The organism is Exiguobacterium sp. s160 (genome assembly GCF_018617575.1).
Classification (GTDB): Bacteria; Bacillota; Bacilli; order Exiguobacteriales; family Exiguobacteriaceae; genus Exiguobacterium; species Exiguobacterium aestuarii_A.
The window spans coordinates 57,672-106,200 of sequence record NZ_JACSKK010000007.1; the positions used below are offsets into that span (position 1 = coordinate 57,672).

General features: G+C 47.7%; 49 protein-coding genes and 1 pseudogene (1 of these 50 running past the window's edge). 30 read left to right on the forward strand and 20 right to left on the reverse strand.

Annotation, left to right across the window (positions count from 1 at the left end; genetic code table 11):
- Both KNO86_RS12195 and KNO86_RS12200 read left to right on the forward strand, forming a co-directional pair.
- Positions 1-2,323, forward strand: partial view of a glycoside hydrolase family 3 protein gene (locus KNO86_RS12195; protein ID WP_214696596.1) — the 3' portion only. It extends 452 nt beyond the left edge of the window; only the last 2,323 of its 2,775 coding nucleotides appear in the window; the start codon falls outside the window, past its left edge; its stop codon occupies positions 2,321-2,323.
- 136 nt (positions 2,324-2,459) lie between these two features.
- Complete coding sequence (locus tag KNO86_RS12200; protein ID WP_214696598.1) at positions 2,460-3,830, forward strand: alkaline phosphatase; 1,371 nt, start codon at positions 2,460-2,462, stop codon at positions 3,828-3,830.
- 56 nt (positions 3,831-3,886) lie between these two features.
- On the opposite strand, the gene KNO86_RS12205 is transcribed toward KNO86_RS12200, so the two are convergent.
- Positions 3,887-4,339, reverse strand: a complete 453-nt coding sequence (locus tag KNO86_RS12205) for a hypothetical protein (protein ID WP_214696600.1) — start codon at positions 4,337-4,339, stop codon at positions 3,887-3,889.
- Between the two features lie 142 nt (positions 4,340-4,481).
- Between KNO86_RS12205 and KNO86_RS12210 the strand changes: the two are divergent.
- The 5 genes and pseudogenes from KNO86_RS12210 (at position 4,482) to KNO86_RS12230 (ending at position 9,355) form a co-directional block, all read left to right on the forward strand.
- A pseudogene (locus KNO86_RS12210) lies at positions 4,482-5,148 on the forward strand (HAD hydrolase-like protein).
- A 61-nt stretch (positions 5,149-5,209) separates the two neighbouring features.
- Positions 5,210-5,704 (forward strand): LURP-one-related/scramblase family protein, encoded by a 495-nt coding sequence (locus KNO86_RS12215; RefSeq protein WP_214696608.1) that lies wholly within the window; start codon positions 5,210-5,212, stop codon positions 5,702-5,704.
- A gap of 13 nt (positions 5,705-5,717) precedes the next feature.
- On the forward strand, positions 5,718-6,260 hold the full coding sequence (locus KNO86_RS12220) for an NUDIX hydrolase (RefSeq protein WP_214696610.1): 543 nt from the start codon (positions 5,718-5,720) through the stop codon (positions 6,258-6,260).
- Positions 6,235-6,780, forward strand: a complete 546-nt coding sequence (locus KNO86_RS12225; protein ID WP_214696612.1) for a DUF1349 domain-containing protein — start codon at positions 6,235-6,237, stop codon at positions 6,778-6,780. The genes KNO86_RS12220 and KNO86_RS12225 overlap by 26 nt, the downstream gene beginning before the upstream one ends.
- Before the next feature lie 184 nt (positions 6,781-6,964).
- Positions 6,965-9,355: a carbohydrate binding domain-containing protein gene (locus tag KNO86_RS12230; RefSeq protein ID WP_214696614.1), complete on the forward strand. Its 2,391-nt coding sequence runs from the start codon at positions 6,965-6,967 to the stop codon at positions 9,353-9,355.
- Between the two features lie 47 nt (positions 9,356-9,402).
- Here KNO86_RS12230 and mprF read toward each other — a convergent pair whose 3' ends face one another.
- Entirely contained in the window at positions 9,403-11,895 is a 2,493-nt protein-coding gene (gene mprF / locus KNO86_RS12235) for a bifunctional lysylphosphatidylglycerol flippase/synthetase MprF (protein WP_214696616.1), read from the reverse strand.
- A 172-nt stretch (positions 11,896-12,067) separates the two neighbouring features.
- Here mprF and KNO86_RS12240 point away from each other — a divergent pair, with 172 nt between their 5' ends.
- The 4 genes from KNO86_RS12240 (at position 12,068) to KNO86_RS12255 (ending at position 14,955) form a co-directional block, all read left to right on the forward strand.
- A complete protein-coding gene (locus KNO86_RS12240) occupies positions 12,068-12,616 on the forward strand; it encodes a bifunctional transcriptional activator/DNA repair enzyme AdaA (protein WP_214696618.1) in 549 nt (182 codons plus the stop codon).
- Positions 12,613-13,506 (forward strand): DNA-3-methyladenine glycosylase family protein, encoded by an 894-nt coding sequence (locus KNO86_RS12245; RefSeq protein ID WP_214696620.1) that lies wholly within the window; start codon positions 12,613-12,615, stop codon positions 13,504-13,506. Before KNO86_RS12240 ends, KNO86_RS12245 begins: the two co-directional genes overlap by 4 nt.
- Positions 13,493-13,975 (forward strand): methylated-DNA--[protein]-cysteine S-methyltransferase, encoded by a 483-nt coding sequence (locus KNO86_RS12250; RefSeq protein ID WP_214696621.1) that lies wholly within the window; start codon positions 13,493-13,495, stop codon positions 13,973-13,975. The genes KNO86_RS12245 and KNO86_RS12250 overlap by 14 nt, the downstream gene beginning before the upstream one ends.
- Before the next feature lie 116 nt (positions 13,976-14,091).
- Positions 14,092-14,955, forward strand: a complete 864-nt coding sequence (locus tag KNO86_RS12255; RefSeq protein WP_214696622.1) for a DegV family protein — start codon at positions 14,092-14,094, stop codon at positions 14,953-14,955.
- Positions 14,956-14,981: 26 nt separating this feature from the next.
- Here the strand turns inward: KNO86_RS12255 and KNO86_RS12260 are convergent, their stop codons facing one another.
- Together KNO86_RS12260 and KNO86_RS12265 are read right to left on the reverse strand one after the other, a co-directional pair.
- Entirely contained in the window at positions 14,982-15,524 is a 543-nt protein-coding gene (locus tag KNO86_RS12260; protein WP_214696624.1) for a histidine phosphatase family protein, read from the reverse strand.
- A 27-nt stretch (positions 15,525-15,551) separates the two neighbouring features.
- A complete protein-coding gene (locus KNO86_RS12265; RefSeq protein WP_214696626.1) occupies positions 15,552-16,013 on the reverse strand; it encodes a DUF2691 family protein in 462 nt (153 codons plus the stop codon).
- Positions 16,014-16,204: 191 nt separating this feature from the next.
- Between KNO86_RS12265 and KNO86_RS12270 the strand changes: the two genes are divergently transcribed.
- From KNO86_RS12270 to KNO86_RS12285, 4 genes are all read left to right on the forward strand, one after another.
- Positions 16,205-17,704: a malate:quinone oxidoreductase gene (locus KNO86_RS12270; RefSeq protein ID WP_214696628.1), complete on the forward strand. Its 1,500-nt coding sequence runs from the start codon at positions 16,205-16,207 to the stop codon at positions 17,702-17,704.
- A gap of 278 nt (positions 17,705-17,982) precedes the next feature.
- Complete coding sequence (locus tag KNO86_RS12275; RefSeq protein ID WP_214696630.1) at positions 17,983-18,306, forward strand: hypothetical protein; 324 nt, start codon at positions 17,983-17,985, stop codon at positions 18,304-18,306.
- 13 nt (positions 18,307-18,319) lie between these two features.
- The gene (locus tag KNO86_RS12280) at positions 18,320-18,712 is read left to right on the forward strand and encodes a hypothetical protein (RefSeq protein WP_214696632.1); all 393 of its coding nucleotides are present in this window, start codon (positions 18,320-18,322) and stop codon (positions 18,710-18,712) included.
- A gap of 27 nt (positions 18,713-18,739) precedes the next feature.
- Positions 18,740-19,018: a hypothetical protein gene (locus KNO86_RS12285; protein ID WP_214696633.1), complete on the forward strand. Its 279-nt coding sequence runs from the start codon at positions 18,740-18,742 to the stop codon at positions 19,016-19,018.
- 60 nt (positions 19,019-19,078) lie between these two features.
- Here the strand turns inward: KNO86_RS12285 and KNO86_RS12290 are convergent, their stop codons facing one another.
- The 4 genes from KNO86_RS12290 to adhP all read right to left on the reverse strand — a co-directional run bounded on the left by KNO86_RS12290 (position 19,079) and on the right by adhP (position 22,308).
- A complete protein-coding gene (locus tag KNO86_RS12290) occupies positions 19,079-19,993 on the reverse strand; it encodes a methyl-accepting chemotaxis protein (protein ID WP_214696635.1) in 915 nt (304 codons plus the stop codon).
- A gap of 112 nt (positions 19,994-20,105) precedes the next feature.
- A complete protein-coding gene (locus KNO86_RS12295; RefSeq protein WP_353047694.1) occupies positions 20,106-20,633 on the reverse strand; it encodes a CarD family transcriptional regulator in 528 nt (175 codons plus the stop codon).
- Between the two features lie 107 nt (positions 20,634-20,740).
- Positions 20,741-21,166 (reverse strand): MarR family winged helix-turn-helix transcriptional regulator, encoded by a 426-nt coding sequence (locus KNO86_RS12300; protein WP_214696639.1) that lies wholly within the window; start codon positions 21,164-21,166, stop codon positions 20,741-20,743.
- 110 nt (positions 21,167-21,276) lie between these two features.
- Entirely contained in the window at positions 21,277-22,308 is a 1,032-nt protein-coding gene (adhP, locus tag KNO86_RS12305) for an alcohol dehydrogenase AdhP (protein WP_214696641.1), read from the reverse strand.
- Positions 22,309-22,502: 194 nt separating this feature from the next.
- Between adhP and KNO86_RS12310 the strand changes: the two genes are divergently transcribed.
- The 4 genes from KNO86_RS12310 to KNO86_RS12325 all read left to right on the forward strand — a co-directional run bounded on the left by KNO86_RS12310 (position 22,503) and on the right by KNO86_RS12325 (position 25,587).
- On the forward strand, positions 22,503-23,243 hold the full coding sequence (locus tag KNO86_RS12310) for a hypothetical protein (protein WP_214696643.1): 741 nt from the start codon (positions 22,503-22,505) through the stop codon (positions 23,241-23,243).
- Between the two features lie 109 nt (positions 23,244-23,352).
- Entirely contained in the window at positions 23,353-24,099 is a 747-nt protein-coding gene (locus KNO86_RS12315; protein WP_214696645.1) for a methionine ABC transporter ATP-binding protein, read from the forward strand.
- A complete protein-coding gene (locus KNO86_RS12320; protein ID WP_214696647.1) occupies positions 24,092-24,754 on the forward strand; it encodes a methionine ABC transporter permease in 663 nt (220 codons plus the stop codon). The genes KNO86_RS12315 and KNO86_RS12320 overlap by 8 nt, the downstream gene beginning before the upstream one ends.
- 20 nt (positions 24,755-24,774) lie before the next feature.
- Positions 24,775-25,587 (forward strand): MetQ/NlpA family ABC transporter substrate-binding protein, encoded by an 813-nt coding sequence (locus KNO86_RS12325; RefSeq protein ID WP_214696649.1) that lies wholly within the window; start codon positions 24,775-24,777, stop codon positions 25,585-25,587.
- Between the two features lie 56 nt (positions 25,588-25,643).
- Here KNO86_RS12325 and KNO86_RS14875 read toward each other — a convergent pair whose 3' ends face one another.
- From KNO86_RS14875 to KNO86_RS12345, 4 genes are all read right to left on the reverse strand, one after another.
- Entirely contained in the window at positions 25,644-26,000 is a 357-nt protein-coding gene (locus tag KNO86_RS14875; RefSeq protein WP_214696650.1) for a DUF4304 domain-containing protein, read from the reverse strand.
- Positions 26,001-26,073: 73 nt separating this feature from the next.
- Positions 26,074-26,910, reverse strand: a complete 837-nt coding sequence (locus KNO86_RS12335) for an aldo/keto reductase (protein ID WP_214696652.1) — start codon at positions 26,908-26,910, stop codon at positions 26,074-26,076.
- A 78-nt stretch (positions 26,911-26,988) separates the two neighbouring features.
- Complete coding sequence (locus tag KNO86_RS12340) at positions 26,989-27,951, reverse strand: HAAS signaling domain-containing protein (RefSeq protein WP_214696654.1); 963 nt, start codon at positions 27,949-27,951, stop codon at positions 26,989-26,991.
- The gene (locus tag KNO86_RS12345; RefSeq protein ID WP_214696655.1) at positions 27,938-28,285 is read right to left on the reverse strand and encodes a PadR family transcriptional regulator; all 348 of its coding nucleotides are present in this window, start codon (positions 28,283-28,285) and stop codon (positions 27,938-27,940) included. The genes KNO86_RS12340 and KNO86_RS12345 overlap by 14 nt, the downstream gene beginning before the upstream one ends.
- A gap of 138 nt (positions 28,286-28,423) precedes the next feature.
- On the opposite strand from KNO86_RS12345, the gene KNO86_RS12350 reads away from it, so the two are divergent.
- The gene (locus KNO86_RS12350; protein ID WP_214696657.1) at positions 28,424-28,825 is read left to right on the forward strand and encodes a hypothetical protein; all 402 of its coding nucleotides are present in this window, start codon (positions 28,424-28,426) and stop codon (positions 28,823-28,825) included.
- Positions 28,826-28,863: 38 nt separating this feature from the next.
- Here KNO86_RS12350 and ahpF read toward each other — a convergent pair whose 3' ends face one another.
- The 4 genes from ahpF to htpG all read right to left on the reverse strand — a co-directional run bounded on the left by ahpF (position 28,864) and on the right by htpG (position 34,058).
- Positions 28,864-30,387 carry an alkyl hydroperoxide reductase subunit F gene (gene ahpF, locus KNO86_RS12355; protein ID WP_214696658.1) on the reverse strand — a complete coding sequence of 508 codons (1,524 nt, stop codon included), beginning with the start codon at positions 30,385-30,387 and terminating at the stop codon, positions 28,864-28,866.
- A gap of 11 nt (positions 30,388-30,398) precedes the next feature.
- The gene (gene ahpC, locus KNO86_RS12360; RefSeq protein ID WP_015880295.1) at positions 30,399-30,962 is read right to left on the reverse strand and encodes an alkyl hydroperoxide reductase subunit C; all 564 of its coding nucleotides are present in this window, start codon (positions 30,960-30,962) and stop codon (positions 30,399-30,401) included.
- 333 nt (positions 30,963-31,295) lie between these two features.
- Positions 31,296-32,093: an SRA domain-containing endonuclease gene (locus KNO86_RS12365; RefSeq protein ID WP_214696660.1), complete on the reverse strand. Its 798-nt coding sequence runs from the start codon at positions 32,091-32,093 to the stop codon at positions 31,296-31,298.
- A gap of 96 nt (positions 32,094-32,189) precedes the next feature.
- Entirely contained in the window at positions 32,190-34,058 is a 1,869-nt protein-coding gene (gene htpG / locus KNO86_RS12370) for a molecular chaperone HtpG (RefSeq protein ID WP_214696662.1), read from the reverse strand.
- 281 nt (positions 34,059-34,339) lie between these two features.
- On the opposite strand from htpG, the gene gloA2 reads away from it, so the two are divergent.
- On the forward strand, positions 34,340-34,720 hold the full coding sequence (gloA2, locus tag KNO86_RS12375; RefSeq protein WP_214696664.1) for an SMU1112c/YaeR family gloxylase I-like metalloprotein: 381 nt from the start codon (positions 34,340-34,342) through the stop codon (positions 34,718-34,720).
- Between the two features lie 25 nt (positions 34,721-34,745).
- Here the strand turns inward: gloA2 and KNO86_RS12380 are convergent, their stop codons facing one another.
- Positions 34,746-35,372, reverse strand: coding sequence for a TetR/AcrR family transcriptional regulator (locus KNO86_RS12380; RefSeq protein ID WP_214696666.1), 627 nt, complete (start codon positions 35,370-35,372; stop codon positions 34,746-34,748).
- A 123-nt stretch (positions 35,373-35,495) separates the two neighbouring features.
- On the opposite strand from KNO86_RS12380, the gene KNO86_RS12385 reads away from it, so the two are divergent.
- Positions 35,496-36,245, forward strand: a complete 750-nt coding sequence (locus KNO86_RS12385; RefSeq protein ID WP_031424198.1) for an SDR family NAD(P)-dependent oxidoreductase — start codon at positions 35,496-35,498, stop codon at positions 36,243-36,245.
- Between the two features lie 59 nt (positions 36,246-36,304).
- Positions 36,305-36,742, forward strand: coding sequence for a hypothetical protein (locus tag KNO86_RS12390; RefSeq protein ID WP_214696668.1), 438 nt, complete (start codon positions 36,305-36,307; stop codon positions 36,740-36,742).
- A gap of 32 nt (positions 36,743-36,774) precedes the next feature.
- Here KNO86_RS12390 and rluF read toward each other — a convergent pair whose 3' ends face one another.
- Positions 36,775-37,485, reverse strand: a complete 711-nt coding sequence (gene rluF / locus KNO86_RS12395) for a 23S rRNA pseudouridine(2604) synthase RluF (protein ID WP_015880301.1) — start codon at positions 37,483-37,485, stop codon at positions 36,775-36,777.
- Between the two features lie 168 nt (positions 37,486-37,653).
- Here rluF and tnpB point away from each other — a divergent pair, with 168 nt between their 5' ends.
- The gene (gene tnpB / locus KNO86_RS12400) at positions 37,654-38,826 is read left to right on the forward strand and encodes an IS200/IS605 family element RNA-guided endonuclease TnpB (protein WP_214696669.1); all 1,173 of its coding nucleotides are present in this window, start codon (positions 37,654-37,656) and stop codon (positions 38,824-38,826) included.
- A 117-nt stretch (positions 38,827-38,943) separates the two neighbouring features.
- The gene (locus tag KNO86_RS12405; protein ID WP_214696671.1) at positions 38,944-39,768 is read left to right on the forward strand and encodes a hypothetical protein; all 825 of its coding nucleotides are present in this window, start codon (positions 38,944-38,946) and stop codon (positions 39,766-39,768) included.
- On the opposite strand, the gene KNO86_RS12410 is transcribed toward KNO86_RS12405, so the two are convergent.
- Together KNO86_RS12410 and KNO86_RS12415 are read right to left on the reverse strand one after the other, a co-directional pair.
- Complete coding sequence (locus KNO86_RS12410; RefSeq protein WP_214696678.1) at positions 39,734-40,384, reverse strand: C39 family peptidase; 651 nt, start codon at positions 40,382-40,384, stop codon at positions 39,734-39,736. The two genes, KNO86_RS12405 and KNO86_RS12410, sit on opposite strands and share 35 nt — an antisense overlap.
- Positions 40,385-40,458: 74 nt before the next feature.
- A complete protein-coding gene (locus KNO86_RS12415; protein WP_214696680.1) occupies positions 40,459-41,832 on the reverse strand; it encodes a YjiH family protein in 1,374 nt (457 codons plus the stop codon).
- A 260-nt stretch (positions 41,833-42,092) separates the two neighbouring features.
- Here KNO86_RS12415 and KNO86_RS12420 point away from each other — a divergent pair, with 260 nt between their 5' ends.
- The 5 genes from KNO86_RS12420 (at position 42,093) to KNO86_RS12440 (ending at position 48,427) form a co-directional block, all read left to right on the forward strand.
- Entirely contained in the window at positions 42,093-43,085 is a 993-nt protein-coding gene (locus tag KNO86_RS12420) for an LLM class flavin-dependent oxidoreductase (protein ID WP_214696682.1), read from the forward strand.
- 137 nt (positions 43,086-43,222) lie between these two features.
- Positions 43,223-46,393, forward strand: coding sequence for an EAL domain-containing protein (locus tag KNO86_RS12425; protein ID WP_214696683.1), 3,171 nt, complete (start codon positions 43,223-43,225; stop codon positions 46,391-46,393).
- A 2-nt stretch (positions 46,394-46,395) separates the two neighbouring features.
- A complete protein-coding gene (locus tag KNO86_RS12430) occupies positions 46,396-47,151 on the forward strand; it encodes a P-loop NTPase family protein (protein WP_214696685.1) in 756 nt (251 codons plus the stop codon).
- Positions 47,139-47,996, forward strand: coding sequence for an MBL fold metallo-hydrolase (locus KNO86_RS12435; RefSeq protein ID WP_214696687.1), 858 nt, complete (start codon positions 47,139-47,141; stop codon positions 47,994-47,996). Before KNO86_RS12430 ends, KNO86_RS12435 begins: the two co-directional genes overlap by 13 nt.
- On the forward strand, positions 47,996-48,427 hold the full coding sequence (locus tag KNO86_RS12440; protein WP_214696689.1) for a GNAT family N-acetyltransferase: 432 nt from the start codon (positions 47,996-47,998) through the stop codon (positions 48,425-48,427). The genes KNO86_RS12435 and KNO86_RS12440 overlap by 1 nt, the downstream gene beginning before the upstream one ends.
- The last annotated feature ends 102 nt before the right edge of the window (positions 48,428-48,529 follow it).

The following is a 48,529-nucleotide window of genomic DNA, read 5'->3' on the forward strand; positions in this document are numbered from 1 at the left end:
CAGTTACTTATTGACGGATATCGAACACGCGATGATTGAGCGCGTGACGAAGCGCTTCAACAAAACGGTCGTCGTGTTGAACGTCGGAAACATCATCGACATGAATTGGGCGAATGAGCCGAGTGCGATCCTCTATGCATGGCAAGGTGGGATGGAAGGCGGAAAAGGACTCGTCGACGTGCTTGTCGGTGACGTGAGTCCTTCCGGGAAACTGACGGATACGATTGCCCGATCCATCGAGGATTATCCGTCGACAAAGAACTTTGGTCACGCGGATAAAGGGATTTATCAGGAAGATATCTATGTCGGTTACCGCTACTTTGAAACGTTCGCGAAAGACGACGTCTTGTACCCGTTCGGATTCGGATTGTCTTATACGACATTCCATACTGAAGTGAAGCGTACGGCAGAAGTCGATGGCGTCCTAACGGTTGAGGTGGAAGTGACGAACACGGGAGGTTGTGACGGGAAAGAAGTCGTCCAGCTCTACGTCGAAAAACCGCAAGGAAAACTCGGAAATCCACTCCGGTCCTTAGTAGCGTTTGAGAAAACATTGCTTCTTGAACCGGGTGAGCGACAAACCCTTTCGTTTAACGTTCAGATGACTGATTTTGCGAGCTACGACGACTCTGGCGTGACGGGTCATGAATCGAGCTTCGTTCTCGAATCAGGAACATATCGCTTATATGTCGGAACGGATGTGCGTTCGGCTACACTCGCTTTCGAAGTCGAGCAGCAGGAGCAACGCGTCCTCGAGACGTTAAGCGAAAATATGGCGCCTGTCCTCCCGTTCGAGCGGATGAAGCCGATTCAGAACGAAAAAGGATGGGAAGTCGGTTACGAATCAACGCCGCTTCGTGCCGTTGATGTCGAGACACGTTATTTGGAAGAACGCCCTGAGACGCGAGTGTTCACGGGTGACCAAGGTATCAAATTGAGCGATGTATATCACGAGAAGGCGTCACTCGACACATTCTTGGATCAATTGACGGATGAGGACTTGGCGACAATCGTCCGCGGACAAGGGATGAACTCACCGCGTGTCACACCGGGGACGGCAGCGGCGTTTGGTGGTGTGTCCGACCGATTGAACGAGCTTGAGATTCCAGCGGCGTGTTGTGCCGATGGTCCATCAGGCATTCGCATGGATATCGGGACGAAGGCGTTCGCGCTTCCGAACGGGACTCTCTTAGCTTCTACGTTCAACGTTGACCTCGTTGAAGACTTGTTCGAGATGACAGGGCTCGAGATGCGAAAAAACCGCGTCGATACGTTGCTCGGACCAGGGATGAATATTCATCGCAACCCATTGAACGGTCGGAACTTTGAATACTTCTCAGAAGACCCGCATTTGACCGGGAAGATGGCAGTCGCTCAATTGAACGGGATGCATCGTGTCGGTGTGACAGGAACGCTCAAGCACTTCAGCGCCAACAACCAGGAGGCACATCGTCACGATATCGATTCGGTCGTCTCGGAGCGGGCGTTACGCGAGATTTACTTGAAAGGGTTCGAGATGGCCGTGAAAGAAGGGCGCGCATCGTCAATCATGACGACGTATGGTGCGGTCAATGGGATTTGGACGGCCGGATTATACGATCAAAACACGCGCATCTTACGTGACGAGTGGGGCTTTGAAGGCATCGTCATGACAGACTGGTGGGCAAAAGTGAACTTCCGTGAGGACGAATCGGCCAACCGTCAAAATACGGCAGCGATGGTCCGCTCGCAAAACGATTTGTATATGGTCGTCGACCGTCCGGACCTCAACTCATTCGAGGATAATACGATGGCATCGCTCGAAGAAGGGGTGGTCACACGGGGTGAGTTGTTACGGAGCGCGCGCAACATTTGTTCATTCATCTTGAAATCACCGGCGATGGAGCGTCTTCTCGGAATTCATGATGGTTCGGTCGAGGTCCTCGGCTTTGAAGATGAGACGAATCAACAGGACGCATTCGAGTTGGACTATCAGCATCTCGAAAACGGGGAACACGTTGATTTGTCAAGAATCGACACCTCGACAGGGAACACGCACGTCTTCGCCATCTCGGTCGACCAGACCGGGACGTATGACATCACGTTGACGGCCCGTTCGAACGCTGGGGAGTTGGCGCAGATGCCGGTGACGTTGTTTGCGAACAATATCCCGGGTGCGACGTTCACGTTTAACGGGACGGACGGGGAATGGGTGACACAGACGAAGCAGGTCTTCTTCTTGAACCAGCATAATTATCTCCAACTCTATTTCGCATTGAGCGGTCTAGAAGTGAAGGACGTGTCTTTCACACTTGCGGATGAATTCAGTATGAAGAACGGATAATGGATGCAAGGACGTCTCAATGAGGCGTCCTTTTTCTATTTACAAAAAGCATACACATCTGTATTCATTCTGAAAATGTATCTTTACAAAAGTCCGTTAGGCTACAGAAGTAGCAAACATTCGGGAGGGTTTACAGATGAAAAAGACAATGAAAAAGTTCGTTCCACTCGCAGTCGTTTCGACGCTTGCACTCGGGGGCATCGTTGGCGTTCAGCAACAAAACGAAGCAGAAGCAGCAAAGGATTCAAAGAATCATAAGGCGAAAAACGTCATCTTTATGATCGGGGACGGGATGGGCGTGCCTTATACGACGGCACTTCGTTACATGAACGATAATGAAGAGACGGTAGAAATGGAACCGACTGCGTTCGATTCACATTTGGTAGGGATGCAATCGACATATCCTGAAGACGAAGAAGAAAACGTAACAGACTCGGCAGCAGCAGCGACAGCAATGAGTTCTGGCGTGAAAACATACAACAACGCAATTGCCGTCGATAACGACAAAACAGACGTGAAAACGGTACTTGAACAAGCGAAAGAGAACGGTATGTCGACAGGACTTGTCGCGACGTCAGAGATCACGCATGCGACACCGGCTTCTTACGGCGCGCACGAGGAGCAACGTAAAAGTGAGAATGCCATCGCCAACGATTACTATGATGATTTGATTAATGGCGAACACAAAGTCGACGTCATGCTCGGAGGCGGAACGAAGTTCTTCGAACGCTCGGATCGAAATATTGCGAAACAGTTCCAAGAAGACGGCTACAGCTACGTCACGTCTGCAGAAGAAATGAAGCAAGACAACAACGAGCAAGTGCTCGGTCTTTTCGCGGAAGTTGGCATGGATAAAATGATTGACCGTGACGAGGAACAACCGAGTCTTGCGGACATGACGACTTCGGCGCTTGATCGCCTAAAAGGGAACGATGATGGGTTCTTCCTCATGGTAGAAGGAAGTCAAATCGACTGGGCCGGACATGATAATGATGTCGTCGGTGCGATGAGTGAGATGAAAGACTTTGAGCAAGCATTTGAGGTCGTTCGTGACTTCGCCAAAGAGAACGGGGAAACGTTAGTCGTCGTAACAGCGGATCACTCGACAGGTGGTATTTCAATCGGAGCGGACGGAAATTACAACTGGGATCCGACACCGATTCAAGCAGCGAAACGCACACCGGACTTCATGGCGAAAGAAATCGAAGGTGGAGCGGACGTGGAAGCCGTCTTACGTGAGAACATCGATTTAGAATTGACGACTGAAGAGATTGCTTCTGTGAAGAAAGCGGCTGAAACGAATGACGTGACAGAAATCGATAACGCCATCGAAAAAATCTTTGATCAACGTTCGGGAACAGGCTGGACGACGGACGGTCACACAGGTGACGATGTACCAGTATATGCGTTCGGGCCACAACAAGAGAAATTCGTTGGTATGAGCGACAACACGGATCAGGCGAAACGGATCTTCAACTTGTTGAAGAACAAAGGGAAAATCAAATAAGTAAGGATATACCTTAAGACTACGTGGGAATTCCCGCGTAGTTTTTTTTGAAGGTATCATCTTTCATATACTTCTAGTGATTTGATTGCATGTCGCAATACATCGACCTCTTCGTTTTCCCACCCTAATCGGTCTACTGCATTGATGAACTGTCGTATTGCTTTAATAAGAGCAACTTTCAATTCTTCAATTGAAACGATACCGATTTCTGTATCCATTTGACCATCTTTCATAAATGATAATTCGAGTTCAGACAAAGATATTTTTTTGGCTGATATCGAAAGGGGACCATCCATAAATGGAAACGTATGAACAGATTTAAGTGGAGCGTGTAAAATTGCGCGACAGCTATCAATCCACCATTTTAATAGGACAGCAACGAAATCAGACCAACCGACTCCCGGGAAATAATCATATGTGTCAATGACAAAGTTGATTTCACCAATAATTTGATTAGAGTATGTTAATGAATCAAGATCAATCTCAATGTAAATTTGATGACACATCATTGCTCACCTCATTAATTTTGAAAGATTACTACTAAGAACATCTTACTCGAGCGATAAGAAGTATGAAAGAATGAGCTGAACTTACAGAAAGAATCGTATGATAGACAGACAAGTAATGATTCAACCAACGAGGGGGAAACGAATGAAACACGCAGTCATTTTTGATATGGACGGAACATTATTTCGAACAGATTTGATTTTAGAGTTGGCACTCAATGAAACGTTTGATTACTTACGACAAAATGGAGAATGGACAGGATCGACACCGATTGACGAATACCGGAACATCATGGGGGTACCATTACCTGTCGTATGGGAGACGTTGCTGTCGAAACAAACGGTAGAGATTCGGGAAGCGGCAGATGCCTATTTCTTAAGACGACTCATCAAAAACATTCAAAACGGGAATGGTGCATTATATACCGGGGGTACTCGAGTTGTTTGAACAATTGAGTCATAGAGGTTATCCAGTCTTCATTGCGAGCAATGGCTTGGTTGACTATTTACAAGCGATTGTAACGCACTATGAATTGGATCATTGGATTACCGAAACATACAGTATTCAGCAAATCGACACGCTGAACAAAGGGGATTTAGTGGCTGAAATCGTGAATAAGTATGAACTACAGGATGGCTTCGTAGTCGGAGACAGATTATCGGATATCATGGCTGCACGAGCGAACGGACTTACTTCAATCGGCTGTCGTTTTGACTTTGCGCAAGAAGCAGAGTTGAAAGAAGCGGATTACGTCGTGAATCACTTGTCGGAAGTGCTAGACATCGTTCTACAGGAGACGGTTTCGCTATAAGTGAATCGATTTCGAGTTTGGGTTCGTACGTAAAGTACTACAACAAATCGGAGGGATCATTATGCATACACTCTATATGAAACAAAAAGTGTTCAGTCTACGCGGGCGCTTCACCATTAAAGATGCGGACGGACAGGATCAATATTTCATCGAAGGTAGCTTTATGAAGTTTCCAAAGTCGTTTGAAATCAAAGACATGAATGGTCAAACGGTCACAACCATTACGAAAAAGACGTTCAGTTTTTTACCGAAGTTTTTTGTAGAAGTGGATGGTACGGATATGATGACCATCTCAAAAGAGTTTTCATTCTTTAAACCGAAGTATTCGATCGATGCGACCGGAATCGATGTCCAAGGGGATTGGTGGGACATGGATTTTGACGTGACGAAAAATGGACAATCGATTGGAAGTGTTCAAAAAAAGTGGTTCTCATGGGGCGACAGTTATGAGATTCGCGTCGAAGAACCGGAGATGGAGCACCTTCTCATCTCAATCGTCGTAGCCATCGATTGCGCGAAAGCAGATCAAGCAGCGGCATCAAGTGCAGCAACATAAAGGGGAGTATCTAATGGAATTTTGGGACGTCTATAACGTGGACCGAGAAAAGACCGGTCGCACATGGCAACGGGGAAGTCGTTTGCCAGAAGGAGAGTATCACCTTGTGATTCACGTGTGTATCTTTAACGAGAAGGGCGAGATGCTGATTCAACAGCGCCAACCGTTCAAAGATGGATGGGCCAACATGTGGGATATCACAGTCGGTGGAAGTGCCACGGTAGGAGATACAAGCCAGCAAGCCGCGATGCGGGAACTCGAAGAGGAGATTGGGCTCAAGCTTGATCTATCTCAGACACGACCGCATCTGACAGTCAATTTTGACGAAGGATTTGACGATATCTATTTGGTCGAAATGGAAGTGAATTTGAATGAGCTGACGCTTCAAGAATCTGAAGTGCAAGCCGTGAAGTGGGCGGATGAGGCGACAATTCTCCAGATGATTCAACAGCATGAATTCATACCGTATCATACGCCGATGATACCGTTACTGTTTGCCATGCGAGGACAATGGGGAGGAATTGATCGTCATGCATACGTACAAGTGGATAAATGAACCGAAAAGTGTGAACGGATTTGAACCGCTCGCTTTCCGCACTTTGCCAGATACGGACTTTTGGCGAAATACACATTACGGATTTAACCGCATGACGGCGCATGCACGACTAACAGACGTTAAAGCCAAACGATTTACATGTCGGGCGACAATCCAAATGGAACCGAGCCATACATATGACCAGGCCGGGATCGTCTTATATGTGAATGATGACCATTGGATCAAGACGTCTGTCGAGTACATTCCGGACGGACCGTCCCATCTTGGCGCAGTCGTCACCTCGTTTGGCTATTCGGATTGGTCGACACGTGATTTTTCAAATGAGATGATTCCTCAACCATTGACGTTTGAAATCGTGTATACAGATGGAAATGTGGAAATTTTTGTTGAGTATGATGATGGTACGCGTGAACAGCTTCGCATTGCCCATCTTCATGACGTATCGACGTTACGCATCGGGCCGTATGCGTGCAGTCCGGATGTGAATGCGACAGGTTTTGACGTGACATTTTCAAATTGAGAACTGCGTGAAGCATCGACATGAGTCGGTGCTTTTTTATGTCATTTTGATTTCACTTCCGAAAAGTGGTTGAAGTTGGGATGGATTAAATTTTATAATAGCGTTAACGAAAGCGCTTTCGGAAATCGCTTTCAAAAGAACGGACTGATATATTGCCATCACTTATCCTGAAGGAGGACACATGATGAAGAAATGGGTTGCACTCGCACTTGGAACAGGTCTCGTCTTGTCATTGCCACAAGAAGTACCTGCTGAAAAGAGCTCAAAAGCCGACGACGCCAAGTGGAAACTTGTCTGGTCAGATGAGTTTAGTAAGGCGGAAATCGATCATTCGAAATGGAACTTTGAAACGGGGAACTGGATTGTCGACAAAGACGGAAATCCGGTCGCTGCCGGTTGGGGAAACAACGAGAAGCAATTTTATACGGACAAAAACGAAAACGCTTTCGTAAAAGATGGGAAGCTCGTCATCCGTGCAAAAAAAGAGCAAGCATCCGATCAATTCGGCACATATGATTACACGTCGGCGAAGTTGACGACGAAGGGCACGTTCAGTAAGACATACGGTCGTTACGAGATGCGAGCGAAACTTCCAACAGGAAAAGGGCTCTGGCCAGCATTTTGGATGCTACCGGAAGAGGACCGTTACGGTGGTTGGGCCGCATCTGGTGAAATCGACATCATGGAGTCATGGGGCAGTCAGCCGGACAAAGTCGCTGGCACGATTCACTACGGGGAAACATGGCCGAACAACAAGTACACGGGGAAAGACTATCACTTCGCAGAAGGTGACGGCATCGACAAATGGCATACATATGCGGTCGAGTGGGAGCCGGGTGAGATTCGTTGGTATGTAGATGGTCAACTCTACCAGACTCAAAATGACTGGTATGCGAAAGAAGTGAACAAAGCATCGAAATATAGCTATCCTGCGCCATTCGACCAAGATTTCTATTTGATCATGAACTTGGCGGTCGGTGGATGGTTTGATGGGGACGTCGATGAGACGACACCATTCCCGGCAGAGATGGAAGTCGATTACGTCCGCGTCTTTGACTTGAAGAATGGGAAGTATCGCGATGCTGTCGAGCCGACATACTCGGATGAAGAAGTCGTATTGCCAGAAGGAGCGAAGCAACCTTTAGAAGACGGGAACCTCGTCTATGATGAAGACTATGTAGAACCGATCACGACGGTTACGAACGGTGCACAGGCGCTCAACCCGACCTATTGGAACTATGTGGCGCTTCCTGACTTTGGTGGTGTCGGTTCAGTCGATGTAATCGATTTGGCAGGATCACGTTTTGCCGACATTTCGATTGATCAGGCAGGAAGTCAGCCGTACTCGCATCAATTGATTCAAAACGTATCGCTCGGACAAGGCGGACATTATAAAGTGACGTTTGACGCCAAAGCGGACGCGGCGCGTTCGATCGCCGTTAAAGTCGGTGGTGGTCCAGACCGAGGCTATGCGAAATATTCAGATGAAGGGTCATTTGATTTGACGACAGACGTCCAAACGTACTCGATGACATTCGATATGACAGAAGAGACTGACCTTGCGGCACGTCTTGAGTTCAACGTTGGACTCAGTACGTCTGGTGTCCAAATTGGGAATGTCCGTGTCGAGCAGACACCTCGTGAGGCGTTCGACCCGAATGCGACAAAACCGAAGCTTGGAGACGGGAACCATGTGTATAACGGTACGTTCGACCAAGGGGCGATGGATCGCATGACGTATTGGACGTTCGATCCAGGTGTCACGAAAGGGACAGGAACGGTCGACCCGGTAGAGCGTCTCTTCCGTTTCGAAACGAACAAGAAAAAAGGAGCACCGGCAACATTGGTGCAACAAGGCATTCAATTGCAAGAAGGACATGAATACGTTCTCCGCTTCAAAGCACGGGCAGAACGTGTAGATGGTCTTCAAGTAGGATTGAACGGAGCGAATGGAGATGCCTATCTCCCGCTCCAGCGTGTCGCTCTATCTGAAGCATTCGATACGTATAAAATTCCGTTCACGATAGAAGCCAGAACTGACCTCATGAGTCAGCTTCAGTTCATTCTCGGTTCTGAAAAAGGTGTGATTGAAATCGATGACGTCGAATTGCGCGACGTCACACCAGTTTATATCGATCCGTCTCCACTTAAAAACGGAGCATTCACTGAAGGCTTCACAAACTGGGGTTCCTATATACACTTTGACGCACAGGCTGCTGTCGAAGCGGTGAATGAGGCAGCACATATCTCGATTACGCAAGAAGGGAACGAGGCGTGGAGTGTCCTCATGGAGCAAGGTGGTCTCGAGTTACAACAAGACCAAACGTACGTCGTACAATTTGATGCATCTTCTACAGTCGCTCGTTCATTTGAAGTAACTTTAGAAAATGCCGGCTACTATCGCTATTTGAGCGAAGTCGTTTCAGTCACACCGGAAATGAATACGTACACGTTTGAAGTGACGATGCCGGTGACGGATATGACAGGATTGAAGTTCTTGATGGGACGCACGGAAGGGTCACCACTCGGTGCTCATGACATCACGATTGATAACGTGAGTGTGACGTTGAAATAAGATGATACGCAAAACAGGAATTTCTCATCGTGAGAAATTCCTGTTTTTTAACGTTTTCGACTAATTAATCGTGCCGTTCGTAAAATCGACGGCAACAATTTACGTCGTTGTCGGAATGCGAGATAACGTCCTTCCCAGGACGGTTTGAACTTTTGTTTAAACTGTCTCAGGCCGCTGAACGGATAAATGTAACTGATGTTTTCGAAAATATCGGCGGCGACGCGCTCTGGCCAATGGGAGAATGTCTGCTCACCGACGGCGGCAAGTGGTGCCACGCCGAGTCCGACATGTTCATAGCTTTCCGCACGTGCCCATTCGATGATGTGAAGAATCAGCACTTCAATTGCTCCGGACGGCGCATCATTTTTCGAACGCATCAAATCGATTGAAAGGGTTCCATTCCCTCGGAGCAACGAAATGAAGGCGACGACGACACCATCCGCATCTCGTAACAGAGCGATTGGATAACGTGTCAACGTTTCGTAGTCGAAGAAACCGAGAGAGAACCCTTTCTCGTTCCGATTTCCAATCCACTCGTCTGAGATCTCTTTTAACTCCTCTAATAACAGGAGGCTCGGCTCACAGACGATCTCGAACGTGATTCCCTTCTTTTCGAATTGATTGTAAAGGGAGCGCATATTCGCACGCTTCTTACCCGACAACGAGAAGGTCGACACGTCAATCGTCGCCTCTTCCCCTAGCTTGAAGAACGTGAAGCCGGCATCATGAAGGCGCGGCATCCAATTCGGTGTGATTTGATAAAATAAAGGAATATACCCAATCCGGTCCGCATCTTCAATGAAACGCGTTAAAAGTTCAGTTGCGGCCTGTCGTTCACCTTGGATATCTCCAAGGACAATCGCATGGTTCCGCGCTGTTGCAAATAAGAGACACGCGTTTTCAGCCTCGTTCATATAGAAGCGTTTATCTGCCATATGGGCCAAGTCAAAGCCACTCGATGTGTGCTGTGTTGCTTGAAACAGTCTGATTCGATCTTCATCGTATGCTTCGCCAAGCGCCGGACGTTTCCAATGGTCGAACAAGAGCAGAAGTGCACTTGCTACGAGCGACGTGAAGAGGAGAAGGAACACCGTCAACCAACCAGCCTGATGCGATGTGAAGAACAAGTCGTCGGTACCTGCGAAAGATTGCAACAAGAGGGCGTGAGAGCCTACATACAGCAAAACGTAGAACAGGTTTCGAATGAGACGACCGGTCGTTAAAATTGAGCGGTATCGGACATGGCGTTTTCGTGTCAACCAGACGAAAGCAGCGAAACCGATGACGACGAATGTTTCGAATAAGTTCAAGCCTCGAGCGATGACCCCGATGGTCGCCCAGATGAACGCCGTATTGAGTAACCAGAGCGTTCGCTTTGTCCGCACATACATGCCATATACGGACAGGAACATGAGAAGTCCGGCACTCAATAAGAAGAGCGTTCCAATCCACTCGAACCAACGATTCACTTCATAGAGTGGTGTCACACTCGGGAGAAGTGTCTGGAACCAAATCAACAGACTGCTCATAAGTGCGATGAGACTTCCGGTCAAGCGCCCAATCTTCGCGAGTGTCCGGGAAACGATGCGCCATACGACGGTCCCAATCTCATAAGAAGATCCAATGATCGGTCGATACTCGATTTGTTTGACGACCTGGTCCCCGAACGCGATGGCCGCTAGAAAGAGTCCGATCAAAAAAGGAACAACAAAATAGACGAATCGGTAGATGATCAAAGAGGAGAGGACAATGTCTTGGTGAATCCCCAATTGGGTCATCCCGACGAGATATAGTAAGTCGAACGTTCCGGCACCCCCTGGGACGAGGGAGACGACACCGACGACCGTGGCGACGATAAATACTCCAAAGAGTTGGGAGAACGAAGCTGACCCGTCGAGTAACGATAACGCGTAGATGGCGACAAGTCCTGCGGTGACCCATTCCGCAAGTGAAGTTATCGTGTATCCAATCAACGTGGACCAACCGACGTTTGAGCGGCGTGAGGTGACGAACAGGTAAAACGGGAGCATTGCACTCACAGCGAACAACACTGGCCAAATCCAAGGTTTCGTCCCGACGAGTGAACCCGCCGGAAAAATTCCGAGAAGCACACCGATGGAGAGGATAGAAAGACCGCTGATGAGTGTCGGTGTCATCCAGCCGATTGCACGGAGTAGGCGTTTCGTATCTGTGTAAGGACGGTACAGGGAAGTACGAAGGGCGATCCCAATCACCCCGCCGAATCCGAGCATCCCGTTCATCGAGTTCGTGATCCATGCCGTTTGCACGACTTTTCGCTTCGGCAACTCAATATGTAAAGAACGAAGCAGGAAGTAATCGTATCCCGTCATCGTCAGGACGGCGAATCCACCGAGTAGAATGAGCATGAACTGTTCCCACCCGGTCAGTTGTTTCAATGTCGTGAAGGCGGTCGCGAGCGAGAGGTCTTTTAACTCCTGTCCGCTCTGGATTAAAATCAATCCGATTAACGCTATAGGGATGAGCCATTTTAATTGTTTCCATGAAAAACGAGTGCGCATGAGATTTTCTCCTTATCTGTCATATGGCTGACAGCGTCTTCTAACTAAATCGTACTATAGGATACGACTGAAATCTGTAAAACGTTTCAAAAGAGGGGATTGTAAGCGCAAGAAAGAGGACGAAATGTTGATTTTATATTTGCTACAGTGAGAGTAAGGAAGGGGTGTGGACATGCTGACATTTGAAGAAAAGTGGGCGAAAGTGCTCGCTTGTGACGCAACGTATGATGGGTTATTTTATACGGCCGTGAAGACGACAGGAATCTATTGCCGACCATCGTGCCGTTCCCGCAAACCGAAAAAAGAGAATGTTGATTTTTACATCACAAGACAAGAGGCAGAAACGAACGGCTTCCGACCGTGCAAGCGATGCCAGCCGGAAGTCGAGCATGCCCCACACCGAGCGCTCGTACAACAAGTGACCGTGTATCTGATGGAACATTATAAACAGCCGATTCGCCTCGAACAGATTGCCGAACATGTCCAACTGAGCCCGTTCCATTTGGAGCGGACGTTCACCCAAGCGACAGGAGAGACGCCAAGGCAGCTATTGGAACGACTTCGTATCGACAAGGCGGCGTATTTATTACGAGCGACCGCGATGAGCAATCTGACAGTCTGCTATGAGGTCGGGTTTCAAACGCCATCGAATTTTTACCGTGTCTTCCGTCAAGTGAAAGGGTGCACACCGAATATGTATCGAAAAGGAGGAGGCATATGAACAATCTGCTACTAGACGTTCCACAACCGTTTGATTTTCATGAATGTCTCGTCTTTTTAAGTCGGTCCGAACAAGAAGTGCTCCATGTCACAACGGACAGGGTAGTTCAAAAGCTGATGCGAATTGGGGAACGTCTCATATTAGTGGAACTCCAAGGAGAGCAAGACCACATTCGTATCCTGTTCCCGGTCGATGACGTCTCGGATACGGAAACAGAAAACATTGAACGTGAAGTGCGTGACTGGTTAGACCTTGATCGTGACCTCACACCGTTCGAGGCGATGGGGGCAGAGGATGAATTGCTGGCTCCTTTGGTTGAAGCGCATCGTGGGTTACGGATGATTGGTTTCCCAAATTTGTTCGAGGCACTCACATGGGCCATCATCGGGCAACAAATCACGTTATCCTTCGCCTATACAATCAAGCGGCGGTTCGTCGAACGATATGGTGAACAACGAGTCGTCGAGGGAAGAACGTACTGGACGTTCCCACGTGCGGAACGAGTCGCCCTGCTTGAGCCGGAAGCGTTACGAGAGCTTCAGTTTAGTCGAAGGAAAGCGGAGTATGTTATTGATATTGCACGGGAAATAACAGGTGGGACGTTATCAAAATCGGCGCTACAGTCGCAATCTTCATCTGATATTCGTCAACGCTTGCTTTCCATACGAGGTGTCGGGGCATGGACGGCGGACTATGTATTGATGAAGTGTTTTCAAGACGCATCCGCCTTTCCGGTCGCGGATGTCGGATTGCATCAAGCGATTCAACATCGGTTAGGGGCGCCTAAAAAGCCGACGATTGAAGAAGTGAAACGATACGGGGAGCGCTGGAAAGGTTGGGAAGGGTACGCGACATTCTATCTATGGAGGTCATTATATGGAGACGTATAAATTGGACATGGAGACGCCGGTTGGCGTGATCGAAATCGTTGGAACCGAGAAAGTCATCCAGTCGATCTTATTCGTCGAACGCGAAGTGGCGCAATTACCTGTACTGAATGTACCTGATGTGTTGCGACAGTGTAAGGAAGAACTCGATGCTTATTTTCGAGGGGAGAGGATGACGTTCACCTTTCCTATTGAACAAGTGGGCACGCCGTTTCAGCGGGATGTGTGGAGTACGTTACAGACAATTCCATTTGCGGAGACGGCATCATATCGTGAACTCGCCGAACGTGTGAAACGACCTGCGGCTGTCCGGGCAGTCGGGGCGACGAACGGACGCAACAAACTGAGTATTGTCGTGCCTTGTCATCGTGTCATCGGATCGAACGGTAAATTGACGGGGTATGCCGGTGGATTATGGCGAAAAGAATGGCTCTTACACCACGAGAAACAAGTCGCACATCAAACCCAGTAAAAAAACATTTCCCCCTCCAAATCTGCTACACTAAAGGAGGTCCTATCGTGACGTCTGAATCGACGAAGTTATAGGATGATTCCCGTCACTTATGGAGAAGGTTTTTGGAGGAATGTATGATTAAATTACTAGCAGATTCAACGTGTGACTTATCAGATGCAGTGCTTGAACAGTACAACATCGGGGTCGCGCCGTTGATCATTACGATGAACAATATGTCTTACCAGGACCGGGTGGATATCCAGCCGGATGATTTTTACGGAATGTTGGAAGCGCTCCCGGAATTCCCGACGACGGCGATGCCAAGTCCGGCGACGTTCTTAACATTGATGGAAGATGCGGTCGCTGCTGGTCACGAAGAGATATTATGCATCTGTATGTCGAGTGGAACGAGCGGCTCGTATCAGTCAGCGGTCATTGGGAAAGAGTACTTCGAAGAGGCGCATCCTGACTCAAACGTGAAAATCCATGTCGTCGATTCTCGATCGATGAGTCACGGCAGCGGCTGGCTATTGCTCAAGAGCGCGCAGATGCGTGAAGCCGGTGCGACGTTCGAAGAGCTCGTTGGTTTCAACGAGACGTATAAGACGAACGTGAAGCATTTCTTGTCCGTTGATGACTTGGACCATTTGATCAAGAGTGGGCGCATCTCGAACGCGAGTGCCATCATCGGAAAACTACTCATGGTGAAACCGATTATGAGCATGAAGAACGGGAAAGGTGCCATTGTTGCCAAAGAGCGAGGCACACGTAAAGTGTTGAAGCATTATACGGACGAGTTCGTGAAGCGCGTGAATCCGGACATCACGAATTTCGTAATCATCGGGTACACATCCGATCAGCGGATTGCCGAGAACTTAAAAGCGAAGCTTGAAACCGAAACAGATTTCACAGGCGAGATTTACCTCATGCAGATGGGGGTCTCGGTCGGGACACACGTTGGTCTCGGAGCCATTTCGATGTTCTTCGTGGAGAAATAATAAAAGCCGTCTCATGTCGAGGCGGCTTATTTATGTGGCCATATGCATTTGATGACAGGCTCTTCGTTACTTAAATCGAGACGATAGACGTCTGGGTTACGCATCGTACGCCATGTTTCAAAGTCATATTTAGGATCAAGCCGTTGTAAGAGGAGCGCAAGCAGATTACCGTGTGTCACGAGTAATGTCGAGCCATGTTGAGATTGGGCACGCTCGATTACTTGCATGATTCGATGAGTCGCTTCCTTACCAGATTCAGCACCAGGCAGCTTGAACGTCGGGTCGATGAACGACTGACGTAGCGGTGTCAGCCAGTCTTCGAGCGGTTCATGAGCCAAAATCCGTTCTCGTAACAACGGTTCACGTTCGATTGGGAGTTGGTGGGCTTCGGCAAGAGGTGTGACCGAAGCGACCGCTCGGGTGTAGTCGCTTGAGGTGATCCGGTCAATCGTGATTTCACGAAAGAAATCACGGAGCAGGTGTGCTTGTTCGTGACCCGCTTCCGTGAGTGGTGCATCAGGTTCTTGACCGGAGGCCGAGCAGTGGCGAATCAGATAGAGTGTGGACATGTGGATTCTCCTTTTTGAAATGCTCAATTACCAGCAAGATAAGCGTGTCATCGAGTCATTATGACTTGTGATGTATGCAATCTCCTCGAATTCATGCAAAAAAGCATTTTCGTAGAGGGAGTTGAGCATCTCTTGGTCTTTACAGTATATCGTCACGTACTGACTGTCCGTTACAAGTAGCACAAACTCGCACGTGCTATGTAGAAAATCTTCATACGTTACGATTTCCGAGGACATATTAGAGTGGAACGCTTTTATATCAACAAAAATCAAATAGTGTTCATGTTGAGTGATCAGTTCATTGAGTTGTCGACCATTGATAATGGTCGACTTCGGAAACAACAACCAGTCAAGTTGTTCATCTTTCACAACATAGGATTCCTCATCAATCACCTTCCATTGATATTGGTCGAGAGGGATAGGAGTCAAAATATCTTGTAAAAAATGACCGTATTGATTGGGGATTGTAAAACTTAGACCGCGTCTCACAAGAACACCTCCTTCGTTTCAAGGAATCATGACAATTTCATAAAAAGTTTCAGCACAAAAAATCATACATAACCCTTATCATTCATCACAAAAGAGTTATAATCGGTATAACGATTATAAAATATATGATTGAGGAATGGGGATTCTTCGGTTGTATGACAAAAAATTCAGGGGATAAGGATGGGGTTTTCATGAGCAGTACGCAAACGAGAACAGACGTCATTTTAATTGGGGCAGGCATTATGAGCGCAACGCTCGGTTCACTCTTTAAAGAGCTCGTACCGGAGTGGAATATCAAAGTGTTCGAAAAGCTCGATGCAGCAGGGGAAGAAAGTTCAAACGAATGGAACAACGCAGGTACGGGACATGCCGCACTTTGCGAATTAAACTATACAACGGAGAACGCGGATGGGACGATTGATATTTCCAAAGCGGTCAACGTCAACGAGCAATTCCAAATCTCACGCCAGTTTTGGGCACATCTCGTCAAGCAAGGATTGATCGAAAATCCGGGTGCCTTCATTCGTTCTATTCCACATATGAGTATGGTCCAAGGGGAGAAGAATGTCGATTTCTTGAAACGCCGTTTGGAAGCGCTCACAACGAATCCGTTATTTGAAGGCATGGTCTTATCGGACGATCCGAATCAGCTACGGGAATGGTTCCCGCTCATCATGGACGGACGGACATCGGACGAACCGATTGCCGCGACGAAAATCGATTCAGGGACGGATGTGAACTTCGGCGCGTTGACACGGATGTTGTTTGACCATCTCACATCAAACGGAGTCGAGGTCAACTACGGCCATAGCGTCGAGGACGTGAAGCGTCTCGATAACGGTCTTTGGGAAGTGAAAGTGAAAGACTTGTCTGCGAACAAGATTGAGACGCATACGGCACCGTTTCTCTTCATCGGAGGCGGTGGCGGAAGTTTATCACTCTTACAAAAGACAGGGATTCCGGAGTCGAAACAAATCGGCGGGTTCCCAGTCAGTGGACTCTTCCTCGTCTGTAAAAATCGTGAGGTCATCGAGCAACATCACGCGAAGGTCTACGGAAAGGCGAAAGTCGGGGCACCACCAATGTCGGTACCGCACCTCGACACACGCTTTATCGATGGACGAAAAGAGTTGTTATTCGGACCGTTCGCCGGCTTCACGCCGAAGTTCTTGAAAACAGGATCGAACTTGGATTTGATTCGTTCGGTCAAACCGAACAATGTCATCACGATGCTTGCGGCAGGGGCAAAAGAGATGCCGCTCACGAAATACTTGATCGAACAGGTGCTCTTGTCACACGACAAGCGCATGGATGAACTTCGTGAATTCATCCCGAACGCCAAGAACGAAGATTGGGAAATCGTTGTGGCCGGGCAACGGGTTCAGGTCATCAAAGATACACCGCAAGGAAAAGGGACACTTCAGTTCGGAACAGAAGTCGTCAGCGCGGAAGATGGTTCCGTTGCGGCACTTCTTGGTGCTTCTCCAGGCGCATCGACAGCTGTTCATGTCATGTTGAAAGTGCTCGAGCAGTGCTTCCCGCAACAGTTACCGGAGTGGGAAGAGAAAATCAAAGAGATGGTTCCGTCATATGGCTTGAAACTTTCGGAACATCCGGACCTGTTCAAGACGATTCACGAATCGACAGCGGTCACGCTCGGTTTGGAAGAAAAGGACATGGTCCACAACTGAAGAGAATGAGGCGAGTATACAATCGTATGCTCGCTTTTTCTTTTGGGACTGTAAAAGGAGAATAAAAAAATGGGTATTTACAAAAATAGGAATATGAGAAGGAGGGATACGTCATCGATCCGATTAAACTGAGTAAGTGGGAGCAGAAAAAATATGCACGTTATCTAAAACATCTGCGAACATACGATGAACACTTCGAGTATTGTGTCATTCCGAATTATGAGGAGTATGCAACGGAACTGAAGACAGAGTCGATTCAACTCGATGATTGTTTTGCTGTGCTGATGCGTCAGGACGGTCACTATGTGCTCGTCTCCATAGCGTTAGATGGAGAATGGGAACTCAAACGTGTGTTGCAATGGCTTGATCTCCACGAAGTGAGATTATTCCATCCTACACAGGATACATTGATTCTATCGAACGTACAGGATGTGATTGATGCAGTCACATTTCAAGGGTATCCTCTCATATTGGTCGAGAAGGGGACGAACGTGTTATTCGTCGGTCCTGAATATCTAGAAGAAGTCACAGATGAATTCGAGCAGTACCATAAAATCACGAATACGGCGTCGGCAGAATCGCTACAGATTGAAGATGAATAAGGAGCGGTGTCTCATGAATCAAGACGGGTTGAAAGAGTTTGTTGAGAGCGTCACTACGAAAGAATATTTGCGACCGTTTGTCAGTAAATATGAATGGTCGAAACCGAATGTCTTTGTAGTTGGAATCAATCCAGCCTCTTCGATTTTGAAAATAGATGTAAATTATGATGTCAATCGATACATCGATATAATAACGGACAGAGAATCGTTTTTAACGTTCATTCAACAGAAAAACATACAAAAAGGAAAGAAACCTTTTTCAAAAACGAGAATTGGACTGAATCATTTGGTAGAACATTTAGAAACGAAGTCGAATGGGAAAATCGAAGTATTGGAGACGAATATCAATGCATATCCGACGAAAAATACGAAACAATTAAGAGTGCTCCCACTTTCGATTAGATAACAAGGGCAGGAATGGTTCCGTGAATTGATGCTTGAGCATGCTCCGCCTGTCGTCATCGTGCATAGTCTGGATGCGACACGTGATTTGATGAAATGGTTAGATTCTGAAGAGATACTTTCGCCGTTGGTTTACAATCGATCTTATCGGCTCAAAGACTGGATGGACCTTGGTCCCATTCCAATCAACTATCCTTGTGGTGCGAGAGGCGTCGTCTTTTGTACCAAGCACTTGAAATACTATGGGCGGAAGGGAAATGCGTTTCAACAGTTAAGAGATGATGTATTGAACCAGTTTAAAGAACACTGACAAAAACCGTTCAATCGAAGCAGGACACGTTGTCGCAGCTTCATTTGAACGGTTTTAGCGTTATACCATTTTAAGAAACGTCTTCGCCTGTTGTTCGAGTGTAGCGGCTGAATCCGCTAATTTCTCGAACTCTTGGACCGTCTGTTCGAGCTGTCCAGAGCTATCCTTCACTTTGTGAGAGATGCGTCCGATGCTCGTGGACACGTCATCAATCCGTTTGACGATTCCTTCGATATTGTGATTCACTTCTGTGATCGAGAGGGACACTTTATTCGACAGATTACGCACTTCCGTGGCGACGACATTGAACCCGCGTCCATGCTCGCCTGCTCGTGTCGCCTCGATGGCCGCATTGAGTGCGAGCAAATTCGTTTGGGCAGCGATTTCGCGAATCGTTTGGACGATGTCCGTGATCGTCTTTGCCTCTTGTTGGAGTGCAAGAAGGTGTTCCCTGTTTTGAATCGATTCTGCTTCGATTTGTTTCACATTTTCTAGCACATGTTCTCCGTCCTGCTTACCAACCTTAGATTGTGCGGATAAGTACTCTGATGTTTCTTGAAGGTTGTTTGCTAGATGGAGAACATCCTGTTGACTTGATGTGATATCAGCTGCAATTTTAGAGACACCAATGACACGTCTGTTCGTATCATCAAAAATAGGCATATAGGTGGCTTCTAACCAAACCGTGCGACCATCTGCAGCAAGACGTTCGATTTTGTCATGATAACTGACTCCTTGCATCAGTTTTCGCCAAAACAAGTCATATTGGGGACTGTTTGCAAACTCCGGCAAGCAAAGGTCACGATGGTGTCGTCCTATCAATTGAGTGACTTCATAGCCCATCGTTCTGGCGAAAATCTCGTTGACGTAGGCGACGCGTCTGTCTTCATTGAATCGGATGATGGCCAAATTATTTTCGATGGCTCGAATCACATGCGTGTCGGTGACATGGGTCGTACTAGAGTGCAGCTGCATCCTAACATCCTCCCTATATCGTGTGAGTTATTTGTATTAGGATACCCCATAATTGTAAAAATAAGTATATTATTGTGGCAGAACAAAAAAAGACCTCTTCCACGTGGAAGGGTCAAGGTGTGAGTGTCGCCATGCTTTCATGTAAGTATTCACCGATTTGACGTTCGATGTCGCTCTCTGAACGTTCGAGAGCAAGCGAGAGTTCTTTCACCAAAATGGTTTTGGCGTTCTCTAAAATTTTACGATCTTGTTCGTACAGCTTTTTGTTTGCCTGTAGTGCCTCGATGTGTCGACGGCTCAACGTATTCACGACTTGAGCGATCTCGTGACGATTACCAGAATGGACAACATTTAAAAATTCACGATTGCGATTGTTCGAATGTGGATTCCATTCAACGCCAGGCGAGCGGAATGACTCTAAAATCTCTAATGCTTCGTCTGCTTCGAGCAACGTCAACATCATCACATTGTCATTATCGACGGGGATGCTAATCTGCAACTTCTGTGAGTTGTTGATGGGGTGAAGCGTATAGTACGATTTCGTTTCTCCTGCGACCGTTTTGTCCGAAATGTCGTCGATGCGACATACGCCATGGGTCGAGTAGATGATTAAGTCTCCAGCTTTAAACAAGTCGATCACCTCTTCCTTACCTATAAGCATAGTCATTCAGAAGGTGAAATGTCAACTCGGTTGACGTTTAGTGCAAGGTGTGCATATAAAAATCGTGACGAGTGAACCCGACACGATTACAGTTTCCAGTCCATCCGTAGAATGGTTTTCAGTTGATTGAACGCCTCTTGTCCGATGCTTTCTTGGATCCGTTGCTCGAGTTGCGCTTTGAGCGCCTCGTTTTGTTCATAACAAGTGTGACCGAGCGGGGTCAGCTCGATGCATTTGTCCTTTCGATTTTGCGGATGATCCGTCACGAGAACGAGTGCTTTACCTTCTAAGTTCTTAATCAGTTTATGAATCGCTTGCCGAGAGATATGGACACTTCGCGTGACCTCGGCGATGGTCGTTTTTGATTGATAAAGTGTAGCGAGAATATACCATTCAGAATTTGAGATGTGGATGTCATTCTGCTCATTCCAGGATTGTTCACTCATGCGTCGAACTTGATCGTTTCGTTCTGTCAGTAAATCAAGTAGACGGGTTGACGTTGATGGAGTCAAATCAAGTCACTCCTCTTTCATTTCCAGGTTTTGACGTTCCTAACTATACAAAAGCAACTATACCCCGTCAACGTCAATCTAGAACAAAACGAGGCACAAGGCCCCGTTTTTTACTGGCAATCTTTATTTTTAAAATCGATGACCATCCGTCCCTGAATTTTCCCTTGTTCCATCTCTTCAAACACGTCTTGTACTTCGTGAAGGCAACGCTTATGGACGACCGGAACGACGAGTCCCTCAGCCCCGAACTGGAAAGCTTCTTCTAAGTCTTTACGTGTTCCGACGAGCGAACCGACGACTTCAATCCCATCGAGAACGAGACGTGGGATGTTTAAATCCATCGTTTCAGAAGGAAGACCAACCGCCACGACTTTCCCGCAGGCTCGAACGGCGTTGACCGCTGAATTGAAGGCGACTTTTGAGACGGCCGTAACGACTGCAGCGTGTGCTCCGCCGAACTTCTCTTGAACGATGTCCGCCGCATCCCCCTCGTTCGAAGGATTGATCGTCAAATCGGCTCCACTTTCTTTGGCGAGTTCGAGCTTGTCGTCGTTCAAATCGACAGCGATGACGTGCGCGTTGAAGACGTGTTTCGCATATTGAATGGCTAGGTTCCCAAGTCCGCCACAACCGTAGATGACGACTGTCTCCCCAGGCTTCACGTCTGCGACTTTGATGGCCTTATACGTCGTGACACCCGCGCATGTGATGCTTGAGGCTTGCGCAGGGTCCAAGCCTTCAGGTACTTTGACGGCATAATCGGCCACGACGATACTTTGTTCGGCCATGCCTCCGTCAACGCTATAGCCGGCATTTTGAACGTTTCGGCAGAACGTTTCACGTCCTGTCGTACAATATTCGCAGCGACCACATGCATGATACATCCAGGCGATACTGACACGGTCGCCGACTTTTAGACTTTTGACATCGTCCGCGATTTTTGACACGATCCCAATCCCTTCATGACCAAGCACGCGTCCTTGCACATCCCCGAAGTCACCGGCCGCGACGTGAAGGTCCGTGTGACAAACGCCACAGTACTCGACATCGACGAGCGCTTCACCCGCCTGTAATGGACGAATTTCCTTTTCAACGACTTCGATGTTGGCTTTGCTTGCTGAATTGACAACGACTGCTTTCATGTTTGAACACACTCCTTGTGAGAATTTAGCGAATCTGCCGGAAAAACACGCTGAATTACACCGTAAGAATATCACAAAAAATGGAATGAAAGCGCTTTATTTTTGAATAGCATTTGTCTGAAGCATGAACTTTTGTCACATGAAGATTTAGGGAAATAGAGATGAATGAAGCAAATGAAAGGAGTGTCAGTCACATGACGCGGACAGAGTTATTTCACACATACAAATCGAAAATTTTGCAGTTATCGGACTTAGGGGAAGAGACGTTAAAAAGTGAAGATTTTTTGTTAGACCGTGATGAAAAGAAACAACTCGATATCTATTACGCACCATTTGAATACATCAACCCGGATGCGAAAGTCGTCATCGCAGGGATCACACCAGGCTTGTATCAAATGCGTCAGTCGTTCGAGACGATCCGTGACTTGAAGGATGCAACAGACGAAGAGGCGCTTCGAGCCGTCAAACAACGTGGCAGTTTTTCCGGTCCGATTCGAAAGAACTTAGTGACGATGCTGGACGATTTGGAGTTACATCATCATTTGGGAATCGAATCATCCCTCGATTTGTTCGGATCAGCAAATCATCTCGTACAAAACACGGCGGTCCTCCCTTATCCGGTCTTTTATAAGGGCAAAAACTATAACGGGTCGAGCCCGGATATGATTCGAACGGATTTGTTTCGACCGTACGTGGAAGGAACGTTCGCTGAAGAGATGACACATCTTCAAGATGCACTCATCTTACCGATGGGCGTCAATGTGAGGCGAGCTGTGGAATTGTTGGTTCATCAGGGTCTCTTGGATCAGGAGCGCGTAGTGAGTGGGTTTCCGCACCCATCCGGTGGGAACGGTCATCGCCATCGCATCTTCGCCGAAAATCGAGACGCCATGAAACGACACATCGCCGAACATTTCAAACGCCATCCACTCTGAACCGCGCTGCGGTTCTTTTCATGTGAGCACATGACCTGACATCAACTCTTTACTTCGCTAAAATGATAAACGGTTGACTCACTCACGAGATGTAGAAAGGATGTCCGCCATGATCACATTGTCGTCCGTCCATAAGCGTTATGGACAAGAGATGGCCGTTCGCGATGTATCGCTTCACATTCGAAAAGGGGAGATTTACGGCATCATTGGCGCAAGCGGTGCCGGGAAGTCGACGCTCCTTCGATTGATGAATGTATTGGAGCGACCCGATAGTGGAAGTGTCATAGTCGATGGCGACCAGTTGACCGAGCTCTCCAATCGGGAACTCCGCAAGAAGCGACATCGGATCGGTATGATTTTTCAACAATTTAATCTTGTCGCGAATAAGACCGTCTTTGATAACGTCCTCGATTCACTGAAGCTTGCCAAGCGCCCGAGAGGATCATGGGAAGCACGCGTGATGGAATGTCTCCAGTTCGTCGGACTCGAAGCGTATCGCGATAAATATCCTTCCCAGTTGAGTGGTGGACAAAAGCAACGGGTCGCCATCGCTCGGGCACTCGCAAGCGAACCGAGCGTGCTCCTATGCGATGAGCCGACCTCTTCCCTCGACCCGAACACGACGGCAGAAGTGTTACGTGTTCTTCAGTCGGTCAATGAACAACTTGGCGTCACCATCGTCCTCGTCACGCATGAGATGGATGTCATTCGTCAAATCTGTCATCGCGTCACCGTCATGGCAGAAGGAGCCGTTCATGAGACGATTGAACGGGAGCCGTCGGGTGTGGTGGCCATCGATCAGAACCCAAGTTGGTTCGTCGAACAGTTACGGAAGGAGGGCGAACCGAATGCCTGACATCCTGTTACGCTATCAATCGGAGATTTGGCAGTCCATCGCTGAGACGTTCATCATGGTCGGGGTGTCGATTCTCGCAGCAATCCTAGTCGGACTTCCGTTAGGCACGTGGCTTTATCTTTCGCGTAAAGGACAACTGTTAGAGAACCAAGTCGTCTTCTCTGTCCTCAACTTAGTCGTGAACATCGTCCGGTCTTTCCCGTTCTTGTTACTCGTCGTGTTTTTGATTCCATTTACACGACTCATCATCGGGACGGCCATTGGAACAGCGGCAGCGACGGTGCCACTTTCCATCATTGCCATCGCGCATTATGCGCGTCTCGTCGAACAATCATTGATTGATGTTCCGCGCGGGGTCGTCGAAGCGGCGCTCTCGATGGGGGCGTCGGTGAAAGATATCATCTTCAAGTTTCTTTACGTCGAAGCCAGATCCGGTCTCGTACTCGGATTGACGACATCCATCATCAGCTTTATCTCATACTCGACAATCATGGGGGTCGTCGGGGGCGGTGGCATCGGTGACTTTGCCATCCGTTATGGGTATCAGCAATTTCAGACAGAACTCATGCTCTATATGATTCTCATCATGCTCGTCTTCGTACAGCTGATCCAGTTCACGGGCACGACCGTGGCACGAATCATCGACAAACGCTAAACAGAAAGTAGGAAATGAATATGAAAAAATTGATGGCACTTCTTGCCTCGCTCACACTCGTCCTCGCCGCATGTGGGAACGACACAGAAACACAAACAGAACAATCGAACGAACCACAGACGTTGAAAGTCGCGTCACTCATCCCACCGATGACAGATATGCTTGAAATCGCAAAAGAACAGCTTGCAGAAGAGAACATCGAACTCGAAATCGTCGTCCTCGGAGACAATGTTCAACCGAACTCGGCACTCGCGGCAAAAGAAGTCGATGCGAACTTCTTCCAACACGTTCCGTACATGGAAGAGTTCAACCGCAGCAATGATGCGAATCTCGTTCCGATCGAACCGATTTATTTCGCAAACTACGGTGTATACGCGAAAAACTATGACAACATGGAAGACATTCCGGAAGGCGCGACAATCGCCATCGCCAACGACGTATCGAACATCGACCGCTCGCTCTCCCTTCTTGCACAACATGATGTGATCGAACTCGGAGAGAAAGAAGGCACGTACTATACACAAGCCGATATCACATCGAATCCGAAAAACTTCAAGTTTGAAGAAGTCGACTTGTTGATGCTCGCTCGTGCATATGATGATGTCGATGCGGTCTTGATGACACCGGCTTACGCGGCACCGCTCGGTTTGACGCCGAAGAGTGACGCACTCCTAACAGAAGGTGTCGAGAACGATTTCGCGATCACGCTCGTCGCACGTGAAGACAACCAGGACGACGAAGCGATCCAAAAACTCGGAGAGGCTCTCACGAGCGATGAAGTCCGTGCGTTCTTAGAAGAAAACTATGCAGAAACGGCGATTCCGGCGTTTTAATTAATTCCGTACTCAACGTAAGATATCTTGTTCAAACGAAGTAATGACTTGTTGCGTCACGCGTAGATAGTCTTGTTCAGATTGAGCTGACTCGTAAAGGAACCAAATACCGTCTTCATCTGGAGAATGACTGCCCAGCCTTCGTCGTGCGTCGACGTCGATATCATGGGGGTCATTTTTTGTGGGCTAATTTGTTCTCCCCAATATGTTTGAAAGCCAGTGGGCGGAGCTTGAGCCAATACGACGATGAACGAACCACCATGCCGATTGAATTGAAAGGTGACTAAATCAATTCGGTCAGATTGAATGCGCCGAAAGTGAGGGAACGATCCTTGAAATTGATGTGACCGCAAATAAGGAACGACTTCCCGTTTCAAGAAGGCAATCATGTCTTTTCGTTGTTGGGATAGCATGAGAATCTCCTTTAAGTAGTTTAGTTAGAATATATACAAAAATCGGATTGAGCGCATGCTCAATCCGATTTAATTAATACTCTTCGTATTCTCTTGGATCTTGGTCATCGATGCGACCATCTGGCTTCGTCAACGCATTGAGCGTCTCCATCTCTTCCTCGGTCAATTCGAAGTTGAAGACATCGAGATTCTCTTTCTGATGCAATTCGCTAGACGAGCGGGCGAGCGGAATCACACCGAGCTGGATATGCCAGCGCAAGATGACTTGAGAGACGCTCTTTCCTTTTTGTTTCGCGAGTTCGGTGATCTTCTCGTCGTGGATGACCGTACGGGCGCGACTGAGCGGGCTCCATGCCTCTGTGATGATGCCACGCTCCTTATCGGCTTGCCGCTGCTCGACTTGCGAGAAGTACGGGTGTAACTCGATTTGGTTGATGACCGGTGTTTCTCCCGTCTCCTCAATCAAACGGTCGAGATGTTCCGGCATGAAGTTCGAGACCCCGATAGAGCGAATCCATCCGTTTTTCTTCGCCTGAATCAAGGCACGCCATGCCTCGACGTACTTGTTTTGCTTCGGGTTTGGCCAATGCAAGAGGAACAAATCCCAATAGTCGAGGTTTGCTCGATACAAGGACTCTCGAATCATCTCGAGTGCTTGGTCGTAGTCATAATATTGCGCGCGCAATTTTGACGTTAAGAAAAGTTGTTCGCGCGGGATGCCGGATTGGCGAACGGCCTCACCGACCGCTCCTTCATTATCATAACGAATCGCCGAATCGATGAGTCGATATCCGTTTCGGATGGCGCACGTAATGGCGTCGACCCCTGCTTCACCTTTCAAATAAACCGTTCCGAGTCCAATGGCCGGAATCTCATAACCGTCATGTAGCTTGATTGTTGGAATACCCATCAAATGCCTCCCCATTCAAAATCCGTTCTCTTCTCCGCTATTCCACTTTCCTCGGAAATGAAACGTTTGAATGTGAGGTCAACGACGAAAGGCTTTGATCAACCCTTCGGCCAGGTCGAGGATACACACGACGATGATCGTGAACAAAATACTCCATACACCCCAGCGACTGATTGTTTCGATGTCGATATTCGTTTGTTCAGCAATCAAAGAGAGCGCTTCGGTCGAAATTAGATCAGGTTGCAGTAAAATGAGTGCCGTGACGACGATCCATACGATATTGAAGAGGGCGTTCCACAAGGCGAGCGGCTTCGTCCAGTGTCGAACGATCCATTTGTAAATGGCGATCGCGATGCCGAAAACGGCCAAAGCAATGACAAATGGGAAGAATTGATTCAAGACGGACGAATTGAGTAGCGGATAGGATTCGCTATCCGCGACGACGCGAATCAACTGCTCGGCATTGACGTACAATACGACCATCAAAACAGTGGCGACAACATCAAACAAGATTGAACTAAGAGAGATTGAGGTCGAACGAGGTTTCATCTTTTTCAGTTGCTCAGGTTTCCAACTCGAGAAGGGGACTTCGCCCTCAGGTACGGTCCGTTCGATGATGAAGAACGTGAGGGTAATCCAGAATAGCGTCTGGACGACAACATTGAAGATGGCAGCCCCGGTTTGAAGGAATGCTTGAATCAAGAATTGACTCCAAGACGTGTCGTCAATCGGGTTGGTCAAATAACCGATAATGGAGAGAATTGTGATGACCGTGACGGCAATCGGTAAGACGATCTTGATGATGTTCACGTACTGTGTGAAGAAAGCTGGTCCGATGAGATGGAGGGGACGATTCGCATAACGAGCGGCGAGAACATGAGGGTCGCCGAGTTCGCGCAACGCTTCAAATAAGGCAGTTTCAGACGGGTCATTTCCAGTCATGTCATCGATGGTCGATTCCAATTCAAGGGCGACATCTTGCCGCATCGATTCAGGGATTCGAGAAGTGACTTCATCGATATACACATCACGAAGATTCATGATCATTTCCTCCTTCAATGAGACGGGTCAACGTTTTCGACATCTTCATCCATTCTTCATACAATTCATTCAAAATAGCCATTCCATCGGGGCTGAGCACATAGTACTTTCGAGGTCGACTTTCCGTCGTATCCCAGGAGCTCGTGACGAGTCCTTGTTTTTCAAGTCGACGTAAGAGCGGATAGAGCGTGCTTTGATCAATGTTGATCTCGGCATCAAGTAGTGCTTGGACGAGTGAGTAACCATACTGTGGTGTCTTCAACTGACTGAGCACCGCAATCGTCAACGTACCACGACGCAATTCCGTCACCAACGAGGCTTTGACATCGGACATTTTTTCGCCTCCTTTATTCGTTCATCTTTATACTGTATATAATACACTATAAGTCTTCATACATCAATGTAGTTAATCATATAAAAAAGAAATTGAGTCTTTTCCTGATTCTGGGATAATGAAGGGGAGGTGATGTTCATGAAATGGTGGTGGATAGTTAGCGGCGTGGTGATCGCCAGTTTATTGACGATCAATGCACAATGGTATGGGAATGCAGGGACGTTCGGGGTGCCGATTGGATGGATGATCACGCTATTGGTCATGACTCATTTTCGAAAGCCGACATCAACTCGATGGACTGTGGCGTTTGGGGTGATCAACGTCAGTATCGGAATCGTGTTATCTGTACCGACTTATTCGGTAGCGGAAGCGGAAGAGACGTTGGACAAAACATACAGTGATGTGACGTACATGGAAAGCGTACCGACGACCGGGGGAGAATGGAATCCATTTACCCCTCGAAGGGGCTACCGATTTGAGACGGGGAGCGGAAAAGCGGTCTTGTTCATCCCGGACTCCGGGAAAACATTTGAACTGTAAAAAAGACTCGCTCTCATGATAGAGGGCGAGTCTTCTTATTAGTTGCGAATCATGTAGTCGAAGGCGCCGAGTGCGGCTGTCGCACCAGAACCCATCGAGATGATGATTTGTTTGTAGGCGCTGTTCGTGCAGTCTCCCGCTGCGAACACACCTGGGACGTTCGTCGCGCCATGACGGTCGACAACGATTTCCCCGAAGTTGTTGCGTTCGACCGAGTCGAGCCAGTCCGTGTTCGGGACGAGGCCGATTTGGACGAAGACGCCTTCAAGTTCGACATGGTGTGACTCGTTCGTTTCACGAGACACATACGAGATGCCGTTCACTTTGTCCGTACCTGTGATTTCTGTCGTCTGAGCGTTCGTGATGACAGTCACGTTCGGGAGGCTGTGGAGACGGTCTTGAAGCACTTGATCGGCCTTGAGTTCAGGAGCGAACTCGAGGACCGTCACGTGTTTGACGATACCAGCGAGATCGATAGCCGCTTCGATCCCAGAGTTACCGCCACCGATGACCGCGACACGTTTCCCTTCGAAGAGAGGACCGTCACAGTGCGGGCAGTAAGCGACCCCTTTGTTTTTGAACTCCGCCTCACCTGGGACGTTGACGTTACGCCAGCGTGCACCAGTTGAGAGGATGACGCTCTTACTCTTCAAGACAGCACCGTTCTCGAGTTCGATCTCGACGAGGTCATTTTTCTCAAGGCGCTTCGCGCGTTGGAGGTTCATGACGTCGATCCCGTACTCTTTGACATGCTCTTCTAGACTTGCGACAAGCTTTGGACCTTCTGTATAAGCGGTACCGATAAAGTTCTCGATGCCCATCGTGTCCATCACTTGGCCACCGAAGCGCTCCGCGATGATTCCTGTACGGATTCCTTTACGAGCCGCGTATACGGCCGCACTCGCACCAGCTGGACCGCCACCGACGACGAGGACGTCGTACGGGTCTTTGTCCGAGAACGCAGACGCGTCAGGACCTGTACCGAGTTTCGACAAGATCTCTTCGAGTGACATCCGACCGTTACCGAACGATTCTCCGTTCAAGAAGACCGTCGGGACAGCCATGATCTCTTTCGCTTCCACTTCATCTTTGAATGCGGCTCCATCGATCATCGTGTGGGTGATGTTCGGGTTGAGGACGCTCATGACGTTTAGCGCTTGCACGACGTCAGGACAGTTGTGGCAGCTGAGGCTGATGTATGACTCGAAGTGATACGTGCCTTCGATGTTTTGAATTTGTTTGATCGTGTCCGCATCGACTTTCGGTGCGCGCCCGCTCACTTGGAGGAGGGCGAGGACGAGTGATGTGAACTCGTGTCCGAGTGGAATCCCCGCGAAGACGATTCCTGTCTCTTCAGACGGACGATTCACGCTGAAGCTCGGTGTACGCTCGAGTGTCGCGCGTTCGACCGAGATGCGTGATGACATGCTGGCGAGTTCGTTGACGAGCTCGAGCATCTCGTTTGAGACTTTGTCTTCCCCAGCACTCACACGGAGGACGACGTCGCCCTCCATGAGCTGGAGATATTGGTCGAGCTGTTGTTTAATCGCTGCTTCTAACATGCAATCGCTCCTTACAATTTACCGACGAGGTCAAGGCTTGGGCGGAGTGTTTCAGAACCCTCTTCCCATTTCGCTGGGCAGACTTCGCCTGGGTTGTTGCGTACGTATTGTGCTGCTTTGACTTTGTTGACGAGCGTGCTCGCGTCACGGCCGATGCCGCCAGCGTTGATCTCGACAGTTTGGATGACGCCGTCTGGGTCAATGATGAACGTACCACGGTCTGCGAGACCGTCTTCTTCGTTCAAGACGTCGAAGTTGCGTGAGATGACGTGTGATGGGTCACCGATCATGATGTACTCGATTTTTCCGATTTTCTCAGATGTTTCGTGCCAAGCTTTATGTGTGAAGTGTGTGTCTGTTGAGACAGAGTAAACTTCTACACCGAGGTTTTTGAGTGTAGCGTACTCGTTTTGAAGGTCTTCGAGTTCAGTTGGGCAGACGAATGTGAAGTCAGCTGGGTAGAAGCAGACAACGCTCCATTTACCTTTGAGATCGTTCTCTGTAACTTCGAGGAATTCACCTGTTTGGAATGCTTGTGCTTTGAATGGTAGTACTTCTTTGCCGATTAATGACATGGGTTATGTCCTCCTTGTTTTTTACTCTAGCGTTTCTATCTCGACTAGAATAATTATAATGTAATACTAACTTCATATAACGAGCTGAAATTGTCAAGGCGTTTGCATGCTTTGAAAGTATAAGGCATATCAATAGATTGTCTGTATTTGGCTTAATAAAAGCAAAGAAAACGATTACATATAAATAGGTATTTTTATCTCATTTTTCGTATTTTGAAAAACGAATAGCATGAGTATAGTTACTAATATTTTGGAAAGGGTTATACATTTTCTCGGCATGATTTGTTTGATTATCAATTACATCAATAAAATAACCTTAATCAAAAGTAGCGATTAAGGTTGAAGAATTTGCTGTATAATTTTTTCTCGATACAAAGCACGGTCTTTACTTTTCCGAAGTCGAGCATGACAGTTAGGACAAGTAGCTATTACTTGTTCAGGGAGAGCCAATCCTTCATCGGATTCTTTATATAATGAGTAAAGTTCTAAATATGGTCCTTGTTCAGTATCAAATGGTGCGGCTTGACCACATGCCTCACAGTGATTATTTGCTCTCGCAAGTACGTAATAGTATAAGGCAGCTGTCTGTTCCCTAACTTGACACTTTCGAATCGACATACTTAATCCAGTCGCACGCTTTGGGTCACGATTAGCGATTTGTTCGAGTTCCTCAATTGACTTGTATCTCATAGTTGTTGCATATTCGTGAGATTCTTCCTGTACGACGTGGAGTGGTTCAAAAGCAAAAACGATGACTTCTCGCTGATTTTGATGCTTGTCGATTCCAAATTGAATATCATAACCAATCAAAACAAGTTGATCTACGAAGTGATAATTTCCTTTTCCAAGAGACTCAAATAAGTAAACGTCCTCACCATTTTCGATATGGTGGAGAAGCGCTTTATTTCCGAAAGAAAAAGTTTGATTTCCTTCTTGACCTTCACCGCTATAATAGAACAAACCATCTTCTTCGCTCCAGCCATTCTTATAACCAAATTCTTGATCCATCCCACTATCGAAAATAAAAATAAGTTTATGCTTGTTAGGTGTACTGATTCCTCGTTGACGGCTTCCACCATATTGATCATGAATAAAGGAACATCTATACACTTTATTTTTTTCGAACAGCATAAAGCACCTCATTTCCAGGTTTTTCTTTTAAATAGAGTGTAGCATGCTTTATTGCTAAAAACGAAAAAGACAGAGGATGTCCTCTGTCTTCACAAGTCACTCCGCCATCAACGCACACACCGCATTCGAATACGCTACCGGATCTTCAATCGGTAACCCTTCAATGAGGAGGGCTTGTTGATATAAGAGGTCTGTATATTGTTTCGCTTTCGCTTCATCTTCCTTATACACACGTTGGAGTGTCTGGAAAATGGCGTGGTCGGCGTTCACTTCGAGCACTTTCTCCGCTTTCATGTCGCCACCGTTTGGCATCGCGTTCAAAATCTTCTCCATCTCAATCGAGACGTCACCTGCGACCGTCAAGCAGACCGGATGTGACTTGAGGCGTGTCGAGGCACGCACTTCTTTGACGCGGTCTCCGAGCTCTTCTTTCATGAATGTAAACAGGTCTTGGTTGTCCTCGTTGAGCGATTTCGCTTCCGCGTCATCGAGACCGAGGTCGCCGCTCGCAATCGACTTGAACTCTTTGTCGTCATACGACTGCAGCATCTTGATTGCGAACTCGTCGATTTCTTCTGTGAAGTAGAGGATTTCATATCCTTCCTCTTTCAAGCGCTCTGCTTGTGGTAAGAGGTCGATGCGATGAATCGATTCGCCTGTCGCATAGTAGATATACTTCTGATCTTCTTTCATCCGCTCAACGTACTCTTTGAGCGAGACGAGTTTCTTCTCATGAGAAGAATGGAAGAGAATCAAGTCTTTCAATTCGTCTTTGGCTGCGCCGAACTGGTCGTACACACCGAACTTCAATTGGCGACCGAACGACTCGTAGAACTTCTCGTAGTCCTCACGCTCGTTTTGGAGCATCTTCTCGAGCATCCCTTTGATTTTGGACTTCACGTTCTTCGCAATCACGCGAAGCTGACGGTCTTGCTGCAACATTTCACGGGAAATGTTGAGTGAGAGGTCTTCAGAGTCAACCATCCCTTTGACGAAACCGAAATAGTCCGGCAAGAGGTCGGGTGACTTTTCCATGATCAACACGCCGTTCGAGTAGAGCTCGAGCCCTTTCTCAAATTCTTTCGTGTAATAGTCGAACGGAACCGTTGACGGGATGTAGAGGATTGATTGATAACGAATCGTCCCGTCGACGTTCAAGTGAAGGTGCTTGAGCGGCTCATCAAAACCGTAGCGCTTCTCGTGATAGAACGCCTTATAATCCTCATCTTTGAGTTCGCTCTTACGCTTCCGCCAAATCGGCACCATGCTGTTGACGGTCTCTTCTTCCTTGTAGTCCTCATACTCTTCTGAGTCCTCTTTTTGACGATGTTTCGTCACATCGAGTTTGATTGGATAACGGATGAAGTCCGAATGTTTCTTGATGAGCGAACGAATTTCATACTCTTCAAGGAATGACGAGTACGCGTCATCTTCAGTGTCTGCTTTCAAGTGGAGCGTGATTTCTGTACCGATGTCCGCCTTGTCTGTCGGTTCGATTGCATAGCCGTCTGTGCCTTCTGACTCCCATACGTATCCTTGATCACTGTCAATCGAGCGAGTCCGCACGGTCACACGGTCAGCGACCATGAATGCAGAATAGAATCCGACCCCGAATTGACCGATGAGGCTATGGTCTTCTTCCATCTTCGTCGCCTGTTTCATGGCGAGTGAACCGCTCTTTGCAATAATTCCGAGGTTCGTTTCAAGTTCTTCTTCTGTCATCCCGATGCCCGTGTCGCGAATCGTAATCGTCCGTGCCTCTTTATCGAGTTCGATTTTGACGAAGTAATCGTCTTTGTTGAACTCGATGCTCTCGTCGGAGAGGGCGCGATAATACATCTTATCGATCGCGTCACTTGCGTTCGAGATGAGCTCGCGCAAGAAGATGTCCTTATGTGTATAAATTGAGTGGACCATCAACTCTAAAATTCGTTTCGATTCCGTTTGAAACTGTTTCTTTGTCATGATCGTTCTCCCTTTTTTGTCTGTATTTTGGCACTCTTGTATAAAGAGTGCTAACACTATTGATTATCCTAAAAATTAGGAAGATGTCAACCGGATTTGAAGAAAAGATTGACGAGGACGTAGGTTTCGCATATAGTTGAGTACATGCGATGAGCTGGTCTATGTAAGACGGCGGACATTCCCTTGAGGAGCACGTTGTGGAGCGTGGTCCGTCGCGGTAGACTTTCGAGAGCACCTCTAGTGAGAGGTGCTCATTTTTTTTTGTATACGGGAATAGAATGATGAACTTAAATACGATTCACCACGTCGCAATCATTGCGTCGGATTACGATAAAGCCAAGCAGTTTTATGTCGAGGCACTCGGATTCGAAGTGATTCGAGAACACCACCGCCCGGAGAAACAGGATCACAAAATCGACTTACGTCTTGGTACATATGAGCTCGAGCTGTTCATCAAACCGAATAGTCCCGAGCGTCCAAATTTCCCAGAGGCGCGCGGTCTTCGACACTTGGCGTTTAAAGTCCACGACATCGAGTCCGTCGTTGCCGAATTAAACGAACGTGGGATTGCGACAGAACCGATTCGTCGTGATGATTTTACAGGAGAGAAGATGACTTTCTTCTTCGACCCGGATGGACTACCGTTAGAACTTCACGAATAAACCCCTTCACAAGGAAGGGGTTTTCTTATGCCCGAATGGATGCGAGTAACATCTCTTTTAATACGTTGATTTGCACAGCCGGTTCGATATCGTCCTCTAAATAACTGATATGCGACTTCAGCATGATATTGTTGCCGAACGTCCCGAATGCATTGATGATCGTAACAATTGTCACTTTCACATCGATATCTGGTCGGAACGAGCCATCACGCTTTCCGTCTTCGATCAACGGTTCAAGCGTCTGCATGATTCGTCGTTGTACGTCAATGTATGTCTCGATGCCAGGAAGGGGTGTGGCGACGAACGATGCATAGCTCTCGAACGCCTCACGAAAACGGGCGTGGTCCGTCCGCTTCAACTGCATCTCGAAAAAATAGTTCAAGATAATCTCGAGCCGTTCATAGGCGTTACCTTCCTCGTTCACAAACTGTTCAAATCGCTCGAGTGTCGGCTGTAGATTTTTGACGGCCGCTGCGACGATCAATTGGTCTTTCTTCGGAAAATAGCGAAACAGTGTCGCTACCCCAATCCCTGCCGCATCCGCAATGTCCTGCATTTGAACTTTCTCAAAGCCATTCTCTAAAAATAAGCGTTCGGCCTCTTGGATAATCAGCTGGATTCGTTCTTCTTTGTTTTGTTGTCGTTTACTCAATTCGATCACCTCATTGTCTGTCATAAGTATATCGTCTTCGAGCAGTTTCGTTGAGATTAATGTCACATCCAATTATTATTATGATAGTTATACTATCACAATTTAACGAATGGAGCTGGGACAATGCGTTTACAGGGGAAAGTAGCGGTCATCACAGGGGCAGGAAGCGGTATGGGAGAGTCGACGGCACGTCTATTCGCCAAAGAAGGGGCGACGGTTGTCGCAACAGATATCAATGAACAAGGGGTACAAAGCGTAGTCGAGTCGATTCGTGCACAAGGTGGGGAAGCCATCGCGGTGAAGCATGACGTGACCTCACGTTCAAGTTGGGAAGACGTATTTGCAGAAGTGGAAGCGACGTGTGGAAAATTGGATATCCTCATCAATAATGCCGGAATCGCACTCGCGAAACCGTTCTTGGAACAGACAGAAGAGGACTGGGCGCGCACGTATCGCATCAACATCGATGGGGTAATGTTAGGGACGCAGTATGCGATTCCGCTCATGACAGAGAATGGCGGAGGATCAATCGTCAACATCTCCTCCATCTCAGCACTGACAGGTATGGCAGGTGCCGGGGCATACACGGCCTCAAAAGGTGCTGTCCGTTCTCTCACAAAAGCAGCGGCCGTCGATTACGGGAAGCAAAACATTCGGGTCAACTCGGTGCATCCGGGGTATATCGTGACACCGATGAGTGCGCCGCATATGGAACATCCGGACTATAAGCAGCACTTCTTGAATCAAATCGCTTTGCCGAATCTCGGACAAGCGGATGAGGTGGCGGCAGCCGTCCTCTTCCTCGCGTCAGACGAAGCGAATCATATTAGCGGGATCGAACTTCCGGTAGACGGTGGCGTGACGGCGAAATAATCGAGAGAGCATCCTGATGTGATGACACCTCGTGTTATATTAAGAAAAGAGGTGAAGTCATGATTCAGTTTGAGATGGAACGAGTATGGATGGATGAAACGGAGCTGTTTTATCAAGTTCAGCTTCAACTTCAGTCTTCTGCCTGCACCAGTAATCAGTTGATTTATTTAGATGATGCGAGTCTTGAGGATCTTCATCAAAAGATCGATCAATTCAATCAAGCGTGGGGCAAAGAACCAATCACATGGAGACTGCTCGATGAAGAAGAGGATTCGGATGATTTGCAAGTCAATCTAACCTTCACGTTGATTGACCGCATCGGGACCATCCAAGTCGATATTTTCATTCATGATGAATGGCAGTTTGACTCATTTGACCACATTCATATGAAATGTAGAATGAGGACGACAATGGGCCAGCTCGATGACTTGAGCGCTCAACTCAAACGTTTCATTCGTCGTGAGACCGACCATGTCGCATCACTTCGACCAGAATAAAAAACAAGCCTAGACGCGCGTCTAGGCTTGTTTTAGTACCATTCTTTCGGCTCGTAATTCAATTCGCGGAACAACTGCTCACGTTCTTTTTTCGAAAGGTCGCGCCATTGTCCAGGCGGGAGTTTCCCGAGCGTGATGTTCATGACACGCACGCGTTGGAGGCGGAACACTTCGTATCCGAGCGCCTCACACATCCGACGGATTTGACGGTTGAGTCCTTGCGTGAGGGTGATGTTGAAGTCGAACTTCGAGAGCGGGCGGACTTTACACGGAAGCGTCTTCTGCCCGAGGATTTTGACGCCGGCTTCCATCTGTTCGACGAACTCCGGTGTGATTGGCTTATCGACCGAGACGATGTATTCTTTCTCGTGCTCGCCTTCTGCGCGAAGAATCTCGTTGACGATATCGCCGTCGTTTGTCATGAGGATGAGACCTTCCGAGTCTTTATCAAGACGACCGATGTTGAAGATGCGGAGCGGGTGGTTGACCATGTCGACCAAGTTTCCTTTTACTTTCTTCTCTGTCGTACTCGTGATCCCGACCGGCTTATGAACGGCGATATACACGTTGTTTCGTGCGACACGTGCGACCGAACCGTTGACGAGGACTTCATCCCCCGGTTTGACCTGATCGCCGATTTTTGCTTTTTTCCCATTGATGGTGACGCGTCCCTCTTCGACGAGACGATCGGCTTGGCGACGGGACGCCTTGCCTGATTCACTGATGAATTTATTGATGCGCATGTATACACGTCCTTTGTTTGGCTTTGTCCTCTCACTATAACGCATTTTATCAAAATTAGGCGAGAATACTCCCACTTCTAAACGTTCAGGGCGAAGCCCTAGTGAAAGTGGGAAATGAAGCGCCCACCATCCTTTCGGGTATAATATCTTTCAAGGAGGTGAAAAATCATGTTGAAACATAAGGCTTACAAATTCAGAATCTATCCGGCAAAAGAGCAGGAAATCCTGATCGCCAAGACGATCGGTTGTTCGCGTTTCGTCTTCAACCACTTCTTGGCGAAGTGGGATGAAACCTATAAGGCGACAGGAAAAGGACTGTCTTACGGCTCTTGTTCGAAAGAAATCCCTTTGTTGAAGCAGCAGTTCGACTGGTTAAAAGAAGTTGATAGCACCTCTGTGCAGACCAGTGTCAAGCATCTAGCCGATGCCTACGACCGCTTTTTCAAGAAGCAGAACGAACGACCTCGCTTCAAGTCTAAGCGAAACCCTGTCCAATCCTATAAGACGAATATCCAGGGAAAGTCCCAACTTCCTGAAGTATCAATCATCGGTAACAAACTCAAGCTTCCGAAGCTTAAATGGGTGCGCTTTGCCAACTCGAAGCAGGTCGAGGGCCGGATTATTAATGCCACGATTCGTCGCACGGCTTCGGGTAAATACTTCGTATCTTTGCTCGTTGAGCAAGAAATCAACGAACTCCCTAAGACCGGTTCGTCAGTTGGTGTGGATGTGGGTTTAAAAGATTTCGCCATCTTGTCAAACGGAACCGTATATACGAACGACCGTTATTTCGTATCCCTAGAAAAGAAGTTAGTCCGAGAGCAACGCAAGCTTTCTCGACGTCAGTTGATCGCTCTAAATAAGAAAGTAAAATTATCTGAAGCTAAAAATTATCAAAAGCAGAAACGTAAAGTCACTCGAATTCATGAGAAAATCGCGAACAAGCGCAATGATTTCTTACACAAGGTGTCGACCGAGATTGTCAAAAACCACGACATCATCGGAATTGAAACCTTGCAAGTTAAGAATATGCAGAAGAACCGCAAGTTGAGCAAAGCAATCTCTGACGTAAGCTGGTCGGAGTTCCATCGAATGTTGGAATATAAAGCCGATTGGTACGGCAAGACAGTCGTAAAGGTTAGTAAAACTTTTGCTTCCAGCCAACTATGTTCTTGCTGCGGCTACAAACACAAAGACGTTAAGACGAAGCGCTTACGTGAATGGACGTGTCCGAATTGCGGAGTCCATCATGATCGCGATATTAACGCAGGTATGAATTTGAAATTAGAAGCTGAACGAATCTTAGCTTCTTCAACCGTCGGGACGACGGGGCTAGCCTGATAATGTTTCTCTAGATAGAGAGGATAACTCAGGAATCTCCCACCTCTAAGCAACGCGTAGGTGGGAGTAGTTCAAAAACTCTCGAAAGCGGGAAACGAACGGGAGAGGAGGGATGACATGGAGGCAGTACAATTGTTACAAGATGTGATCCGATTTCAAGCGATGTTATGTGAGACATCGTTTGGCCAAGAACTGATTTCGGAGGCATCGCCTGTCCTTTGGTACGGTCGTCCTCGTCCGAATCAATGGCTGACCATCGGGACGAACCCGTCACGCGGCGAATTTTTACATCGAGACGGGACACCGAGAACGGGGAAAGCCCAAAAGTTCTATTGGCGGAACGCGCTCTCGTTTGAAGATTACCTAGGAAATGAAGAGGCGCTGCAAGAAACGATAGAACGAGCATCGTCCTATTTCGAATCGGGTCGCGCGACGACGAGCTGGTTTGGGAAACCGGGTGGCGCCAAACTTGAGGCGCTGTTGAACGGGATGGGGCGAACGTTTTATGACAATCCGGCCTCTGTCATCCACGTCGATTTTTTTAAACTTGCGACGTATGAACAAATGGGGAAGATGAAGGCCGGACGCGGTTGGATGGAGCATCCGACCTCGATCGAGTTACTGGAGCGCACAATTACAACCATCAACCCGACCCGTTTGATTGTGCTCGGGCGAGAGAATTGTCGTGCCTTCACAGGTTTCTCGACTACGGGGAGGCTATCAGCTTATCCTGCCATCACTTATGAAATCGGACGCCATGAATCGGGCATCCCGATGATTGGACTTCATATGAAACCGTCTGAAGTGTTCGTCGGGCTCGGGAATGGTCGGGATTCAAACGGGCTACATTACGGGTCATATGCCAAGCGTGAGCATCTGTTAAGAATCGGACAAGCGCTTGAAACGATTATGGATGAGTGGCTGGCGGATGGACGCGCGTGATACTTCCCCAGAAATTGAATTCATTGAAGTCGATATAGCGCACGTCTTTTGAACGATTATCGAGCACGGCTAACAAGATGACGTCCGAAAACCCCCGTTTTTCAAACTGTAAATAACCGATTCCGGTGACGGAATGATTTTTATAAAAGCCGTTCGCCATATTCAATACAAATGGGCGACTCGCTTTCAGCTCACGCTCAAACGTCGACCATTTCCATAGATAGCGGGAACTCCCTCGACCTTCATACCCGTATCGCTTCCATAATTTCGTGATGATGGTGGCGATTTGAGTCGGGGGCGTCCCTTTCTCGTCTTTGAAATGATGTATGAAGGCGATCTCGCGTACATCCTCTTGAATCTGCGTCACATCATCTGGGATATTCGTATACCCATGGTCTCGGTAAAAGCGGAAAATGGCGGTAATGGACGTTAACGTACAGTTGTTCTTTCCGTTCTCGAACTGGCGTTGGAGCAAGACGGGCACGCCTTCAATCTGTACAGAGCGCTTTAATGTCCAGCGTCCGTGATAACGATCGTTCACATAAAGCTCCGGGGCGATGATTCCAGCATAGCCGTTGTTCGCGACCTCGAGTTGTCCTGCAAATGGGTGCTCCATCTAGGTCTCCCTCCTTTTTCTTTTAGTATACAAAGGACGCCCCATCTCATAAAAGAGAAAGGGCGTCGTTTTCGTTAAAAGACAAGATGCGCGATTCCGACGATGATCGGAAGCGTGATGAACGTCCGTAATAAGAAGATTAAGACGAGGTCGAGGAATGAAATCGGTAGTTTTGAACCGAGCAGTAAGCCCCCGACTTCAGACATGTAGATAAGTTGAGTGACGGACAGTGTGGCGATGACGAAACGTGTCAATTCGCTCTCGATGCCGCTTCCGAGGACGGCCGGCAAGAACATATCGGCGAAACCGACGACCATCGTCTGAGCAGCCTCCGAAGCCTCGGGTACTTGCAAGAGCATCAGGATCGGTTCGAACGGCTTCCCGATAATGGTAAAGAACGGCGTATATTCTGCGATGACGACCGCAATTGTTCCGACCGCCATGACGACAGGGAGTACGCCGATCCACATGTCGAGGACATTCTTGAAGCCGTCTTTGAGTGTCTCTAGGAAACTTTTGCTTGAACGTGACTTTTGTAGCGCTTGTATCAATGCCCACTTCCCAAGTGAAACGTTCGACGGCACGTCTTCTTCCGGTTTGAGCTCTGTCTTCTCATAGGCCGTATCTGCTTTTTTAGATAGTGGATAAATCCGCGGCATGATGAGCGCTGCGACCAAGCCAGATAAGACGATTGCCCCGTAGTACGGTAGGAAGTATTGGTCGAGTTCGACGTATTGTAAGACGACGATAGTAAACGTGATGGAGACGACGGAGAAGGTCGTCGCAATGATCGATGCTTCCCGTTTCGTGTAATAGCCTTCCTCATACTGTTTTGTCGTCAGTAGAATCCCAATCGTCGCATCCCCGACCCATGAAGCGAGCGAGTCGAGTGAGGCGCGCCCTGGCAAGCGGAAGAGTGGGCGCATGATTTTCATCAAGAACGTCCCGACGAACTCGAGAAGCCCAAAGTTCAAGAGGAGCGGTAACAACATACCTGCAAAAAAGAATGTCGCAAACAAGATTGGAATCAAATCAAAGAGCAACAAGCCCCCAGTAAATTCTGACGTAATCATCTCTGGTCCGAGTGTGAGTAGCGTCATGACACCGGCGACAAAACCGATGATGCGCATGACGAACCAAAACGGTGTCACGCTAAAGAGTGCGTTGATGGACGGTCGTTCCACCATAAAAGCAGGGCGTGCCGTAAACAACAATAAAGATCCGACAATCGAAATCCCCATCATGATGACAGCGAGTGTCGGGACGAATTCGCCAATCCACTCAATCAATAGATTGGATAAGAAAGCGACCGGAATCGTAAAGCCTTCTTCTGATGAGATTGGTACGATGAAAAACATGATGCCGATGAGCGATGGAATCAAGAACTTAAAAAAGTCTCGACTCGAAAAAGAAGGTTTCTTTCCGTCTGGTGTTGATGAACCATTCATGATGCATTCCCCATTTCCCCGAAGTGTTTATACTGTCTATGTATCCCCATTACACATCCAGCCCTTATTAAAACGTATTTCTTTATTAGTATAAAAAATATGACCAGGTGCTATCAACCGAATGCGTAAATTTTCTGAAAAATATAAAGTGGACACTAGGCAAAACATTCGTATTCCATAGAGGCATTTAGTATGATGACGGCGAGTCCAACAAATTCAAGATATTTAGAAACTTCATTATAGAGATAGGAGAATGCATCATGAGATTGAGTGTGTTAGACCAGGCGCCGGTCACGTCGGGTCATACAGGCGAGCATGCGCTGAACAGCGCGGTCGAGCTCGCACAAGTCGCAGAGGAGTTAGGATATTACCGGATGTGGATGGCGGAGCACCATGGTGGCATGTCATTCGCAAGTTCGGCTCCAGAGGTGATTGCGGCCTATCTGGCGGCGAAAACGAACAAGATTCGTCTCGGATCAGGCGGCATCATGATGATGCACTATTCGCCACTGAAGATGGCGGAAGTGTTCAAGACGCTCAGCGCCCTGGCACCAGGACGCATCGACTTTGGTGTCGGACGCGCACCAGGCGGGGACGCGAACGCCATCTATGCGATGTCACAAGGGCAGAAGCCAATGATGGACGGTCTTTACGAGAAGCTCGATACGACGCTTCAATTGATCAAAGATGAAGCACCGGAAGAGCGGTGGTATAAGAACACGCCGGCAGCCCCGACAGGCGTCACGCTACCAGAAGCGTGGTTACTCGGATCGAGTGGGAACAGTGCCGTGCAAGCCGGTCGAATGGGACTCGGTTATTCGTTTGCTCAATTTTTCAATGGCGAACTGAGTGCCGAAACACTCGATACGTATCGCCACCACTTCACTCCCTCTGATTTTATGGAGAAACCGGACATCAGCGTCACGTATTTGGTCACGACAGCAGAGACGGAAGAAGAGGCCGAATATTTGGCTCGACCGTCTGATTTGTCGCGGCTCTTCTTGATGCGCGGACAGTTGAGACAGTTATTGAGTCCGGAAGCAGCCCACGACTATCCGCTCACAGAAGTCGATAAAATTCATATCGCCAACAACCGAGCGATCCACCTCGTGGGGACGCCAAAACAAATCGCGGAACAGTTGCGAGATGAATCGGAACGCTATGGTTTCGATGAAGCGATGATTTGTAGCATCCAACATAAGCAAGAAGATCGCTTGAACGTCTATCGCCTACTAGCGAACGAGTTGCTTTGATTCGACGAACACCTTCTCAGATTGAGGAGGTGTTTTTGTATGAATGAAAAACGTTTTCCCATTTTTTCAAAGGTTTTCTCCCTAGTCGGGGCGAAACCAACTACACTATAAGAAAAAGGAACAGGTGGAGGTATACGATGCAACGGATGAAAGGCGACCCATATTATCTATTCGAGCTGTTCACACGCTTGTATCGAATGGTATTTCTAATGGAAGTGACGGATGAAGGCTATCGTTATGTTCATGTGAGCGATCAAGGGAAAGTCGCTTCTTCACTTCCGGATGATGTGGAAGGTCAGTATTTACATGAGATGTATCGCTCAGAAGTGGCGAATGAATTGATTGGACATTATGATGCGGTCGTCGAGACAGGGGAACCTGTCTATTTCATGTCAAAAATGAATATCGAATCCAATACGGCCCGATTCGCCTCCTCTATGCTTGTGCCAATCGAAGATGAATCGGGTGTCGTGCGCTATGTGCTCAGTTTGACGACGGATTTGTCAGAAGAAGCGGAAATCAAGTTGTTACGTAGTATCGAACATATGGATTATTTGACGGGGATGCCGAATTTGATGAAAGTCAAATTGGATCTTGATCAACTGTTTGATCGACAGAGCACGGAAGAAACAAGTGTGATACGCCTACATATCAATCGTTTCAAGATGATGATGTCGCTCCAAGGGGTGGAGCGCTCAAATGAATTGATTAAAGATATCACGCGTCAATTGGCGAATACGCTCCCGAAAGGTTCCATCATCGGTCGGGTCGATGGGGAAGATTTTATCGCGGTCTTGGCCCATGTCCCGATGAAGACGGCCTATATGTATGCGGAACATTTACTTGATGTCATCGCGGGTCATTCTTACAAAGTGGCCGATGCAGAATTTCCGTTATCAAGTTGTATCGGCATCAGTTCGGGAGTTGCTGACGCCGATCGCGTCATCATGAACGCCTCAACGGCTTTACTCGAGGCACGTCAGAACGGTAACCAAACGATTCATCTATATGAACATGATGAGTATGTTCAGCGTTATATTGATGAGATTATGATTGAGACGGAGCTTGTGAAAGCAATCAAACAAGATGAACTATATATGGTCTATCAACCGAAAGTGTCGATGGATGGGTCGATTCATTTCGAGGCGCTCATTCGTTGGAATAGTCCGGTACTTGGGTTCGTCTCTCCTGAAACGTTCATTCGTGTGGCGGAACAGTCATTGCTTATTGAAGACGTGACGCAGTTCGTCATGAATCGAGTCTGTCAGGACGTATCTGCACATGCAGAGCAATTCGAAGGTCGTCGTGTCGCCGTGAATGTGTCGCCGAATTTGTTTCATGAGCATCACATGAATGAATTGGTGACCATCATTTCGTCATACGACCTGAAGCCGGAGCAGTTTGAGTTCGAAGTGACGGAGCATACACTCATGCATGAACCGGTCGCTGCCATCAAAACGGTTGAATCGTTGAAGCAGCAAGGATTCCGATTGGTGATTGATGATTTTGGGGTGAGTTATTCTTCTTTAAATTACTTGAAGCTATTTGAAATCGATGGCATCAAGATTGACCGATCATTCGTTGCACAACTCGATCAAGAGAATGGGATGAAAGAATACGAAATCGTCAAACTGATTGTGTCACTCGCTAAAAAGTTAGAACTCGAAGTGACAGCAGAGGGCGTTGAAACGGAAGAACAGTATCGTATTTTACGTCAGCTCGGCTGTGATGAAATTCAAGGTTATTTCTTTAGCCGCCCGATGGCGCTCGAAAACCTAGATGAGGCACTCGAAATCTTGCATTCTCACCAGGCAGTCTTATCGAAAATTGAACAGCCGTCGCAGTTACTTCATCCTTCACTTGATGAACGCGAGATAAAGCGAATAAAGGCCATCTTACGATTGGAGATTTTAAACACGCCACAAGAAGAACGGTTTGATCGGATTTCTCGTTTGGTCGCACAAACGTTTCAGATGCCGATTGCCTTCATCTCCATCATGACGACGGACCAGCAATGGTTCAAATCGTGTGTCGGGATCGAACTTGAATCTTCTCATCTTAAGCGGGAGTGGACGCTATGTACGCGAGTCGTCACGTCGGAACGTCCGATTGTGATTGAAGATGTGGCAGCTGAAGCATTTGAGAGTGACAGTCCGTGGCTCGATCAAGTCGGGTTCTATGCCGGGGTGCCGCTCCGGACGAAACAAGGTCACGTCATCGGCACTCTTTGTGTGGTAGATGCTCAGGCGAGAACATTCACTGAAGAGAATCTACATGCGCTCGAGTCGTTCACACACTGGGTCATGGCAGAGATTGAACATACAGAAATGTCACGGCGACAAATCAAACGCCAACAAGTCGTAGAGGCATTGTATGAAGCGACGGCACTTCGTATGCCGTTTCAAGACCAGTTGGCACGAGTTCAAGAAATCTTATTGGAATGGGTCGGTTACTCGCATGCGGTGATCTTCTCAAGTGAATCCTCACATCGTCTCTTGGTCGAGAACGGGGTGTCTCGTCTGATGTGGGAGGAAGAAGAACTGCGCACCCTCCATCAACTGACGACGGTCGGTTCACAAACTCTTCAAGAAGGAGAACTGATTGTAGATGGAATTGAGTTCACAACAATTGTCAGCTTCCCTTTGACACATAAACACCAAGTGTTCGGGTGGATTGTCTTATTGGCGGAGCAAGGCAATTTAAACGATCAACTCGACGAAGAAACCCTGCAAGAGTTGGCAGACACGATTCGGTTGCTTGCAAGATGGTTAGAGAACGGAATTCGGAAAGAGCGGAAACAACGCGAAATGATTCGAATTGCGACACAGGATCAACTAACAAAACTCTGTAATCGATATACACTCATGACCGATCTATATAGACAGATTCAGCGTTCACAAACAGTCACATTGTTGTTGATCGATATAGACGACTTCAAACGGATTAATGATCAATATGGTTACCTGATCGGAGATGAGTTATTGATTGAAATCGCACAACGATTGAGCGGATTCGTGGAAACGTTCGGAGGTCAAGTATATCGATTTTCAGCTGATGAATTCGTTGTCGTTCAAGAGGATGTACCTGTTGGCGTAAAGGAGATGAACAACGTTATTTCCCAGGGAATAAACGCGTCAAATGGTGAAACCATACGTCTTACAGTAAGTATCGGGGTCGCCACAATCCAATCTACCTCAACGATTGATTCGATTCTTCAGCAAGCGGATGCGGCTATGTATATTGCGAAGAACAATGGTGGCAACCAATGGTTTCAATACGATGGATATTCAGATGGTGAGGGGTTTTAAGTATGGGGAAATTGTGGTTGATTGAGGGGTTGCCGGGAAGTGGGAAATCCACATTTGCTGAAAAGATATGTGCGTTGAAAGAAGGTGTCTTCTATTCGGAAGTGGACGCTGCTCACCCCGTCGATCTGCATGAAATCTACTGGGTAACGGAACCACCTTCACATGGTACGATTCTTGATGAAATTGAAGACGGATGGCTCGTTCGTTACGATGAAGGGGAAGAGCGCGTAGGAACAGATGTCTATGAGTTGCCCTTTGCACTTCACACACGAATCATGTGCGAACGATGGCGGCGTTATGTAACGAAATTCGAGCAGGAAGAACGTGACGTCATCTTTGAATGTGCGTTGCTTCAAAACCCGTTCACGATTGGGATGGTCGCCCAAGACGTTTCGTTAGAGGCGATTGAAACATACGTTCAAGAAATTTCATCGATTCTTAAACCAATCGAACCAATCATCGTCTATTTGGAGTTAAACGATGTCGCTCGGATATTTCCATTCGTCTACGACGAGCGACCGATTGAATGGCAACAGGGGTTTGTCGAGTATTACACGACAGGTTCCTATGCATCGAAACGTAACCTTGTCGGTGTATCGGGGACGATTGCGGTATTGGCGGACAGACAGCGACTTGAGCTTACATTGCTTGATCGGATTCCGTTTCGTCATGTCCGAATCCAAAATGATGAGCGTTCTTCATTTGAAGAACTAACCAAATTGATAGAAGAGGAGTCGAGCCGTTCATGCAAACCTTGATCAAACATTCGGAACGTTTTTGGTATATGACGCCGCTTGCGCATACGGACCGTCCGATTCTTGGTGCCGTTGTCGGTGACACCCATACGTTACTCATTGACGCAGGCAACTCCGTGGCGCATGCCTCAACCTTTTTAGAACAGCTTCAAGAGCGTGGTCTCCGTGCGCCTTCAATGGTCGCATTGACACATTGGCACTGGGATCACATCTTCGGGCTACCTGCCTTAGAAGGAGTGGTCTCAATCGCAAGCGAGGCGACAAAGCACGAGATGGAGAAGCTCGTCCCTTACGCTTGGGACGATGCATCATTGAATCAACGAGTTGCTGAAGGAATTGAAATCGAGTTTTGTGCCCAGGCGATCCGCGAAGAGTATGGTGATTCGCGAGACATTCAAATCGTTCTGCCGACACTGACGTTTCAGGAGTCGTTGACGCTCGATCTTGGTGGGATCCATGTCATATTGAGGCATGTCGGTGGCGACCATGCGAAAGATTCGGTCGTTATCTATGTCGTGGAAGAACGCGTCTTATTTTTAGGAGACGCGTTGTATGCAAATTTGTATGCTCCGACATGGCGAATGACACCAGAGGAGACACTTCGATTGTTACATGTACTAGAGACATTTGATGCACAACAGATCGTCTGGTCACACGGTGAGATGGTAAGTCGTGAAGCGTTCGCAGCAGATTGCCTTACTTTGAAAAGAATCGCCAAGATTTCGAACGATTTCCCGGGAAATATTGAAAAAATCACCCAATCATACGCTGCACTTGTCAATCGCGAATTGAACGAAGAAGAGCAGGAATTGATTACGTTTTTTGTGAATGGGACGGTGGAGGATTAATGCATACAATTGTACGAATCCATGAAGAAGACGAGTCATTTCAACAGTTTTTGACTGGGAAGCTACGTGATTATAATAATGTTCACTCTGCGCATCATCGCGAGATTCGCAAGGCGATCGTACCGGCTGTTCAATTGAAAATCGAGCAAGACGGACGAATCATTGCTGGCTTGTACGGGAGTGTGTATTGGGGATGGTTCGATTTAGACCGTTTATGGGTGGAGTCGAACGTTCAGGGACAGCGGCTCGGGAGTCGGTTGCTTGAAGAAGGGGAGACGATTGCGAAGTCGCTCGGTGCGACGCGTGTGAAGTTGACGACGTTCTCGTTTCAGGCGAAATCATTTTATGAGCGCTTTGGCTATACGGTCGCCGGTGTGCTACCGGACTACCCACCTGGATCTGACTATTACATGATGATGAAGGAACTATAAAAGGCGACACGAGTGAACTGAACCAAAAAAGTTAGACACTAAATAATTTTGTTAAGCGACTTTTAGAACCTGCGTCCGGTATTCAACCGGGCTCAGGTTTTT

What these genes read in the sequence shown, in the direction of transcription:
- KNO86_RS12200 (WP_214696598.1), top strand. Translation starts at nt 2,460, where the DNA reads ATGAAAAAGACAATGAAAAAGTTCGTTCCACTCGCAGTCGTTTCGACG.
- KNO86_RS12205 (WP_214696600.1), bottom strand. Translation starts at nt 4,339, where the DNA reads ATGATGTGTCATCAAATTTACATTGAGATTGATCTTGATTCATTAACA.
- KNO86_RS12215 (WP_214696608.1), top strand. Translation starts at nt 5,210, where the DNA reads ATGCATACACTCTATATGAAACAAAAAGTGTTCAGTCTACGCGGGCGC.
- KNO86_RS12220 (WP_214696610.1), top strand. Translation starts at nt 5,718, where the DNA reads ATGGAATTTTGGGACGTCTATAACGTGGACCGAGAAAAGACCGGTCGC.
- KNO86_RS12225 (WP_214696612.1), top strand. Translation starts at nt 6,235, where the DNA reads ATGCATACGTACAAGTGGATAAATGAACCGAAAAGTGTGAACGGATTT.
- KNO86_RS12230 (WP_214696614.1), top strand. Translation starts at nt 6,965, where the DNA reads ATGAAGAAATGGGTTGCACTCGCACTTGGAACAGGTCTCGTCTTGTCA.
- mprF (WP_214696616.1), bottom strand. Translation starts at nt 11,895, where the DNA reads ATGCGCACTCGTTTTTCATGGAAACAATTAAAATGGCTCATCCCTATA.
- KNO86_RS12240 (WP_214696618.1), top strand. Translation starts at nt 12,068, where the DNA reads ATGCTGACATTTGAAGAAAAGTGGGCGAAAGTGCTCGCTTGTGACGCA.
- KNO86_RS12245 (WP_214696620.1), top strand. Translation starts at nt 12,613, where the DNA reads ATGAACAATCTGCTACTAGACGTTCCACAACCGTTTGATTTTCATGAA.
- KNO86_RS12250 (WP_214696621.1), top strand. Translation starts at nt 13,493, where the DNA reads ATGGAGACGTATAAATTGGACATGGAGACGCCGGTTGGCGTGATCGAA.
- KNO86_RS12255 (WP_214696622.1), top strand. Translation starts at nt 14,092, where the DNA reads ATGATTAAATTACTAGCAGATTCAACGTGTGACTTATCAGATGCAGTG.
- KNO86_RS12260 (WP_214696624.1), bottom strand. Translation starts at nt 15,524, where the DNA reads ATGTCCACACTCTATCTGATTCGCCACTGCTCGGCCTCCGGTCAAGAA.
- KNO86_RS12270 (WP_214696628.1), top strand. Translation starts at nt 16,205, where the DNA reads ATGAGCAGTACGCAAACGAGAACAGACGTCATTTTAATTGGGGCAGGC.
- KNO86_RS12280 (WP_214696632.1), top strand. Translation starts at nt 18,320, where the DNA reads ATGAATCAAGACGGGTTGAAAGAGTTTGTTGAGAGCGTCACTACGAAA.
- KNO86_RS12285 (WP_214696633.1), top strand. Translation starts at nt 18,740, where the DNA reads ATGCTTGAGCATGCTCCGCCTGTCGTCATCGTGCATAGTCTGGATGCG.
- KNO86_RS12290 (WP_214696635.1), bottom strand. Translation starts at nt 19,993, where the DNA reads ATGCAGCTGCACTCTAGTACGACCCATGTCACCGACACGCATGTGATT.
- adhP (WP_214696641.1), bottom strand. Translation starts at nt 22,308, where the DNA reads ATGAAAGCAGTCGTTGTCAATTCAGCAAGCAAAGCCAACATCGAAGTC.
- KNO86_RS12310 (WP_214696643.1), top strand. Translation starts at nt 22,503, where the DNA reads ATGACGCGGACAGAGTTATTTCACACATACAAATCGAAAATTTTGCAG.
- KNO86_RS12315 (WP_214696645.1), top strand. Translation starts at nt 23,353, where the DNA reads ATGATCACATTGTCGTCCGTCCATAAGCGTTATGGACAAGAGATGGCC.
- KNO86_RS12320 (WP_214696647.1), top strand. Translation starts at nt 24,092, where the DNA reads ATGCCTGACATCCTGTTACGCTATCAATCGGAGATTTGGCAGTCCATC.
- KNO86_RS12325 (WP_214696649.1), top strand. Translation starts at nt 24,775, where the DNA reads ATGAAAAAATTGATGGCACTTCTTGCCTCGCTCACACTCGTCCTCGCC.
- KNO86_RS14875 (WP_214696650.1), bottom strand. Translation starts at nt 26,000, where the DNA reads ATGCTATCCCAACAACGAAAAGACATGATTGCCTTCTTGAAACGGGAA.
- KNO86_RS12335 (WP_214696652.1), bottom strand. Translation starts at nt 26,910, where the DNA reads ATGGGTATTCCAACAATCAAGCTACATGACGGTTATGAGATTCCGGCC.
- KNO86_RS12340 (WP_214696654.1), bottom strand. Translation starts at nt 27,951, where the DNA reads ATGAATCTTCGTGATGTGTATATCGATGAAGTCACTTCTCGAATCCCT.
- KNO86_RS12345 (WP_214696655.1), bottom strand. Translation starts at nt 28,285, where the DNA reads ATGTCCGATGTCAAAGCCTCGTTGGTGACGGAATTGCGTCGTGGTACG.
- KNO86_RS12350 (WP_214696657.1), top strand. Translation starts at nt 28,424, where the DNA reads ATGAAATGGTGGTGGATAGTTAGCGGCGTGGTGATCGCCAGTTTATTG.
- ahpF (WP_214696658.1), bottom strand. Translation starts at nt 30,387, where the DNA reads ATGTTAGAAGCAGCGATTAAACAACAGCTCGACCAATATCTCCAGCTC.
- ahpC (WP_015880295.1), bottom strand. Translation starts at nt 30,962, where the DNA reads ATGTCATTAATCGGCAAAGAAGTACTACCATTCAAAGCACAAGCATTC.
- KNO86_RS12365 (WP_214696660.1), bottom strand. Translation starts at nt 32,093, where the DNA reads ATGCTGTTCGAAAAAAATAAAGTGTATAGATGTTCCTTTATTCATGAT.
- htpG (WP_214696662.1), bottom strand. Translation starts at nt 34,058, where the DNA reads ATGACAAAGAAACAGTTTCAAACGGAATCGAAACGAATTTTAGAGTTG.
- gloA2 (WP_214696664.1), top strand. Translation starts at nt 34,340, where the DNA reads ATGAACTTAAATACGATTCACCACGTCGCAATCATTGCGTCGGATTAC.
- KNO86_RS12385 (WP_031424198.1), top strand. Translation starts at nt 35,496, where the DNA reads ATGCGTTTACAGGGGAAAGTAGCGGTCATCACAGGGGCAGGAAGCGGT.
- KNO86_RS12390 (WP_214696668.1), top strand. Translation starts at nt 36,305, where the DNA reads ATGATTCAGTTTGAGATGGAACGAGTATGGATGGATGAAACGGAGCTG.
- rluF (WP_015880301.1), bottom strand. Translation starts at nt 37,485, where the DNA reads ATGCGCATCAATAAATTCATCAGTGAATCAGGCAAGGCGTCCCGTCGC.
- tnpB (WP_214696669.1), top strand. Translation starts at nt 37,654, where the DNA reads ATGTTGAAACATAAGGCTTACAAATTCAGAATCTATCCGGCAAAAGAG.
- KNO86_RS12405 (WP_214696671.1), top strand. Translation starts at nt 38,944, where the DNA reads ATGGAGGCAGTACAATTGTTACAAGATGTGATCCGATTTCAAGCGATG.
- KNO86_RS12410 (WP_214696678.1), bottom strand. Translation starts at nt 40,384, where the DNA reads ATGGAGCACCCATTTGCAGGACAACTCGAGGTCGCGAACAACGGCTAT.
- KNO86_RS12415 (WP_214696680.1), bottom strand. Translation starts at nt 41,832, where the DNA reads ATGAATGGTTCATCAACACCAGACGGAAAGAAACCTTCTTTTTCGAGT.
- KNO86_RS12420 (WP_214696682.1), top strand. Translation starts at nt 42,093, where the DNA reads ATGAGATTGAGTGTGTTAGACCAGGCGCCGGTCACGTCGGGTCATACA.
- KNO86_RS12425 (WP_214696683.1), top strand. Translation starts at nt 43,223, where the DNA reads ATGCAACGGATGAAAGGCGACCCATATTATCTATTCGAGCTGTTCACA.
- KNO86_RS12430 (WP_214696685.1), top strand. Translation starts at nt 46,396, where the DNA reads ATGGGGAAATTGTGGTTGATTGAGGGGTTGCCGGGAAGTGGGAAATCC.
- KNO86_RS12435 (WP_214696687.1), top strand. Translation starts at nt 47,139, where the DNA reads ATGCAAACCTTGATCAAACATTCGGAACGTTTTTGGTATATGACGCCG.
- KNO86_RS12440 (WP_214696689.1), top strand. Translation starts at nt 47,996, where the DNA reads ATGCATACAATTGTACGAATCCATGAAGAAGACGAGTCATTTCAACAG.